This window comes from Echinicola soli (assembly GCF_006575665.1).
GTDB classification, from domain to species: domain Bacteria; phylum Bacteroidota; class Bacteroidia; order Cytophagales; family Cyclobacteriaceae; genus Echinicola; species Echinicola soli.
In genome coordinates, this window is record NZ_CP041253.1 from 1,797,646 (window position 1) to 1,855,316 (window position 57,671).

A 57,671-nucleotide genomic window follows, 5' to 3' on the forward strand; every position below is an offset into this window, starting at 1 on the left:
CATGTCGGCACCAGTGAGCACTTCCACACCATTTCGCTGATGATCAGCGATTCGGTCATTGCCCATGGTGACGGATATGGCCTCTTCTGCAATGGCAAAAGTTCCTCCAAAGCCGCAGCATTCATCCTTACGGTCAAGCTCTACCATTTCGATGTTATCGACTTTGCTCAGCAGGGAAAGGGGCTTGTTGAACTCCGGATCCATTCGTTCTGAGCACTTGGCCAGGCGTAGTCCGCGTAGTCCGTGACAGCTCGAGTGGAATCCCACTTTGTGGGGGAAGCTGGCATTCACTTTATCTACTTTCAAAATATCCGTCAGAAACTCACAAAGTTCATAGATCTTGGGAGAGTCTTCGGTTTTCGGAAGGATATGATCCTTGACATGAAGAGTGCAGCTGCCAGAAGGTGCCACGATGTACTCAAACTGGCCGAAATTCTTCATAAAGAGATCAGCAGATTCTTTTCCATATCTTTCATAACCTGAATTGGCCATGGGCTGGCCGCAGCAGGTCTGGGAAAGGGGATAGGCGACTTCTACGCCATATTTTTCCAGAAGCTCCAAGGTGGCTTGTGCCGCTCCGGGATAAAACTGGTCTACATAACAAGGTATAAAGAGTCCTACTCGCATAGTTTTTTGATTCGAAATCCTAATATAGGTTTGGCAGGCCGAATGTTCATCCTGCACCATACTGTTTTGGATGAAGGAGGCGAAACGGTGTTTAGGCAGGCATAAATCTTTCGGGGAAATCGGGTAAAAGGGCATCAGCTTTTTCGAGCCCGAGTAATGCCGATGTGGCCATTCCGAAATATATACGTGCGAACACTGTCAAGCCCATCCGATTCATGGACAGGTAAGTAAAGTACACCATTGGATAAGAAATGACTTATATTTCCCCTCGGAAGGTGGAGTCCTGCTTTCCAAATATGACATTAAAGTTACCGTAAATAAACCTATAAAATCAATTAACAGCTACATGAATAGTAAACATTTCTTTGCAGCTTTTTTCATTTTCTTGGCTCAAACTGGCCTTTTAATAGCCCAAAATAGTTCAGGAGAACTTTCTAAGGACCAAAACACCTACCGGATCTCTTCCGGAAACAAAAATCTGCAGCTACAATTTCACTCACCCGAGGTCTTTCGAGTGAAGACTTTTTGGGGCGAGCAGCCTGAAGAACAATACTCCTATATGCTCAAGCAGCAAGCGTTTGATCTTCTTCCTGTAAAAACGACCAAAGAGGAAGGTAGCTTTACCTTCGAGACAGGCAGACTGGTAGTGAAAGTGGACCAATTCAGCTTAAACATTGGTGTGTATGACACACAGGGGAATCTGCTTTCCGGCGAGGATGTTTCAGATGCTGACGGTGGAGCTTATCAGGATGCTGAGACGGTGGGAGCAGTAAAAACGCTACAGCCAGATGAGCACTTTTTCGGCTTTGGTGAGCGCATGGACTTTTTGGATCGTAGGGGCAAAGAGGTGGAGCTGAACGTGGGTAGAGGATTAGGTAGACCTCATATTATTGGCGCTTATAATGTAATGGAGGCCAATTATGCTCCTGTTCCCTTTTTTATGAGCACAAAGGGCTACGGCATCTTTTTCCATAATTCCTATGCAACACATTGGGATCTTGGTTCCGAGAGCAATGAGCACTTGAGCTTTGAGGCAGATGGTGGTGAGCTGGATTATTTCTTTATGTATGGACCAGATTTTTCCAAGTTGCTTTATCATTATACCGGTCTGACAGGCCGGTCACCATTATTGCCGCGTTTCGCCCATGGGCTTCACGTGGGGACTTATAGTGGAGGTACATGGGGACATGAAGAAATGACCAGTACGCACTATGTAGTAGAGCTTGCCAGAAAATACAGGGAAAAAGGAATTCCTTTTGATGTGCTGCACTTGGATTCTACTTGGAGGATGTTTGGTGAAAACGGTGGTAGCGGAGCCACGACCTTTGAATGGAGGGAGACCTTTATAGATCCAGAGAGTATGTTTGACAGTCTCTATGCCATGGACGTCAATATGGTAGGGCTTCACCTGAGGCCCCGGTTTGACAATGGCAAAAAGCTGGACCTGCTGAATCAGGCACGGGACCAAGGGTATGTCTATCCAGAAGAAGATAATCCCGGCGAATTTGTCAATTTCTTTGATGAAGAGGCTGTGGACTGGTGGTGGGACAAGGGCGTGATGCGAATCGCAGAGATTGGTGCCATGTTCCTTAAAACCGATGAGGGAAGTGCTTTTGGCCGTAAGGCGAATGAAAGCGACAAGACAGGGCCAAGGACTGAAGAGGCCAGAAGGCTCCACAATGTCTTCCCTGTAGCTTATGCAAAAGCGCCCTATGAGAAATTCAAAGAATACAACAGCATGCGCGGTATGAATCATACCCGTGAAGGCTATGCCGGCATCCAGCGCTATCCCTTTATCTGGGCAGGGGACTGGCCCAGTGAATGGCAATATTATGGACCTGTGATAAAAGCAGGGATCAATATCGGCCTGTCCGGTGTAGGGTACTGGTCGCATAATATGGGAGGTTTTGAGCATGATGCTGATCCGGAATTGTTTGCCAGATGGGTACAGTTTGGGATGTTCAGCCCCGTGGCACATGTGTTTGGGATGGATCACCCAGGATATAAAGAGCCTTGGAACTATGGTGACACGGCAGAGGAGATCTTTACCCAATATGATAAACTACGTTATCGCCTGATTCCTTACATTTATTCTACTGCATTTCAGCAATACCAATCGGGTAAGCCGATCATGCGGGCCTTGGTATTGGAGCACCAAAATGATTATAATACCTACACAGTGGACGACCAATATTATTTTGGCGATCACATGATCGTATGTCCTGTATTGACTAAAGAGGCCCAGACCAGAACTGTCTATTTGCCAGAGGGTACCTGGTACGACTACTGGGATGGTACCAAATATGAGGGTAAGCGATACTATAATATTGTCACTCCCCTCGATGAGCTGCCGATTTTTGTGAAGGAAGGGGCTATCATTCCCATGCAGGATGCGGTGACCTATGACAATAAGCAAGCCTATGGCACGATCACCCTTGATATTTTTCCCGGAGCTTCTTCATCATACCGTCTTTTTGAGGATGATGGTGTTTCAGAGGAATATATGGAAGGCCATTATTCCGAGACGCGCTTTCAAACCAATGAGCATGAGGACGGATTGGAAGTGCTGGTGGGCAAGGCGGAAGGAAGCTATGATCCTGGGGCACGAAGCTATGTCTTGAAAATTCACACAGAAACCCCTCCTACGCAGGTACAACTGGACGGGGAAAGGCTTAGCCCATTAGATGCAGCGGCCATCAAAAATGGCCAGGCAGGCTGGAGCTATGATGTGGCCGAAAAGGTGCTTTGGGCAGCAGGAATAAAGTCAGCCAAAGAAGAAATTAGGTTTGAGATCAAGTAATGTGATTGACGATCAAATCCTTATGCAGGCGGTTTTATCAGTACAGAACAGGACAGTATTTTAGTTTAAAAAGAATAATTTCGCTATTATAAACTTCAAATCTGCAATTAAAAAAATACATAAATAATGAGCACAGCAGAACGTACTTTTAAGCATGTAAATTACCTCTGGGATGAGCAAAAAGCCCAGAAACTAGAAGGAGACGAGGTAGCCCTTCTAATCTACAGGTCCAATATCCTTGGTGCGGACCTTCGCATCACTAACTACGGTGGTGGAAATACCAGTTGTAAGACCACGGAAATCGATCCTTTGACCAAGGAGGAGACAGAAGTGATGTGGGTAAAAGGATCAGGTGGAGACATCGGTACTTTGAAGAGAAGTGGCCTTGCCGGTCTTTATGTGGAGAAGCTGCATTCCCTGAAGAATGTATACCGAGGTTTAGAGTTTGAAGATGAGATGGTCGGCTTGTTTAACCACTGCATCTATGATCTTGACTCTAAGGCGCCATCTATAGATACGCCGTTGCATGCTTTCTTGCCGTTTAAGCACATTGATCACCTGCATCCTGACGCGGCCATTGCGATCGCGGCATCAAAGGACGGTGAGAAGATCACCGAAGAACTTTTCGAAGGACAGATTGCTTGGGTACCGTGGCAGCGCCCCGGTTTTGATCTGGCCCTACAGTTGGAAAAGGCACTGAACGATAATCCTGGTATCCGCGGCATCATGTTGGGCGGTCACGGACTGTTCACTTGGGGAGACACGGCTTATGATTGTTATATCAATAGCCTTGAGGTAATTGACAAAGCTTCTGAATATCTGGAGCAAAATTATGGCAAAGACCGGCCGGTCTTTGGAGGACAAAAGTTGGAGTCGCTGGCTCCAGAGCAGCGTAAAGAGCAGGCTTCCATCATTGCCCCCGTGCTAAGAGGCCTAGCTTCAGGATACAACAGAATGGTCGGTCACTTCACCGATGACGAGCGTGTCCTGCAGTTTGGCAATAGCCATGACCTGGAAAAACTGGCACCGCTTGGAACAAGCTGTCCTGACCACTTCCTCAGAACTAAGATCAGGCCTTTGGTATTGGATTTTCCTGCTGATATTGACTTGGGCAATGCCGAAGAAATCAAGGAAAAGCTACAAAAGGATTTCGAAGAATACCGGGCATACTACAAGAAATATTACGAAGACCATAAGCGAGACAATAGCCCCGCCATGCGTGATCCGAATCCTGTGATCATCATTTGGCCAGGAGTAGGCATGTTCTCTTATGCCAAAAATAAGCAGACAGCACGTGTGGCCAGTGAATTTTACATCAATGCGATCAATGTAATGCGCGGTGCGGAAGCCGTTTCTGAATACGTTGCCCTGCCTTTGCAGGAGGCATTTGATATAGAATACTGGTTGCTTGAAGAGGCCAAGCTTCAGCGTATGCCCAAGGAACAACCGCTTTCCAGAAAAGTAGCGTTGGTGACTGGCGGTGCCGGTGGCATTGGCAAGGCCATTGCCGACAAGCTTGCCAGCGAAGGGGCTTGCGTGTTCATTACGGATATCAACCAGGATCGTCTGGATGAAGCTGTAGCTACCTATTCTAAAGATGTGGGAGCAGGTGCCGTGATGGACGTGACCAAGGGAGACGATATCGTAAAAGCCTATAAGGAAGCCGCACTGAAATTTGGTGGTGTGGATATCATTGTCAACTGTGCTGGTCTGGCCATCTCCAAGCCGATCGAACAGACTTCGGAAAAAGACTGGGATCTGCTACAGGATATACTGGTAAAAGGCCAATTTGCCGTATCCAAAGCCGGTGTGGAAATTTTGAGAGAACAAAACCTTGGCGGTGATATTATCAATATTGCCAGTAAGAATGCCTTGGTTTCCGGCCCTAACAACGTAGGTTATGGCACTGCCAAAGCCGCACAGGTACATATGAGCCGTCTGCTGGCTGCTGAACTGGGCAAGGATAAAATCCGCGTAAACGTGGTGAATCCTGATGCCGTGATCGAAGGAAGTAAAATCTGGGAAGGCGAATGGGCAAAGGGCAGAGCCAAAGCCTATGGCATCACCGTAGAGGAACTGCCGGCTTTCTATGCAAAAAGAACGATCCTGAACGAAATCATCGGTGTAGATGACATAGCCAATGGTGTATTTGCCTTTGTAGGTGGTCACCTGAGCAAGTGTACAGGTAATATTCTGAATGTTGATGGTGGTGTGGCCGCTGCTTTTGTGAGATAATCATTATGCGAATAGACAAGCAAAAAATAAAACAGCTTAACGATCAAGCTCTTCCGGAACACCGGGAGAGTTTTGATCATTTGAGCGATGTACTGGGAAGAAAGGGTTTTGACAGCAAAGCCATCGTAGAAAAGCTGAAGGAGTTTCAGGTAGCCGTACCCAGCTGGGCACTCGGTACCGGTGGCACCCGCTTCGGGAGGTTTTCCGGAGGCGGTGAGCCGGGTACCTTAGAGGACAAGATCGCCGATGTAGGCTTGCTGCATCAGCTAAGCAAATCTGCCGGTGCGATCTCCCTGCATATTCCGTGGGATATTCCTGAGGATGTACAAGCTACCAAGGAATTGGCCGCTTCACATGGATTGATCTTTGATGCGGTAAATTCCAATACTTTTCAGGACCAGCCAGACCAGGAGCATTCCTATAAATTTGGTTCGCTTTGCCATGCAGACAAGGAAGTCAGAAAACAGGCTGTTAACCATAACCTTGAGGTAATCAAGTACGGTGATGCGCTGGGTTCCAAGTCACTGACGGTATGGTTGGCAGATGGATCTTCTTTCCCCGGCCAGCTAAATTTCAAGAAGGCGTTCCAAAGAACCTTGGAGTCACTACAGGAAATTTATGCAGGCATGCCTGCTGACTGGAAGCTGTTTGTGGAATACAAGCCTTATGAGCCAAATTTCTATTCGACTGTTATTCAGGATTGGGGCACCTCCCATATGCTGGCCGATAAGTTGGGTGATCGTGCGTACAGTTTGGTGGATCTTGGCCATCACCTGCCCAATACCAATATCGAGCAGATCGTAGCGACCCTGATGATGGTGGGCAAACTGGGCGGTTTTCATTTCAATGACTCCAAATACGGCGATGATGACGTGACCGTAGGGGCACTGAAGCCGTATCAGCTGTTTTTGATCTTCAATGAACTGGTGGACGGCATGGAAGACCCTTCTTCCGATAATCCTTATCCAGCTTGGATGATCGATGCCAGCCATAACCTGAAGGATCCCTTGGAGGATTTATTGCAATCGTTGGAAGCCATTAAGCTGGCCTATGCACAAGCACTGTTGGTGGATCGTACAGCATTGGAAGAGGCAAGGGAAAACAATGATCCGGCCTTGGCCCAGGAGATTCTTCAAGCTGCCTATCGTACAGATGTACGTCCGCTATTGGCGGAAGCCAGGTTACAAGCTGAAGGAGCCTTGGACCCAATAGGAGCTTATCGAAGACTTAATGTCCGCAAGGAACTGATTACTCAGCGTGGTGAGAAAGTCATTTCTACGGGGCTTTAACAGCCTGTTTAACGTCATTGTGAGCCTGCCTGTCACCAAATGGGCTCGTCTGGTGCCATAGACAGGGAGGATGTAGGACGACGAAGCAATCCCCGGTTTTAAATACGAGATTGCTTTCTCACCAACTCCTCGCAATAACACTTGGAAGAAGGGTTAACCTTCGAACATATGCTAAAATAGATTCATACCATTACTTCAAATTCCGGCGATCCGTTCATCTCTTTTTTCAAGGGTTTAATAGGTTTGAAAATTTTCTTCTGAAAAATTGAACTGGATTGCCGGTTTTGAATTACTTACTTCTAACGTGAAGTTTAATTAACTTACCCCATGACGCCAATACCGGTAATCGCCATATTTGATATAGGAAAAACCAACAAGAAGTTCTTTCTGTTTGATGAACAGACCAATGAAATCAAGCAGGAGTATAACAAGATACCTTTGACAGTGGATGAGGATGGTGTTGAATGTGATGACCTGGCAGCATTGACCGAATGGATTAAATCCACGGTGGAAAAAATCTGCCAATCGCCGGACGTTGAGCTTAAGGGGATCAATTTTTCTACTTATGGTGCTTCTTTTGTCCATATCGGGGAAGACGGTCAGCCATTGACTCCCCTGTACAATTACCTGAAGGAAATTCCTGCAGAAATCATCAATGAATTTTATCGGCAGTATCCGGAGGAAACCAATAATGTGGAGACAGCCTCACCTTCCCTGGGGATGTTAAATTCCGGTTTGCAGCTGTATTGGCTGAAGAAGACCAGACCTGAGCTGTTTGCCAGAATTCAGTATTCCCTGCATTTTCCCCAATACCTCAGTTACCTGTTTACGGGGAAGGCCGTGAGTGAACCTACTTCCATCGGCTGTCACACGCGGCTATGGAACTTCCAAAAAGGTCATTATCATGATTGGGTAAAGCAAGAAGGTATCGATCGAGTGCTTCCGGAGATCGCATCGACTGGTCAATTGTACTCAGCAGAGCTGTGTGGCCGAAAAGTGGATATTGGCGTCGGTATTCATGATAGTTCGTCTGCGCTGGCTTCATATTTGGTCAGGGAGAAGGAGCCTTTTCTGTTGATCAGCACGGGCACTTGGAGCATTTCTCTCAATCCATTTACCCAAGATCCGTTGACACAAGATGAATTACATAATGATTGCCTCAATTTTCTCAGTATCGATGGCAATCCAGTGAAGGCATCTCGCTTCTTCATGGGATATGAATTCAATTACCAGATTGACAGGATCAATAAGTTTTTTGGCAAGCCTGATAAATATTACAAGACCGTACCTGCTGATCCGTCCATCATTCAGGAGATCAAAGATGGAAAAGCCAGCAATACTTTTTATCCCAAGTATATCGCTGAGACACCATTGGTGAGATCGCTTTATCGAGGAAATGATTGGAAACCTGAGGCATTTGACAGTTTTGAAGAGGCCTATCACCATCTGATTTGGGGGCTAAGCTTGCTACAGGTGGCCTCGCTGAAGCTCGCACAGGGCAACTCTTCCATTCGAAAGGTATTCATTGATGGAGGTTTTGTGCACAATGAGGTGTTTATGGAGCTGCTCAGACATTACCTGCCGGATTATGAGCTGGTGTTTTCCGACTTTCCTTTGGGGTCCGCTTATGGGGCTGCATTGGTATTGGATGCCAGTGAGAAGAAGATGGTGTAGTCCACGAATTACACGGATTATCACGAATTTTATATCTAAAAAAGAAGAGATAGAAGTCTGCAGATTTAAGGGAATATAGGTCACAAGTCTGGAGACTTGGACCAATGGGGGAGGTTTGAGCTGTGTATTATTTGTAGTTGTGATTTTTTGATCTTGGTCGAAGTCTTCAGACTTAGACTGGAACATGAGAAGATTCTACATTGATCAATAAAACCACTATTTATAGGTCATATTTTGACGAAGATTGATTTATAAACGGTGTATGGTATGGGCTTGGATCAAATTATATTTCTGGGAAATTATGACTTACGTTTAACTGCAGATGGGCTTTTTAAACCACGAAAGCACGAATGACTTATTTATTCATGCTTTCATGGCTATGGTTCATTTTGGTCTTTTCGCCTGCAATTTGATATCCACGAGATCAGCGACTTTGACTGGTTTTTGGCTCTCAATGCTTTTTCGCGCGGCGATTCCGATCAGGATGGACATGGCGCCGTCCCGGGTACCGGCAGACTGGCGGTAGGGGTCGGCCATATCGGGGTCCTTGAAGAGCTTGTCTTTTAGCCGGGTATCCCCGCCACCATGGCCTCCACCGGAATGGGGGATGGTGATGATTTCTGATTCACCGAAGTTTTTGGTCAGGCGGAGTTCATCGGCAGGTTCTACTTCCCAAGGCTGACTTTCCTTGATCCAGGCCTCCAGACGGCCTTTGGTGCCGTTAAAGGCGATGCGGTAGCCCTCATAGGGAGAGTAGGTAGTCAGGGAGTAGCTGACCTGTACCTGGTTCATATACCGGATCTGCACGGCCATTTTATCATAGATATCGATATCTTCCCGATAGACACAGCCATCACGGAGATAGCCATCATACTGTTCATTGTCAGTGTACAGATTGGTTAGCCGTTCGCTTTGGGTGATGTCCCAGTAGAAGTTACATTGGCTTTTATGTGGGCATGGACGGCAGTTGGTATGGCGAAAGGGGCCGTTTTTGCCGTAAAATTCCAGCTTTCCATAGGCAAAAACTTCCTCGGGATCGGAATCTAGCCACCAATTGAGCAGGTCAAAGTGGTGGGTAGCCTTGTGAACCAGCAAAGTACCGCCCTTATCGCGGTATCCGTGCCAGCGTCTGAAATAGGAGGCACCATGATCGGTATCCAGGTACCAATGAAAATCCACCGAAGTGACCGTGCCGATTTCTCCGCCATGGAGAAGTTCATAGATTTTTTGGCGATGTGGACTGTACCGGTAATTAAAAGTAACGATCACCTGTTTTCCGGTTCGTCGTTCGGCATTCAGGATGTTCTGGCATTTGACCTCATCAGTGGTCATGGGCTTTTCGGTGATGACATTGGCCCCGGCTTCCAGGCCTTTGATGATAAACTGATCGTGCGTGCTGTCCATGGTAGTAACGATGAGCACATCAGGCTTCACAGTGGCCATCATTTCGTCAAAGTCCACAAAGGTAGGGCAGTCTGCACCGATGTATTTTTTTCCATAAGCAAGGCGCCCTTCATTAATGTCGGACAGACCTACAAATTCCACTTCATCAGGATAATCTTCCACGACACTTCTGCCAAACATGCTGGTGCCCCTGATTCCGGTGCCTACCAGTGCTACACGTAGTTTTACGGCAGGATTTTCCCGTAAGTGCAAGGCTTTGGCGATGGGATGGATAAAAAAGGAACCGGCTGCGAGGGCTCCGGTCTTGGTCATGAATTTTCTTCTGTTAAGGTCGGTAACGTGATCTGACATGATGTTTTGGGTTATTGTTATTACGTGATATAATATAATGAAAAGGTTGGTTTTAACTGTCCTGTATTTGGAGGAAATACATGAATGGTGGATGGTGTATGGATGCCGGATGGCAGATCAAGTAAAATGCTGAAACCCGAAGGCCGAAAATATCGGCATGGAACCAATTTTTCAATTTTATATTTCTCAAATCTTCTAATTTATGGCACGTTATTTTCGGTGTTTTCATGGTAACCGTCACTGTGAAAATAAATGAGGAAATTATTGCTGATTTTGGGATTGGTCTTTATTGGTCAGGTAGCTTTTTGTCAGGAGCTTGACACTGCTTTATTGACCGGGCAATGGCAGCTCAAACATTATGATGCCATCGAAGAAATACGGCAATCAGACCGCTATGTGAATGCTACTCCCCAAGTCCGGGAGGGTATGGACCGGAAGATTGACCGTTTGATGGAAAATACCTTTTATCATTTTACTGGCCGGGACAGTTTATTTTTCACTGACCTCAGAAATGGCTCTGTGGTAGAGCGAAAAGCCTCGTACGCGCTGAGGGACTCCCTTCTTACGATTACCGAAATAGGAGCTAAGAGAGACAAACGGGCTAAAATTCTCGAATTGGATGTACGCCAACTGGTACTTGTCCCTTTGGTCAATGGGAGTGAGAAGAAAGGGAGAATGGTCTTCGAGCGGGTGGAGCCCTAGAGAATTGAAAGATTAAAAATTGGAAAATTAAGGGATGGGGATTTCTTCTTTAGTTTTTAATGACTATCGGTAATTTTACACGTAGTGGTACCATTATAAAATGTGATTTGGAAAGTTAAGGAAGGCCCTTGGTGAGACCGGTTTAAGAAAAATGAGCAGGCCGTTAAGAAAATGAATTAGCTCGTGTCGTGGAACAGCGAGATCCATTCATTTTCAGGCCGGAGCAGTTTTCTTAGATTAAATTGGGTAACGTATTGTCCTCACTGGAAAACTTATTTTTCCCAATTTAAAGGGCTCACCACCGGACTGGATTTTCCGTCCTTTTCATCAATGGAAATGCATAGATTCATGAAGACCTATTGAAAGCAATTTTACACCTGAATAAAAGGACGGAAACACAATTTATTCATTTATGCTTGGCTACGTGTATGATTGCGGAGACTCATATAGTTTTTTGAGTTCCAGTTCAAATTTGGGAATAGCTTTGATTTTATGATTCATCCATCAATTCCCTTGCAGCCTGAGCCTTTATTTTTCCCTATCTGACCAACTTCATCTCTTTAACCCCTTCCCGTATATCGTCTGAGAACTTAGTAACCTGAGTTCGTCCATAAAATCGATACCAATCCATCATAGCGAGGAAGTATAGCCTGTCCCGAGCTATCGGGAACGTGGCAATCCCGTATTAAGAAAACGAGGTTGCTTCACTCCGCTACCGTGACGGATTTATACTGATTTTATAATCGAATTTAGGTTAATAGGGCACACATTCCTATTGCTAAATTAAAGAGGACTATGCTTACCATAGCCACCTGGAAATCACTCATCCCCCAGAAATATTGCTTGGTCCCGTATAATCTCCCTGAGGGAAGTTAGATTTGCGGGATCTGTGTCATCAGCGTTCTATATTTTGAGTATTAGATGAATAAAAAAAGCCATCTGCCGAAACAGATGGCCTTTCCACATCCAAAACAAACAATTAACCAATTAAATTACCTTCATCATCCCATTGGGCCAGGGTGTGCCTGGTGTCAGGATTCATATATATTGGGATATATTTTTCTTCCAGTTTGAAGCCGTGTTTGGCCATCACATCATCCGGGACACCGGTCCATACGTTTGGTGTGTTTCCTTTGTAATCCAGGTCTTTAAAGCCTTCTGGTGAAGTGAAGAAGCCTGTGGCTGCGAGATTTCTCAAGGTATTGAAGAATGTTACACCTCTTTCCATTTCTGGCTTTGCCTTATCCGGATAGGCAATATCATCAATAATCTTGATACGCTCGTCCTCGCTGGCCTCCATGAAAGGCTTGCCATATCGGTCCTCAGCCTGTGTGTCCAGCCACATCAAACCACCGCGCATCGGAGTTTTATATGTTGGCATATCCTTGACGATAAACTCAATAAAATCCGGAACCCCAGCCTCTGAAGCGCTTCCTGACACATCATCTTTAGGAATAATGACATCCACGAGATAATGCAGTTTTTTCATCTCATCCTCTGTGAAAAACTCTTCTTTCTTCAGTGCGGCATTAAGTGCCATTTCTTCAGGGGTACGGCCCCATTTGGTGCCATCACCGATTTTGGGGGCGTGAACTACTTCCTTTGGTGCTTCAGGACCGCAGCCGGTCATAAAAAAGCCCGTTGCTAAAGAACCTGTGAATAACAGTTTTAAATTTTCTCTTCTATTCATCGTCCTGTTCTTTAAATGTTTTTCTTTTTCAATTCACTTACAATGTAATCAGAAGTTCTCCAGGCAAGGGCCAGAATGGTCCATGTAGGGTTTTTGTCTGCTTGTGACACAAATGGACCGCCATCGACCACAAAAAGGTTTTTACATTCGTGTGCCTGACAGTTACTGTTCAACACAGAGGTTTTAGGATCGTTGCCCATTCGGGTGGTACCCACTTCGTGAATGATCCTACCCGGAGTCAGCAGGCCATATTTGGTCTCTGGGCCTGGTTTTTTTCCATAAATCACTGCACCAGCATTGGAAAGCACTTCTTCGAAGGTTTCATGCATGTGCTTGGCCTGGTTGATCTCCTGGTCTGTCCAGTTATAATTGAATTTCAATACCGGAATACCGTATTTATCTACCGTGCTGTTATCGATCTCGCAGTAGTTTTCATACCTGGGGATACTTTCTCCACGACCGGACATGCCTACCATGGTGCCGAAATAGGACCTGATATCCTTTTTCAGCCCCGCTCCATAGCCACCATTGGTGCCGGGGTTGCCAAATTCATCTTTGATATGCTGCCGGATGGTGTCCATGCCAAAGCCGAAGCCGTAACCTGGCATGCTCATGCCACCCCAGTACTCGATATGGTATCCACGGGCAAAGTCCAGTTTGCTATTGTCAAGCCACCAAGGGGTGTAAACATGCATGCCACCGACACCGTCTTCATTGTATTTTTTCCTGTCGAGCATGCCTGGGATAAAGCCCATGCGATCAGATCCTGTCGAATCGTGCAGGTAGTGTCCGATCATGCCACTGCCATTGCCCAGTCCGTCAGGATGGCTTTTGGATTTGGAGTTGAGCATGATACGGGCAGATTCACAGGCAGAAGCACCCAAAACCACAACACGTGAACGGAGTTTGTATTCTTTCATATCCACTTTGCTGATGTAAGAAACACCCGTGGCATTTCCTTTCTCATCAGTGGTCACCTTACGCACCATGGCATAAGTGAAGAGATCCACTTTCCCCTTTTTCATGGCCGGTTTTACCAGACAGGTACCAGAAGAAAAATCTGCATAGGCCTGGCAGGCGCGGTTACACTGGTTACAAAAGAAGCAAGCCCCACGCTCATTATTGATCGGCTTGGTAAGGATCGAAAGTCTGGAGGGAATCACAGGGACGTTGATCTTATCGGCTCCTTTTTTGATGTACAGCTCGTGCAGACGAGGCTTTGGAGGAGGGAGGAAGAAGCCGTCCGGCTCGTTATAAATGCCTTCTTTGGAACCAAAAACTCCAATAAGTTGGTCTACCTTATCGTAATAGGGTTTGAGGTCATTATAGCCGATGGGCCAGTTGTCTCCCAGTCCGTCAATGTCTTTTCGTTTAAAATCGTTTGGCCCGAACCGAAGGGAAATCCTTCCCCAGTGATTGGTACGTCCACCAACCATTCTGGAACGGAACCAATCAAATTTGGTATCCCCTTCAAAGGTATAAGGTTCACCATCAATGTCCCAGCCGCCGATCGCTGCATCAAAATCCCCGAACGGTCTGTTTTGGGTACTGGCCCCTCTCCTGGGAGATTCCCAAGGTGGCCGTAACTGGGTACGATCTTCTTCTTTCGCTGGATCAAAATCTGCTCCGGCCTCTACTACGGCCACGGAAAATCCAGCCTCCGAAAGAATCTTGGAGGCCATTCCTCCCCCGGCTCCGGAACCGACGATGATGACATCGTACGCTTCACCGGACGATTTTATCTGAAAACTCATGTGTAATTATTTTGTGATTGTCTCTCAAATTATGTGAATTTTTCCCAAAAGCAAAGAGGCTCGCCCTTTTTAGAATGCTTTTAACTAAAGAATATACTTCAGCTGATGGTTGGGCGGGTTAGATCGCCATGCCTCTATTGTTTCAGGCAAGAAATATACTAAAAATATAATTGGCTAAAAGGGTTTAGTTGTTAAAAAGATATCATTTAAAACCTTTATAAATTACGTAATTTATAAAGGTGGTGCAGTGATTTTGCGAGATATGGATGTAAAGTAATTTCTTTTTGAAGAATGTGTAAATCTGTTCCCTATTGATTAGATGATCTTATGGGTAAATTATTTTTTGTATTCCTGCACAGGTTGTTTTTTTGATTTTCACATTGAATGGGTTTATTAGGATGGAATTTCATTTTCGAAAATATGGCTTGTGATGGAAAGGCCATGAAATGCTCCTCTTGTCGAATAAAAGAGATGCTGGGGAAGATGGTCAATGAGTAGCGAATTTTGACTGTTGCAAATGAATGATTCGATGATTACATCCAAGCTCACTTTATTATTTCTCTTACTGTTGATCAGTACTGCTCTCCCAGAGCAGCCATGATTTATCATTGGATACCCTCCTTTCTAGAGCCCTATTTGTTGAAAATTTGATGTTTTCAGCGGGGACCGTTTTGACATTCAAGTATTAAATTTCGCCAATTGAAAACTGCTCTGTAATTGAAGGGGCAGTTACAAACTACCACAAGCTCCGGTCCTGTCCAACCTCTATCCGCTGTCAGGGACAGGCCGCAGACAGCGGGACAACTTTTGTCTCATGTCTGATATCTATTATCTTTATTCTATCTTAGCACCGGCTGTAAATACTTCCAGACTGTTTCTGCTACTACTTTATGTCCTTCTGCTGTGGGATGAATGCCGTCAGGCTGGTTAAGGGCCGGATTGCCTCCTACATTTTCCAGTAAAAAGGGAATCAAGACCACGTCATTTTCCTCTGCGAGATTTGGAAAGATTTCCTTGAAATCGGTTGTGTATTTTTCGCCCATATTAGGAGGGATCTGCATTCCTGCCAAGATGATCTTGGTAGCAGGATATTCTTCTCGGACCTTGTCGATGATACTTTGCAGGTTTTCTTTGGTGGCGGAAAGTTTGATGCCACGGAGTCCGTCATTTCCGCCGAGCTCCAGGATGAAAATATCAGGCTTTTCTTCCAAAAACCAATCAATTCTGCTCAATCCGCTGGCGGAAGTTTCTCCGCTGAGCCCCCCGTTAATGACTTTATAATCCATTCCCAGACTATCGATTTTTTCTTGGACCAGTGCAGGGAAAGCCTCGTCTTGATCGACACCATATCCAGCCGTCATGCTGTCCCCAAAAAAGAGCACGGTTTTCTGTGTCCCTTCACTTTTTTCATCCACCTTGGCGTCGTAAGATGCTTCCTTCCCGGATGTCTTCTGGCTTTCATTGCATGAGATAGCACCAAAAGCCCCTAAAAAGAACACGGACAAAAGAGAAATTACGCGTATTTTATTCATGATATGAAACTTATTGAGACGGAATTACGATTTATATAGTTATTGAATAAGCGATACCCAATCCCTAAAATTGATTAATTTTCGCTTTAAGCCCATACAATTTCAAGAAATAATCAGGCTATATTGGATACAACCAAAAAACAGGCCCTATTTGTTTCAATACCAACAATTTTAATCACACCCATTTATATGGCCATACTTTCTGTAGAAAATGTAAGCAAAGTTTACCAAAGCGGTTTGAGGAAGCTTACCGTTTTAGATGATGTAAACCTGAGTGTGGAGGCAGGCGACAGCATTGCCATTGTCGGCCCTTCCGGCAGTGGAAAGACCACGTTGCTCGGGCTTTGTGCGGGGCTGGACAGTGCCACTTCCGGTAGTGTCCAGCTGAGTGGGCACCGACTGGAAGGACTTTCTGAAGACCAGCGGGCTGCCATAAGGAGTAAAGAAATTGGATTTATTTTTCAGAATTTCCAGCTATTGCCCACCCTCACAGCACTGGAAAACGTCATGGTGCCCATGGAACTTAAGCAGCGAAAAGACGCTAAGGAAAAGGCGATGGAGCTGCTTCATCAAGTGGGCTTGGGGGATCGGACGACGCATTATCCTACGCAGCTTTCAGGGGGAGAGCAGCAGCGGGTGTCCATTGCCAGGGCTTTTGCCAATGAACCGAAAATCCTCTTTGCCGATGAGCCCACCGGTAACCTGGATACTGAAACAGGGGAATTGGTCGAAAGCCTGATTTTCGACCTGAACAAAGCATTGGGAACCACGCTGATCCTAGTGACCCATGACACGGACCTGGCCGCACAAACCAACAGGATCATTCATATCAAAGGTGGCAAGATACAAGAAGAGCAGCATGCATAGATTTTTGTGGATCCTAAAAATGGCCTTGCGGGATTTTAGACAGAACAAGGCCAAGCTACTATTGTTTGTCTCCTCCATTGTGATTGGTATAGCCGCTTTGGTGGCCATCAGTTCGTTTGGCGACAACCTTGAAAACGATATCGATAACCAGGCCAAGGAGCTCTTAGGAGCGGATTTAGTGCTGGAAAACAACCAGCCCCTGGGCGAGCAGGCATTGGATACCATGGCCAATGAAATGGCATCGGAGATCAATTTTGCCAGTATGGTGGCTTTCCCCAAAAGCGGAGAAAGCCGATTGGTGCAGGTGAGGGCATTAGATGGGGCTTTTCCGTTTTATGGCAAGCTGGAAACCATGCCAACGGCCGCTGAACAGGAATTCCGAGATGGAACCAAAAAGGCTTTGGTAGAGAAAATCCTTATGGATCAGTTTGGTGCTGAAGTTGGTGACAGTATAAAAGTAGGAAAGGTCACTTTCGTCATTTCCGGAGAACTGCATGCGGCCCCCGGCCAAAACGGCATTACAGCCACCGTAGCTCCCGTGGTCTATATTCCCAAAACATTTGCTGAAGAAACGGGGCTTATCCAGTATGGAAGCCGGATTAATTATTCACGCTATTACAGCTTCAGTGAGCAGGTGGATGTGGAAAAGCTCATTGAGCCGTTTGAGGATGAGTGGGAGGAGGCTCATATCGATGATGATACAGTCAAGGAAAGAAAAGAAAGGACAGGGAGGTCATTTGCAAATTTATCGGATTTTCTCAGCCTGGTGGCTTTTATTGCGCTGCTGCTTGGGTGCGTGGGCGTGGCAAGTGCCGTGAATGTTTTTGCCAAAGAAAAGCTTCCTTCCGTGGCGGTATTACGTTGTCTTGGGGTTTCTTCTACCGACACCTTTTTGATTTACCTGCTGCAGATTATGATTATGGGGTTGGTAGGGTCTGTTTTAGGAGCCTTTTTGGGGACCTTGATCCAATTTATCCTGCCAGAAGTGTTCAGTGACTTTCTTCCCGTGGACGTGACCGTTCAGGTATCTTGGTCAGCCTTGGTTTTTGGTGTCGTTACTGGATTGTGCATATCTATTTTGTTTGCGTTGCTTCCGTTGCTGAAGATCCGGAATGTTTCGCCCATGATGACCTTGCGGACGGATGCAGAGCTGGTCAATTTCGTTAAGGATCCTTGGAGATGGGCCGTAATGCTGGCAATTACCCTGTTTGTGTTTGGTTTTAGCATGACCTTACTGGACGGTTGGGAAGAAGCACTTGGCTTCACGGGTTTTGTACTATTGGCTTTCGGTGTGCTCTGGATCGTAGGTACAGGCGTGATGTGGCTGATCAGACGATTTTTGCCCTTGTCGCTGGCATATCCGGTCCGGCAGTCGCTGGCCAATCTGTACCGTCCAAACAACCAGACCATTTCCCTGATTGCTACTATTGGCCTTGGAACAGCGATGATTTCTACCTTGTTTTTTGTGCAGAACCAGTTGCTGGACCAAGTGAAATTTGCCGATAAGGAGGACCAGCCAAACATGTTGTTTTTCGATATCCAAACTTCTCAAGTAGAGGGTGTCAAGGAAGCAGTGCGGGCTGAAGATTTGCCCATCATGCAGGAGGTCCCTATCGTCACGATGCGGATGGATGAAATCAACGGGCTGGACAAGTCCGAAAACAGTGATTTGCCGGAAGAGGAGCAAAAATCCAATAGACTATATAATCGTGAATTTAGGGTGACATATCGGGATTCATTGATAAGTTCAGAAACACTGGCAGCCGGAAAGCTGCATAAAGTGACCCAGACTGGAGACAGCATCTTTGTTTCCTTTGACCAGGGTTATGCTGAGCGGGCCGGTGTGGAACTGGGCGATGAAATTGTGTTTAATGTGCAGGGAAGGCCTCTCAAAACCTATGTTGGGAGCTTCAGGGAAGTGAATTTCCGAAAAGTATCCACCAATTTTCTGGTGCTTTTCCCTGAAAACGTTTTGGAAAAAGCACCCAAATTCCATGTGGTCATTACCAAATCCAACACCGACGAACAAGCCGCCAGGGTGCAAAACGAAATCGTCAGGGCCTTTCCTAATATTTCGGTGATCAACCTCGGCATGATCGTGGATACGCTGGAAGAAATATTGGGCAAGATCAGTTTCGTGATCCAGTTTATGGCGCTATTCAGTATTGTGACCGGGATTTTGGTATTGATCAGCTCCCTGATCATCAGCAAGTACCAACGGATGCGGGAAAGTATCCTGCTCAGGACCTTGGGGGCAAGTAGCCATGTGGTACGTAAAATCAATACTCTGGAATATTTCTTTTTAGGAAGCTTGGCGTCTTTAAGCGGCATCCTGCTGTCTTTTGTAGCGACGGCTTTACTGAGTGTTTTTGTGTTTGAATTTCCAGTGAGATTAGCTTGGGGAAGTGCTTTGGCCATTTATGTGGTCATTACCTTACTGACGGTTTTACTAGGTTGGCTGAATGGACGAAATATTATCAATAAACCTCCAATGGAGATTCTAAGGGGGAATTAAGACAGCTGGAGGAAAGCGTTAATACGGTTTAGTGGTTGGTCTGCTTGACTAATGATAATAAGCTTGCTTATATTCCCCTGATCAAAAATCTTGAATAGAATAAAATTATTTTGTTCTAAATGAAACTTTTTAGGTGTATTAAATGTATATACATTAGATACAAAGACAAAGTAAAATCATGAGACTGGAGGAAGAGATAAAACAAAAAAACTTTAAGAGTGAGTACAACAAGGTTGTCGTTAATATTCTATACACACAGAGTTATATCGTGACCCGGCAAGGAAAACTCTTTAAGCCACATGGCCTTTCACCAGAGCAATATAATGTGTTACGTATTTTGCGAGGTCACCATCCTGAGCCCATCACGGTATCATCTATCCAGGACAGGATGCTAAACAAAATGTCCAATGCCTCCAGATTGGTAGAGAAACTCAAACAAAAGGGCCTTGCTGAAAGAAAGGAATGCCCTTCGGACAGAAGGCAAGTGGATATAACGATTACGCCAAAAGGTAGACAGTTGCTGGATCAGCTGGATGGGGATATCCAAAAATTTAATCATGAGGTGATCGGTCTTGATAATGAGGAGGTTGTCGTATTAAATTCCCTGCTTGATAAACTAAGGGGATAAAAAATTTCGTTATATATATGTATAGACATTAAGTGTAAAAACTAATATTATAAAACTATAAAATTCAATATGTTATGAGTACTGTAAAATGGACTATCGACCCTACCCACTCAGAAATCAACTTTAAGGTAAAGCACTTGGTGATTTCTACGGTAACCGGAAAATTCAAGGAATTTGAAGGAGCTGCCGAGGTGCCCGCTGATGATTTTAATGGTGCCAAAGTGGAATTTTCAACCAATATCAATAGCGTCGACACGAATCAAAGTGATCGGGATGCGCACTTGAAATCTGCTGATTTCTTCGATGCGGAAAAATTCCCAAAACTTTCTTTCTCCAATGGAGTTTTATCCAATGAAGGAGGTGAATATAAGTTGAAAGGAGACTTGACGATCAAGGATACCACAAAACCCATTGAACTGGCGGTGGATTTTGGTGGTGTGGCCGAGGATCCTTATGGCAATACCAAGGCTGGTTTTGAGCTGGAAGGTAAAATCAGCAGAAAGGAATTTGGTCTTACCTGGAATGCAGTGACCGAGGCGGGAAGCGTGGTCGTAGGTGATTCCATAAAAATATTGGCCAGTGTACAACTGGTAAAAGGATAATCCAACTTAATTTAATACACACACTAGAATGGCCATGCCTGGTTTCCGGGTGTGGCTTTTTTACTTCCAAGTGGTTTGGGAGGATCAGCCTACAGGCCACGCATCAAGCGAAAAGTTATGGGCTGTGGGACTGTTTTATGGCACGCTGATGATGCTGATAGAGCAGATACCCGCTGATTTTTTAATAACGGAGGCTGGGCGAAGCCATTTTGTTGGATGGCGCTCAGATAGATTGGATCAAGCGGAAAGTTGGGGGCAAATACTATTCAAGTGGCCATCGCCCGCCGCGGCGGGGTGCACAGCTAAGTCGATTAGGGGAAGTATGGTTCTTTGCTTATTATGTGTTTAGCCTTAAGACATTCCCTCTGAAATATAACTTGACGCCAGATCTCCGTTCACGGCCGATTCTGTCTGCTGATCACTTAATACTCTGTACAGCTTTCGGTGTTCAGGTTTAGCCAGCTTTGCTATTATCTCCAGCCTACCAGCTTCTACTCACTATGCTTACTTCTTTTATACATGCCCCAGTAGTATGCCGGAAAGACCAGTGCTTTGAGTTTCCAGTCGTTTTTTTCCCTGATATGGAGTGATTCGTCCTTATGGACCTTGGAATACATCATGGAAGCCATGATGGCATGACCAAAAAGGAGTAGGAAAATGATCGCGTAAATGATTAATGTTGTCATGAGAGAAGGGGAATTACAGGTGCTTATGAAAAGGCTGTTCAGGGGAAAATGATAATTTCTTTCTATATTGACTACCCGTATAATTTTAAATGATATACCTATAAAATGGTGCTGCAAATATCCATAAATATATGCTATTATGAAAATTGGTTTGATCAAAGAAGGTAAAGTACCTACCGACAGACGAGTGGCATTCAGCCCAAGGCAGTTGAAGGCAATGAATGAAGCTTATGCAGGTCGGGCATTTTTTGTAGTGGAAAAAAGCGATATCCGGGCCTTTAAGGATGAAGAGTATGAGGAAGCAGGAATAGATGTGGTAGATGATGTGTCGGACTGCGAGGTGCTGATGGGGATCAAGGAAGTGCCGATTCCCTCGCTCATAAGCAATAAGACATATTTTTTCTTTTCCCATACTATCAAAGCGCAGCCCTATAACCGGGAACTTCTGCAAGTCATATTGGAGAAGGGAATCCGTCTGATCGACTACGAGGTATTGAGGGATGACAATGAGCGTATAGTGGCTTTTGGAAAATGGGCAGGAATAGTTGGAGGTTACAATGGCTTGTGGACCTATGGGAAAAAGACGGGGCTTTTTGACCTGAAGCGTGCCAAAGACTGTTTTGACCTGAAGGAGCTTCATGAAGAGGTGAAGAGTATCCAGCTCCCACCGATCAAAATGATCATAACGGGTAATGGCCGTGTGGGGAATGGGGTAAAAGAAATCTTAGAAGTAGCCGGTATTAGGGAAGTCAGTCCGAAAGAACTCTTGCAGAATTATTACGATGAGCCTGTTTTTGCGCAATTGGCCATGGAGGATTATAACCGGCGCAAGACCGATGGGGGGTATGATAAAGCAGAGTTTTACAGCCAGCCAGAAAAGTATGAAAGCCACTTTCTTAAATATGCAGAAGTAAGTGATATACTTTTTGCCTCGGCATTCTGGGATCCCAAAGCCCCTAAGCTTTTTGAAAAGAGAGATGTGGCGAGTGAAGACTTTAATCTGTCCGTCATTGCAGATATTACCTGTGATATTGATGGTTCCGTGCCGACTACCGTGAAGCCCTGCACGATTGATGATCCGGTGTATGATGTGGACAGACTATCATTTGAGGTGTTGCCGGCTTTTGGCGAACAGCTGAGTATTTCGGTCATGGCCATTGATAATTTGCCCTGTGAGCTGCCCCGGGATGCTTCGGAGGACTTTGGAAGACAGCTGATGGAAACGGTTATTCCCGCTTTATTGGAAGAAGGAAATCCGATCATAGAGAAAGCGACCATTGCCAAAGCTGGCCAGCTGACCACTTACTTTGAATATTTGGAGAATTTTGTCCGTGAAAGTACCGAAGACTCATGATTCCCATCAATACCTTTTTAGAGCATACACAGTTAAGCCCTGTCCTCACCGATCATCAGGTAAATCAGCTGATAGAAGATGCCCAGAAGTACCGATTTGTAGGTGTTTGCATACCACCTTTTTGGGTGAAAAAGGTAAAAAGGGAGCTACAGGATACAGCGGTTCGGACAATAACGGTGGTGGGATTCCCACTGGGCCATCAGATGACCGAAACCAAGGTCTTCGAAACCAATAAAGCCATTGAGAACGGGGCAGATGAGATAGATGTGGTCTGGTCGCTGAGTGCATTTAAATCTGGGATGAACTGGCCCAAAATAGAGTTGGCCAAACTTTCATCCGTCTGCCATGATGCAGGAAAGATACTAAAGGTCATTGTGGAAACGGCTTATCTCGATCGTGATGAATTGGTTCAAGCCTGTAAGATCTGTACCGATGCCGGTGTGGACATTGTCAAGACCTCGACGGGATTTGCTCCGTCCGGTGCACGGCTAGAAGATGTGAAGGTGATGCGGGAGGTATTGCCTGATCAAGTGGGCATCAAGGCCAGTGGGGGCATTAAGACACTTGATCAGGCAAAGGCTTTTGTACAGGCAGGAGCCGATAGGATCGGTACCAGCACGGGTGTACAGATCATGGAGGAATGGCTTTCCCTAAAGGGCGGGAGTGTTAGCTAAACTCTGTCCTTTCCTTAAAGAAGTTGATCACCATCTCGGAAAATCGCTGCGGAATCTCTGCTGGGGCATTATGACCAGCACCATCAACGATATTCAATGTGGCATCAGGGATGTTTTCGGCAATCAATCTGGTATGTGCTTCCTTGACATAATCATGTTCGCCTGCCATGATCAATGTGGGACAGCTGACTTTCGATAAGGAGGAGGGAGAAATATTCGGTTCTGATCGTAAGCTTTTTTTGACACGTAAGGAGAATTCTTCCCTTTCGTTTTGTGTGCGGCTTTCTAACTCCTTGATTTGTTTTTTTAGTGTTTTATTGATTTTGGTATCTACAGCGGTATTATCATTGTACAGTACTGCGGACATGGCTGCCAGGCAGTTGACTTTGTCAGGATAGTCCATGGCGAGTATCAAGGCGGTGTTTCCACCATCACTCCATCCAAGCACATTGACTGCTTTCAGTCCAAGGTCATCCAAAAAGGCATTGACATCCTCAGCGTATAGCTCATAAGTCAACTTCTTACCGTCTTCAGTGGACTGCCCATGTCCCCTTGTATCCAGTGCGATGATCTTATAGTGCTTCGCCAATATGGGAATAATGCTGGAAAAACTCGCTATCGACATGTCAGCACCATGCAATAGCAACAATGGCTCTCCTTCTCCATAGGTTTCATAATAGAGGTTTACACCATTTGCCTCTACCTGTTTCCCGACTTTGTTATTGCTTCCTATGGCGGTACTTCCACCATTTACGATGAGTCTTAAAATGTGGTTATTTTCTTGGTTTTGTTCTTTAGCTAGGGCAACACTGTCCTCTTTATTTAGGCTCATAAAGGCGGAAAGACCACTGTCGAGATCCTCGAAAGTTCCATTAACCAAGGTGGGGGCATTTTCTTTGCCTTTGATGGTGAGTTGTAAGTTGTCTAAATAGTATTCCCCCTTACCTTGGCACATTACCCCAACTAAAAGCCTGGTGCCTTTTTTATGGATTTTCCCAGAAAGTGTTAATTCTTTTCATTCATTTTCTTCCATTGGAGCGGGCTCATCACCCAGGTGATTTTCCAGGAAATTTCCTTGATCGTCATAACAAGCTGCAAAACCTATCACGAGGTTGTTTGAAGTGTACTTGGTAAGAGCACTGAATGTAAACTTTTTACCTTGATATTCTTGGATATTGACGGATTGGACATACCCAGAGTACGTTTCTTGGCGGGAGTTACATTAATAATTCCAAGAAACAGCAGGATGAGTCCTGTAAAAGCAGTTCTTTTCCTAGAATGGTTATTTGAAGGGTTTATATAAATGCCTCATGGCATTCAAAAATGATTAATTGAGCTTTTCATACGTAGATTTCGGGGGAGTGGTTGCCTGGATCTCTACTTTTCCCTTTTCCATATCTAGGTTTCGAGTATCATCATCTTTATTGAGATAGATCAGGATAAATGGAATGATGAAGAAAGTCAAAAGAATATAAGCTACGCCAATGACTTTTTTCTTGGCAGCATTTTTTCCGAAATGGATGGCGAGTTTTACCGGAATGTTCCTTAAGACAGGGAAAGGCAGAAATACCAAAGCTCCAATAAAATTGAACAGAAAGTGGACGATGGCAATAGCGATGGCGGCTTCGGTTTTATAAATGGCCGCGATGGCCGCGGTGATGGTGGTGCCGATATTGGCACCGATGATAAATGGAAAGACCTTGTTTAAGGATACTTTTTTGGTAGCCACCGCAGGCACCAGTAGGGAGGTGGTCACAGTACTGGATTGGACAGCAGCAGTAAAAAACACCCCATAGGCAAATGACCGATAAGGGTATTTAAAGATGTGTTTGCTGACCTCCTTAAAGCTCGGGGAGATAAAGGTTTTGTAAACCGAAGAGGACAGGATTTTGATGGACAGAAAGAGTATGATAACACTGGTAACAAGTGCGAGGATCGGGATTTTTATCCAATCGATGATCAGGTTGCTCAATGACCGGGTAAAGATGATATTGTAGGTGTAGTCTTCATCTATCCCATCGGTGACCGAAAGCAGGGAGCTGGAAACAAAAGCGGCTACTTTGCTGAGGAAGCCAAAATAATATTCCAGAGGTAAAAGTATGATGACAGTGATGATATTGAACAGGTCATGGAGTACCCCGGTGGAAATAGCCTTGCGGAATTCACTTTTCTTCATGATATAAGTGAAGGAAACCAGGGTGGAGGTGAGAGTGGTGCCTATATTTGCTCCCATAACGATGGGGACTGCCTGCATGATGGAGAGGCTTCCCGAGGCCACTACAGCCACTACCATGGCCGTGACAGTGCTACTGGACTGGATCAGTGCGGTCATTAATAAACCAATGAACAGGCCAACAAACGGGTTATTGGTGGCCAGGAAGATCTCATTGGCGACTTCATTGTTCATGTTCAGGAGAGAGACCGTCAAAAGATCGATGGAGGTCATGAATAGAATCAGTGCAAATAACATTTGCACTGCCATGATCCACCAATGATTGTATTCCTTCTTTTGGGTCAATTCTGCCATTTAGCAATGAGTCCTCTTCTTAGTAAAATAAAGGCCTAATTTAGGGTAATTCACAAAATAAGGCGAATAACCTTAGATAATTTTGTATTTAATATGAAGCTTATGTTAACAATACCCTAAAAAATCAAAATCTTGAAATCCTAGGGCAATATTTTATTCTTGTTATAGGTGAATTTTTACGGAAATATTTTGCTCCCAAATTTTTTTGAAACATATTGTAGTATGTTAAGTTTTTTTGCAGATCAGTGATGTTATGTTAACAATTTCATAATATATAACTCCTATAAAGTTATTTAACTTTGTGACCGAGTAAAAAAAATCCTCTCAGTTAATCGCCAAAAAAAAATCTATGGCTAAATTAAAAGATCAGAACATTAATCAGGATGCTTTATCTAAAGCGGCCTATTCACTTTTTGATTTTACAAAGAAGGAGAAGTCCTTTTTGATTGTTTTGTGTATCCTGGTTTCCATCGCCGGCTTTATCACCCAGTACACGTACGCCGCCATGTGGTTTGGGTTTTCACTTGCAGCATATTCGGCAATCGGAAACGACAGTATCCAGACCATCGGAACATTTATCGCTTCCAACCAACGCCGTAAATGGTATTGGCTGTGGTTGTTTATGGGAGGGATTTTCGTAGCCACGGCTGTTTACAGTTGGGTGACCTATGGTGGTGATGTGAGTTATCAGCGGCTCTATGTAAAGGGACTGGACAAGGCTCCAGAGGAATTTGTGTTTTTACAGTTGGCAGCACCGATCGTCTTGATGGTCATGACTAGGCTAAGAATGCCCGTTTCTACCACATTTTTGCTATTGAACGTATTTACCTATAAGGCAGGCACGATAGCAGGTGTGGTTCAGAAAAGTTTGATTGGTTATGTATTGGCATTTGTTATTGCCATAGTGGTATGGTTTGTATTGGAGAAATTTGTGACCAGTTACCTGAAAGGGAAAACCAAAAATTATTGGTATGTTCTCCAATGGATTACTTCCGGTGCGCTGTGGTCACTATGGCTGATGCAGGATGCCGCTAACATTGCAGTGTTTTTGCCAAGGGTGCTGAATATATATGAGTTCATTGCCTATGCTGGATTTATCTTTTTTGGAATGGGCTTTTTGTTCTATTTTAAAGGAGATCGTATTCAGGGGATTGTGAATGAAAAAACGCAAGTTACCGACGTAAGGGCGGCGACTATTGTGGATTTTGTGTACTGTATCTTGTTGTTTTATTTTAAGATGTACAGCAAAATGCCCATGAGTACTACTTGGGTTTTCATTGGCCTTTTGGGAGGCCGAGAGATTGCCATTGCCTTGGCCAAGTCCAAAAAGCTTAAGAAGCGAAAAGCCCGTTTGGTACGTGCCTATATGCTGGCAAGGAATGATATGTTTAAGGCAGCTATCGGTTTGATTGTTTCCCTGATACTGGCCCTGATTATTAATGAAGGGGTGCGAAATGAAATATTCGATTTGTTGTTTTAAAGGAGAGCTCAGTTTAGGCTGTCCCATAGATAGAGAATCTGTCATCAAAAGTGGAACGAAGTAAGCGCAATACGCTTTCGTTGCATTTATAAAAGATTGCGATTCCGGTATACACCACGGAAAGGCTTGCAGCACTGCAGGCCTTTTTTATACCTATGCGCTATCTCTATAATTTTATATTCCAGAATAACGGTCAAGCTATTTCAGGACGAGACAACCTATAATTAATGCTGATCTATAAATTATGGAGGCAGTTGGAAAATAAAAATCGGATTATGCCTCTTTTAAATTTCGAATTTCATCAGCTAAAACAGGAATGTTGTTTTGAATTATTCCCCACAACATTTCAGGTTCAACTGAGCCCAAAGCATGTGAAATATATTTCTTATTCCTGCTTTGTCATGTTACGGTTATTTTAGGAGATTCCTCCTTCGTCGGAATAGCCTGCCCCGGTGGATATCGGGGACAAAAGACGCTGTCATCCCGAGGAACGAGGGATCTCTTTGAGGTACTTTCTTAATTTGACAAAGCAGGATTAATCCAATAATGTTTTTAGAAACTGTGATTTTGATGTTAGGATCGATCTCAATCATTTTCTGTATCGCTTCTCCGATAATTTCTAAATCCCGCTCAACTGCCCGCTGCAAAATGATCTCTTCAGAAAAATTGTTGAAGTTGTTTTGAGTTTTCTGCTTAATAAATTCGATTTCCTCAATAACACTTTCAATATCTAAAAACCTGAGTTCGACTCATAATTAGCATCAAAAACGTCATTGCGAGGAGCTTGCGACGCGGCAATCTCGTTTTCAGATACGGGATCGCTTCACTTCGTTCGCGATGACGGTTTTTTCCTACGTTGCGAGCTGCCGCGGCTTCCTCCCCTCAAATCTTCCTCTAAGCTCTGTTTGGCACCAGACAAGCCTGTTTGGCACCAGGCAAGCCTGCCTGGAGCAGACAGGCTCGCAGTGACGGTTTTATAATCGAACTGAGGTTAAAATGTACTTGAGTAGTTTATGCAGCATACAAATCTACTTTTGACTGATAAACTTCTTTTTTTAGAACTGGGTTCTTAAGCGATTTGCTAGACAAAAGATCTACTTTTCTATTTAAAATTTCTTGAAGCTGATCTAACAACGAAAAGTAGTTGTCGGCATATTCCAAAACATCAATATCATCAGAAAACTCAACAAGCAGATCGATATCGCTGTCTTCATGCATGGCATTTTTTGCAGCTGATCCAAATAGAGAAATGGCCTCAACGTGATGTTGCTTACACGCTGTTATTATTTCATCAAGTTTATTTTGAATCAATTCAATCATAATTTCAAAGATTACATGAAATTTCGAATAGTACCCATGCCCTGCTTAATGGTGTAAAACTCGTTATAACCAAAAAAGAATGCACATTATCAATTAAAATTAAAGAATAACTCAACAACCTAAGATCCTCCACCAAATGGTTCGACTTTGCTCTCATTAGCTCCAGAATGACGAACATCTATGAGACAGCCATTTTTTTTAACCTCATTTTTAAATTCTTGCATTTGGATGTGTAAAAGGGCTTTGTCTCCCGCTAAATTTACCTTAACTTCATTTTCCAAAATCAGCGAATATGGATTTGTACACACCGGAGTATTTTATGAATGAAGCCTTAAAGGAGGCCAAGATGGCTTTTGAAGAAGGTGAAATTCCAGTTGGGGCGGTGATGGTATGCAGAAACAGGGTAATAGCAAGGGCTTATAACCAGACAGAGAAGCTCACTGATGTGACGGCTCATGCTGAAATCCTGGCTATCACAGCAGCATCGGATTCACTAGGGGCAAAATACCTCACAGAGTGTGAACTATATGTCACATTGGAGCCCTGCGTGATGTGTGCTGGTGCCAGCTTTTGGGCTCAGCTCGGTGGCATCCATTTTGCAGCTTTTGATCCTAGAAGAGGATATTCTAACATCAAAGAAGGGCTTTTACATCCAAAAACCAAGATCAGTCAAGGGATTATGGAAGCAGAAGCCAAACAGTTGTTAGATTCCTTCTTCAAACAACTGAGAAAATAGCATATTTATAGGCTTTAGAGAACTCTTTTTGAGTTATCTTGGTTTGTGTAGTACATGATTTTAGAAGAGAAGAATTATTTTAATGTTTAACCATAAAATTTTATAAACAATGGCTTTTGAATTACCAAAACTACCGTATGACTACAATGCATTGGAACCAAATATCGATGCTAAGACAATGGAAATCCACTATGGAAAACACCACAATGGTTATGTGACTAAGTTGAACGATGCTGTTGCGGGGACTGACTTGGAAGGTAAAAGCCTTGAGGAATTGATGAAAGTAGCCGGTTCTAATGGAGCGGTAAGAAATAATGGTGGAGGACACTATAACCACTCACTTTTCTGGACGATCCTTTCACCAAACGGTGGAGGTCAGCCTTCAGGAGATTTGGCCTCTGCTATCGATGCGAAGTTTGGATCTTTTGATGCGTTCAAAGAAGAATTCAATAAAGCTGCTGCTACCAGGTTTGGTTCAGGTTGGGCTTGGCTGTGTGTTGATAAAAGCAAAGAGCTGTGTGTATGCTCCTCGCCAAATCAGGACAATCCACTGATGGATATTGCCGAATGCCCAGGCACTCCGATTCTTGGATTAGATGTGTGGGAGCACGCATACTACCTAAACTACCAAAACAGAAGACCTGACTATATTTCTGCTTTTTGGAATGTAGTAAACTGGGAAGAGGTGAGCAAAAGATATGCTGCCGCCAAATAGGCAGTGCAGCCAACATAAAATTAACTGAGAAAGATCCCCGATTCGCTGATGCGAGTCGGGGATTTTTTTTGAGGTAGGAAATCTGATAACCTCAGTTCGATTTATATAAGTTGATAAAAAAAACGGGGTTTTAACATAGAAGCTCAGGTTGACACAATGGACAGACTGTTTGTAAATGAACGATCATACTGTACGTAAATGTACACTTTTTTTGTCTGCTAATTTTTTAAAACACTGATAATCAATTATTTAAAAAATACATTTTCATCTGGCACTGTTTTTCTAAAGATAGGTCATAGCATTGAAATTTAGAAAACTATGAAAATATCTTACCAAATATGTACCGTACTGTTTTTCTTCTTGTTGGCGACTGGCCATACAGTGGCCAGGCAGAGCAGTGAGCTAAAAGGAAGAGTGGAGGATGCCGAAGGGGCAGTCTTGCCCTTTGCCAACGTTTCCGTGTTGGAAGAGGGAGCTGAGCGGATGGTCGTGGGTGCTGTATCTGATGAAAAAGGTGCTTTTTCGATCAGTACTTCCAAGACAGGCCGCGTGGTCCTCAGCATTTCATCCATTGGGTATAAAACCTACCGATCTGAGCCTTTTGTCTTAGAGGAAGGTATGGAAAAGGATTTTGGGACCGTAAAAGTGGAGGAAGAAGCTACCTCACTGGATGCTGTGGAAGTCCGAAGCAGCCGACCTGAGGTGACGATAGAAGCGGATCGGACCATTGTAAATGTCGAGGGTACCGTCATGGCAGAAGGCAGTACGGCACTCGATGTGGTAGGCAGGTCTCCCGGGGTCTATGTCGACGCAGATGGTAATATTAACCTGAATGGCCGGACTGGCGTGATCGTCCTGATCGATGATCGTCAAACCTATATGAGTGCAAAGGATTTGGCTAATTTTCTAAGGGCCATGCCAGCCGATAATATAAAAAGCATTGAGGTGATCAATAACCCGCCCGCCAAGTACGACGCAGAAGGAGCTGCTGGCGTACTCAATATCAAGCTTAAAAAGAACGATTATAATGGGATGAATGGCAGTCTCCAAGCGGGCAATTACTATAATGGTCGCCATGCGCCATTTGCGGGGGGGAGCTTAAACCTCAAGCGTGGTAAATGGACTACCAATGTAAGCTTAAACTATAATACTTGGGTGCGGGATATTGACCTGCAAATCCTTAGGAGATTTAAAGAGGAGAACGGTACGGCAGTGTTTGATCAAGACGCGCTGTTGAAACTAGGAGGGGAAAACTTGTTTCTTACCGGAGGAGCAGATTACCAGATGAGTAAGAAGCATTCAGTAGGATTTAACTTTCAGGCTTCAGACTATAATGGAAAGGATGACGGAAACTCTCTTACTGATATTTCCAGCCCAGATAATGGAGACATCAATCATCTTCAGGCACTCAATGACAGCGAATCAGACAATAGGAGGTTTTTCACCAATTTTCACTACGTAGGTAACCTTGATACCTTGGGTACAAAACTTTCAGCAGACGTGGATTACACGGTCGTGGATGGGGGAAGCCTTAGCCTGCTTACCAATAATTATTGGGTCAATGAAGCAACCGAAGCGGGTACTATGGACAGGATCAGAACGGACAATGACATGGCTTATACTATTTTTACGGCCAAAGCGGATTTTACCAAACCGATAGGCGAAAAGGTGAAGCTGGAGACGGGCGTAAAGGGCAGTTGGGTAGAATCCGATAATATGCTGGATATCTCAAAAAGCGTAGAAGAGGGGCCTTTTGAGCCGGATCAGAACAGTAACCACTTTATCTATAACGAGAATGTCCTGGCAGCTTATGCCTCTGTGAAATCACCACTGGGCAAAAAACTAGACTTCCAAGCGGGGCTTAGGTTGGAATATTCTGACATCACGGGAAACTCTGTGACGCTAAATCAAATAAATAAGCAAAATTACCTGAATCTGTTTCCAAGCATGTTTTTGCAGCAAAAGGTTTCTGATAATTATTCCATCACCTATAATGTCAACCGAAGGATTACCCGTCCCAATTACCGCTCGCTAAATCCGTTTGTATTTTACATCGATCCACTGACGACCGAGCAAGGGAATCCAAACCTGAAGCCTCAATATGCCAACAACATTGAGATGAGCCATGTGTTTAAGCAGGCATACCAGTTTACCTTGGCTTATTCAAGAACTGCCAATTCCATCGATCAAGTAATGATTCAAAACGATGAGACGAAGGAAACGACCCTTCAAGTGCAAAATTTCGATAAGTCGGAAGATTTTAGCCTAAGGATGCTGGTGCCTGTAGAGATTGCGGAGTGGTACAGTACTAGTAATATGCTCCATCTTTATTATAAATCTTTCCAGTCACAGTTGGGAGATGACTTCTTAGATGTCAGCCAGTTTTCTTATATGGCAAGAACCCAGCACAATATAACCCTTCCAAAAGGATTTAAGGTAGAGCTAGTGGCTATGTACCTCAGTCCGTTTCTCGAAGGACAGTTAGAATTGAATGGGTTTGGTTGGGTAGATGCAGGGATCACCAAAACCTTCAAGGACGATAAGTTCAGTCTGACGGTAAATGGTCAGGACATTTTCAGGACCAGGGGCATTAAAGGTGTGGTCAATTTCGGAGATATCAATACAGATATCCGTCAATACAATAGCCAACAAGCTGTAAGAGTGACTTTCCGGTGGAATTTCTCCAAAGGTGAAAAATTCAAAGTGTCCAACAGAAGCGGTAGCGCTGAAGAGCGAAATCGGTTGGACTAAACTAAGCGGTTGATTTGATTTAGTATAAAAGGTAGCCTCCAGGTGGAGGCTATTTTTTGTTTCCGGCCTTAAACCTAAAATTAATGCTGTTTAGATAAGGGCAGACAGGGTCGTGCTCTGAAATAGGTTGACACAATTTAATTGAAAATTGTAAGCGTGGTACTCTCCGGTAAGACTTATTTGAAGTGATAAAGGAAGATCAATTTTCCTGTAAAAGCAGGTTTCTTTTGGTCTTTGATCTCAAGTTTGATGCTCATTTCTGTTTTTACGGTGCCTCTTAGGTTGGTAATATTAGCCATGGAAGCGTGGAGCCTTACTTCACTGTCCACCAATACAGGTTGTGCAAAGCGCAAGGATTCGATACCATAATTGACCAGCATTTTGAGGTTGTTAACCTTTACTATTTGCTCCCACAGGAAGGGGACAAGGGAGAGTGTGAGGTAGCCATGTGCGATGGTATTGCCAAAAGCCCCTTCTGCTTTGGCTTTTGCCGGATCGGTATGAATCCACTGATGGTCGAGCGTAGCATCTGCAAATTTATTGATTTGATCCTGTGTGATTCTGTGGTATTCAGAGGATCCCAGGCTCTGACCGATGTGTTTTTCGAACTCCTCGAAACTGTTAATGACTAATTGGCTCATGAAATAAGTTAATGAATTGAAAAGCGAATATACATAAAAGCCAGTAGATAAGAAACTGGGATCTTTTTAGGGTTTATTGATCGGTTCTTTGAGTTTTTTGAAACGTTTTTTTAAAAAAATTATTGTTTTTAATAAAAAAATAGTTGTTTTAAGGAAACTACTTTGTTTTTAAGGAAATACTACTTACTTGATTTTAAGATGATTATGATTTTTGAAAGGGCATTGATTATTGTCTTCTCGCTACTTTTATTTATAGAAAATATTGCGGCGGCCCAAGATAAAGGAGAGATTCGGTTGATTAATTCAAAGATCAACAGTGCTAATACCATTCGGCTCAATGAAGATTATGAGGTTTTTATCAGTACAAAAAACAAAATAATCGTTTTCAACGAGGATGGGTTGAAGGATGGAAACATTTGGCTATCATACAGTGATTTGAAGTCCATTGAGGATTTTGAGGGTAAGATCACAGATCCGGGCACCGGTAAAACCATCGAAAAGCTTAAGCTGAAAAACTTCAAGGACGTGTCTTATATCAGTGAAGGTTCAGTATTCGAGGACAGTCGACTGAAATACTATAAGCCTTCTGTTCACCAATTTCCCGTTGAGATCTCCTATGAGCATACCCAAAAGATCAGCGGGAACATGTATTTTCCATCATGGACTCCAGAGGGCAAACCGAAGCAGTTGGTAGAAAGAACAACACTGGATGTGATTTATCCAGAGAAGCTAGGGCTGCGGTATAAAATGGAAAATATAGGGGAGCCTCCATCGATTACCAAGAATAATGGTGAAATCACGGTACAATGGGCGTTTGAAAACCTGTTTAGCCTTGAAGAGTCTGAAGATGATAGCTTGGCATTGGTGAAAATAGCACCAAGGAAATTTTCTATGGAAGGCTATGTCGCCGATATGAGCACGTGGGATGGTTTTGGTGAATGGGTGAATAAGCTCATGGCCGGAAGAGGGGAACTTTCTCCTCAAGCCAAAGCAACTGTGGCAGAAATAGTGGACAGCCTCGAAACAGATCGGGAAAAAGTAAAGGCCTTGTACCGCTATTTGCAGCAGAATTATCGCTATGTGAGTATCCAGATGGGAATCGGAGGGTTCCAGCCTGCCCTGGCCAATGAGGTATATGAGAAGAAGTATGGAGATTGTAAGGGCTTGGCCTTTTTGATGAAAGCGATGCTCCGGGAAGTTGGGATTCCTGCCAATTATACTTTGGTGCGGGCGGGGAGCGATGCTGCGGATATAGATGAGGAGTTTTCTTCCAACCAGTTTAACCATGCCATTTTGCAGGTTCCTGCAAAAAGGGATACAGTGTGGCTGGAGTGTACTTCCAGTACGCTGCCAGCAGGGTTTTTGGGCGATTTTACGATGAATCGTCATGTGCTGGCCGTCACTGACACTGGGGGAGTTTTGCTGAAAACGCCCCGTTATGATGCTGTGGGATTTAATCAGATCAAGAACATATCCAAGGTGAACCTCCTTGGCAATGGAATGGCTCGCATCCATCAAGCCAAGGAATTGACAGGTTTTGCTGCCCAGAATTACCTTTCTGCCCAGAACCTACTGAACGAAAAGGACATCCAAAAGTACCTCTATCATGACCTGGGATTCAGTGGGGCCCATATAGAGGATTTTGACCTTAGCGTGGATGAAAGCGGAGATATTCCCATGGCGGTATTGAACCACGAGACGTTCTTGCAGCAGTTTTACCAGTCCACAAGTAAACGAATGATCATTACTCCACAGTTCCAGTCGGTGAGCAGTGACCTTCTTGGCAATCGGTTTATGAAGTGGGAAGAGGAGTTGGAGATCGTGAGTGAAGAAACAGTGGAGCTGGAAAGCGGTGAGGAAGATGTGAGTTTGTCGGAAGATTTTTTCGATTATACCAAAGATATTCAGTTTATGGACAATGTCCTTACGGTGGATCGGACAGTGAATTTTCATTTTCCTGAGTCCATCGACCAGGATACCATAGACGAGACACTCAAGAAAATAGAGAAACTAGATAATCAACCAATATTTTTAAGAAAATGAACTACTCTGCCAAGCGTAATGGATGGGCGGTTTTGACCCTGGCCATCCTTACCTTATTTACCTCTACGAGTTTTTCCCAAGAGATCAAACTGGGGAAATACAGTCAGGAAGAGCTAGAAATGACTTCCTGTAGTTTTGAGCCCGAAGCCCCGGCTATTGTGCTGGGAGAGCAAGGTGTCAGCTTTTTTTCGCGATCCCTTTTGGTCACGGAGATCAAAAGAAGGATCAAGGTGTTTGATAGTGAAAAAGCGAAGGACCAGGCAGATATTACCATTCGCTACTATGTCGGCGATGATGGTGACATCGAAAGTATCAGTGGTCTGAAGGCACAGGTAATGAATTATGAGAATGGCAAGGAGGAGACGACCAAGCTATCGAAAAGTGATTTTTTCGATTCCGATGTCGGTAACGGTTATAAGGAAATCCGCTTTACTTTCCCAGAAGTAAAGGCAGGTTCCATTTTGGAATATGAGTATAAAGTGTATTCAAAATCCATCACATTTATTGATGGATGGGGTTTCCAAAATGATATCCCTACTGTTTTTTCCCGCTACAAAATCGACATTCCCGAACACTTGGATTATCGGTTTTTGGGCCAAGGCGAAAATTTTGTTTTGGCCAATCAAAACCAAGAAAGCAAGTTTGGGAAAAATGAGTGGGTGCTCACCAATCTCAGGTCTATTAAGCCTGAACCGTACATGAACAATTTTGTGGATTACTTGGACAGGATTGAATTCCAGTTGGCAGGATATAAGGATTTTAGTAATAATGGTCACTACGAATCCTATTTGGGCTCATGGCAAAAGCTGGCAGATGAGCTTTTCAGTATTGATAATTTCAAGTCCTATTTTAGAAATAATGTAGCCAAAGACCTTCAAGAGGTCCAGGTGGAAGGCGATAGTGATCTGGCCAAGGCTACCAATATTTACAAGTACATTAAAGAGAACTATAGACTAAATGATGAAAGAGGATTTATTCCGAGCCAGTCTGGCAAGCGACTGATAGATGGAAAGATGGGTAGTGAGACGGATTTAAACTTACTTTTTATGGCCATGTTGCGGGCGCATGGAATCCAGGCAGACCCGTTGCTGATCAGTACCAAGGGGAATGGGCGTTCATTCCTGGTTCAATTTCCCTTTGTCACCCAGTTTAACCGACTGATCATTCAGGTGATCATTGATGGGGAACCAGTTTATGCCGATACTTCCGACGAGCATATGCCTTTTGGTTATTTACCGTTAAACAGTCATGTGAAGGGGGGCTTTTTGGTGATGGAAAAAGATAGTGGCCTGATCAATGTGTCCCTTGATCACAAATCAGGCATCAAGCAGATGGTCGACATCACCTTTAATGAAGATTCGGTACATTATGACCATGCTGTGCGGTATTTGGACTATGATGCGGTCGATTTTTTGCAAGAACATGAAGGTTTGGCCTTAGAGGATCCTGAGCAGTGGTTTGAGTTAAAAGAAAATGCCAAAGTGATTGATTTTAATGCGGAAAAAAGCGTGGATAAGTACCTGAAAGTTGAAAGTAAATTTGCTGTGTGCAGTCCTTTCGACACTTCTACTGAAATGTTATTGATAAATCCCATTATGGTCGCACGACATAAGGAAAACCCATTCAAAGTGGATGAGCGGAATTTTCCCGTGGATTTTAAGTACCTGTTATCCGATAATTATATCGCCACCATTCATGTGCCGGAGGGTTATGTTTTGGACGATTTTCCGGAGCAATTGGCCATTTCGATGCCAGGTGGCTTGGCCAAATTCATGTATTTTCCGCGAGAGAGTAAGGTCGATAACTTGCTTAGGATCAATGTGAAGTTTGAGATCAATAGTGAAATTGTGCGTGCTTCAGACTATCAAGGGCTAAAGGCATTCATGGAGTTTTTGGTCAACAAGCTCCAAGAGCCCGTTATTTTAAAGAAGGAAACAGCAATGGTTTCAGAGGCCGAATAATCACAGACCGTCTCGCTATTTGGGCGAGACGGTTGTTTATTTGGCGAGGTTTACTTTGATGGCTTTTCTTTTGATGCGTAACTTTTGAGAGGCCTCTATGACCTGCTTGTATTTTTCCCTTTTCACAGCGACATAAGAGAAAAAATCCTTTACTTCAATGAGCCCGAGGTCTTCTTTTTCCATAAAGTCAAATTGTAGGAAAAATCCTACCAGGTCGATTTTGTTGACTTTGTCTTTCTTGCCCTTGTTGATATGCAGAGTGGCAAATGACGGGACTAACGCATGATTTTTTGGTGAGGGGATAAATTCTTCCGGTTCTTCTTGGAGGTAGTTCGGAAGGTAATCCTTTTCGGTCATAAGCAAGATACAAGTGCCGGAGGCTTTCATTCTGGCAGTTCGACCGTTTCTGTGTAGATAGGTGGTTTCCTGGGGAGGGAGTTGGAAATGCACCACATAGTCCAATTCAGGGATGTCTATTCCCCGTGCTGCGATATCGGTAGCGATCAGCACTTGTGTACTTCCGTTCCTGAATTTGGTCAGCTGGGATTCGCGCTCATCTTGTTCCAGTCCACCATGAAAGAGGGAAAAGACCACTTCGTGCTGATCAAGGAATTCACCGATTCGGTCACAGGCATCCCGATGGTTGGCAAAGGCGATGACGTTTTGGTCTTTACCCAGGCTTTTGATAAGGGTGAGCAATCCCTCCGGTTTACCTTCTTTGGGAGTGACAATTTTGTTGACCCTGAGGGCTGTGGAAGCCGTTTGCTGGGTTTCCAGTGTAAAATGGTCGTCAAAATCCAGGTAATAGGGAAGTTCGATGGAGCTGGTGGCAGATACCAAAACTTTGTCCGTAACCTGAAAAAGTTGTCCAGTGATGTACTTCATTTGTCCGGAAAATCCCATTTCGAGTGACTTGTCAAACTCATCAAAAACAAGATGACGGATGGAATCAGGAGAAAAGGTGCCACGCTCCAGATGATCCTTAATTCTGCCGGGCGTACCCACTAAAATACTCGGAGGCACAGAGAAGTTCTTCCGCTCGATACTGAACAAATGCCCACCATAGCATGCATTTACCTTGATGGGTAGTTTCATCTGTTTTAGGACACTTTCTATCTGAATGACCAGCTCTCTGGTGGGGGCTAGGATCAAGGCTTGGACGCCAGCTTTTTCTTCCAGTTTTTCCAGTAAGCTGAGCAGGTAGGCGAGTGTTTTTCCGCTCCCCGTAGGAGCGATGAGCATGAGGTTCGCATGCCTTTTAGAAGCTTCAAGGGTTTCTTGCTGCATTTCGTTGAGGGATGAAATGCCCAGGTTTTGAAGGATGGTTTGTTTATTTAAGCTGGAAAGTGTCATGCCTCAAAGGTAATTCAAGTATCTTTATAAATTAGAAATTATTTCGATTCTATGGAAGAACAACCCAATAACCCCATGCATGGGGTGAAGCTAGAACAGATCGTAACCGTGTTGGTCAAATATTATGGCTGGGAAAACCTGGCCGATAGAGTGCCGATCAACTGCTTTATATCCAATCCCAGTATTAAGAGTAGCCTGAAATTCCTTCGCCGTACCCCTTGGGCGCGGGCCAAAGTGGAGGCTTTGTATATGGATCTATTGAAGAAAAAGTAACTTTTTCAGCGTCCAGTGGCTAATAAACTGATTTTCAGCAAATCAGGTAGGGGCTAAAAAAGGGCGGGTTTTCTTCAACCTCGCCCCATTTTTATTTAATGTCTTCTCTTCATGACAAGGCTATCTGCAGGATACTTTTCTTTTAGCATGGTCATTTGTGATTTTGCCCAGTCGATCAAGGTGGTTTTTTCCACTTCAGTAAGATTGGCTTCAGGGTGCATGCCCAGTGAGGTGTATGAGTTAAGTGGCATTTCTCCTTCCTCAATCATCTCGATGATTTCCTCCAGTTTGTGATTTTGACGGGCGATAGGTGCTTTGGTGAAGTCATCAAAGTTCAGATGGCGCTTTCCATCTTTGATGTGGCCATTCAGCCACCAGGCTACCGGTTGGAAGTTGGCATACCAGGGATAATCTGTGCTGTTGCTGTGACAGTCATTACAGGCTTTTTCGAGGATGGATGCCACCTCATCAGTGATTACATAATCACCAGTCAATGGTGCTGGCTGGGCATTGGTAGTGTTCTTTTCGGGCCGGAAAAACTGTATAATGATAAACACGGCCAGTAGTGCCAAAAGGATTTTTTTTAACATAGATTGCGTGGTTTGTGATTGTCTAATTATTAAAGATAATCAAACTGCACAAAAATTGAAGTGTATTAAAAACCAAATTCTTACTGCCCTGGCTTTTAAAGCTAATTATGGTGGAGGTAGGTTAGGAGATTTTCCCGGCAATTAATTTGTCCATTGCCTGATAGGCTTCTGTGTCGACATGGTTTTTCTTGCCTTGTGCGATCACAAAATCTATAAAGGTGGCTTTTTCGGTTTGAGGAGCTTGATGCTCCACGTCAAGCTGTAGGGAAGATTTGGCACCGTATGGGAAATTGGACAGCATGTTAAGTGCTTCTTCTACGTCGTCGTCTTCCAAAGTGAAGATTTGGGCATTGGCGACCGCTTGAACTTCCTGCATGAGCTTTTTCAATTGCTTCACCATTTCTTCCCTTGCTGCCACCTCTCCAAAAGTCACATCATAGGCGGTGGTGATGGCAGCCAAAGGAGAAACAAAAAGGAATTTTTTCCAGAGATCTTTTTTGATTTCCGGAGTATAAGTGGCGTTTATCCCTGCTTTTTGGAGGATAACAGCTATCCATTGATAATCTTGCCCTCCGCTTTTTCCAAAAAGCACCTTTCCGGGGCCGCCGACATGGTGAATGATACCAAGTTTTTCGATATTGGAAGCAATGTAAATACAGCCCTCCAAAACAGTGGGAGGTGGGGTTGAAAATTGATCAAGCACGGATTCAGCTGCATTGATTCCGTTTTGTAAAGGTATGATGACCGTTTTGGGGGTAATGCAGTCTTTAAATCCCCGAACCACGGAGGGGAGGGAATATGCCTTGGTGGCAATGATCAACAGGTCCAGCTCCCCAATTACACTGGGGTTATCACTTATAAGGTCTGGATTAGTATGGATGTGTTGGTTTTCGGTGTGTAGCGTGATGCCATTTACTGAAATTTCTTCTTGGGTAGCTCCTCTGCAAATGAAGATAATCTCGACGGCAGGATCCTCCTTGTAGGCATGGGCCAGTTTTGCACCAATGAATCCTCCTACTCCCCCAAGTCCTAAGATGCCGATTTTCATTTTTTGGGTGGGTTAAATGTTGGAAATTATTAACAATGAATATAATGGAGACTGCCTCCTGAACCGGTGCTGCACAATGGATCGAAATGCAGCTATTATAGGCCCCGAATGCTACTGATCGCTCGATCGGAATCATCGTGACGGGGGTTGGGAGGCAGTCCTTGATATATCAGTTTAAGCTACCTTCATCAAAATCGTCTTCATCAGGAGCTTCCATGTCAAACATGCTACTGAAGAGATCTTTGAATTGTATGCCTGTGTCCAGCAGTTTTTTACTGAGCTGGCTGTATTCGGCAAGGCCATGTAGGGCAAATTCCATGTAAAATTCCTTTTCTTTTTCAGGCAGTTGCTTAACGAAGTCCGTGGTGACTGTTTCGAGTCCAGGGACTTCGTGCAGGGCTTTTTTATACTCCTTATCACTTTGGGAAGCTAGTATGTCGATGTGGTTGCCCTCTCCAAACCAAGAAAGTGGCAAGACATAGGGATTGCCTTCTTTGTCTTTTTTCTTCTGCTCAGGAGTGGGGAAATGCTGTGCAAATAACGTCCTGATGGCTTTTCCTATAAGGTTATAGGCTACTAGTCCAGCACCTTCCTGTTCTCCTTCATACACCAATTCCACTTTCCCTGTAATGGCAGGGATGATCCCGATTAAGTCTGCTATACGCGTGACTGTTTCGTTTTCATCGTTTAGGTAAATCCTGCGTTCTGCAGCAGATAGTAAGTTTTCGTAAGCAGAGATGGTGAGTCTGGCTGATACGCCACTTTTTTCGTCCACATACTCGCTCGTGCGAGCTTCTACAGCCACTTGCTCTATCAGGTTTTTCATTAGTTCCGGCACATGGATTTTATCCATTGGCTTTCCACTGGTCTTGGCCTCTTGTGCAGTGATCTTTTTGCCGGTTTCGATGTTTTTGGGGTAGTGGGTGATGATCTGGGATTCGATACGGTCTTTTAGTGGCGTGACAATGCTGCCCCGGTTGGTATAATCTTCAGGATTGGCAGTGAAGACAAATTGGATATCCAAGGGCAGCCTGAGTTTAAAGCCACGGATCTGGATATCGCCCTCCTGCAGGATGTTAAACAAGGCCACTTGGATCCTAGCCTGCAAGTCAGGCAGTTCGTTGATCACAAAGATGGAGCGGTGTGAGCGAGGCACCAGGCCATAATGGATGACTCGCTCATCGTTATAGGAGAGTTTCATAGTGGCGGCTTTGATAGGGTCCACGTCACCGATGAGATCGGCTACCGAGACATCGGGCGTGGCCAGCTTCTCTGTGTACCGTTCGCTTCTGTGCCACCAGCTGACAGGGGTCTCGTCTCCTTTATCGTCAATCAGCTCCCTTGCATAACTGGTCAGCGGCTGCAAAGGATCGTCATTGAGCTCAGCGCCATCAATGACGGGAACATATTCATCCAGGAGCGCTGTCATTTGTCGTGCGATTCTCGTTTTTGCCTGCCCTCTTAGTCCAAGGAAGTTGATATTATGCCGCGAGAGAATGGCCCGTTCAATGTCCGGTATCACGGTATCCTCATAGCCCCAGATGCCCGCAAAAACATTTTCCTTGGCTTTGATTTTTAGGATCAGGTTTTGGCGAAGTTCTTCTTTAATGGATTTAGGCTGATAGCCACTGGCCTTTAACTTGCCGAGTGTTTTTATCTTTAATAAATCTTTGCTCTTCAATTGCTGGTATGTCATGCTTAAAAGCGTTTTGTTCTGTTTTTTCTGTAGTCTTCAAAAATAAGATGTCCCAAACCTTTAAGGCCGCTATAATAAGCATTTCCATTGTTGACTTTGGTGAATTCCTGCACAAACTCTTTCAAATAAGGATCGGAAGCAATCATAAAGGTAGTGACTGGGATGTTTATCTTTCGGCATTGGGCGGCAAGTTTCAGCGTTTCGTTCAGGATTTTGCTGTCGATGCCAAAGCTGTTTTTGTAATATTTGATCCCCACTTTCAGGCAGGTAGGCTTACCATCGGTAATCATAAAGATCTGCTTATTGGGATTTTTTCGCCTTCTCAACAGGTCCATGGCCAACTGAAGGCCCGCCACTGTGTTGGTGTGGTAAGGACCCACCTGGAGGTAGGGAAGATCCTTGATTTCAATTTGCCAAGCATCATTACCAAAAACGAGGACGTCAAGGGTGTCTTTGGGGTAGCGGGTTTTGATGAGTTCGGCGAGTGCCATGGCCACCTTTTTAGCTGGTGTGATACGGTCTTCGCCATAAAGGATCATGGAGTGGGAAATATCGATCATCAGTACCGTGCTGGTCTGGGTGCGATATTCGTTTTCAGTAACTTCCAGGTCATCTTCGGTGAGCAGGAAATCACCGCCAAAGCCATGATTAATCTGGGCATTGCGGAGGGAATCGGTCAAGGCGATTTGTTCCAGGTTGTCCCCAAACTCAAACGGTCTGCGGTCACTGCCCTTTTCGTCTCCTTGACCAGTGTGTGTCGTTCGGTGTTGGCCTCCTTTGCCCCTTTTCAGCTTGCCAAAAATCTCTTCTAAGGCACTTTTACGGATCTTCTGTTCTGATTTGCTGGTGATGTTGATTTCTCCTTTTTGATTTTCTTCCGTCAGATAGCCTTTGTCCTTAAGATCATCGATAAAATCACCTATCCCATATTGGGGATTAGTAATCCCATAACGGTTGTCGAGGTTGGTTAGCCAGCTCAACGCTTCTCCCACATCTCCACCAGTCATGGTGACCAACTGAAGAAATGCTTCCAACAGGTTCTCGAAAGTACTTTTGTTTGGTGCTTTTTGAGGGGTGTATTTAGTAAATCTAAATCCTTTCATATAGAAGTGATAACATGATAGCTTGGTGAGTAGTTTGGAGAAAGTTTGATTTTTATATAAAACCTGGAAAAACAGTTACTGTAGAGGGTGATATGTTCCTCATTGAAATCAATTGTTAACACTCTTAATTTACAAATAATTGTCCGAGAATGTAAAAGAGGTTTTAAAGAATTTGATCTTTGCTTAATTTGTCGCTGCATTAATTTTTACCAAAAATGAACAAAAAGTACAAAATACTAGGTGAAGTGCAGGGGGTGTTTTTTAGAAAAAGTACTCAAGAAAAAGCACAGGGATTAGGGGTAAAAGGCTGGGTGAAAAATGAATCCGACGGATCAGTACTGACAGTTATCCAGGGAAGTGAGGAACAGATTAGGCTTATGGAAGAGTGGCTGGCAAAGGGTCCTCCAAAAGCTAAAGTGACTGATCTATTGCTTTTGAATGAAGGATATGACCTAAAACTCGATGGTTTCGAAATAAAACAGTGATTGGTGAAATAGGGGGAGGGAATTAAGCGACTTTTAGCTTCAATTCACCTTTCCTTTTGACGATCTTTAGCTTAAAAAACTCGTTAACAAAGCCTTTACAGCGGTTTTCTGCGAATTCAGCCCTGCTTTCGGTATCGAAAAGCACCGTCATCCTAAGCATGGTTTTTACATACGATTCATGTGTACCCAACTCCCTAAGCCAGTTGGTAAACTGGGCTTGCCAGTCTTCTTTGTACTTTTCAAGGTGGCTACGGCCATCAAATAGAAACTCAAGTTGGTTAGAGCCATACTTAAAGCGATAAATTCCACTTAGTTGTTCGTAGATTACCTTGATACGATCTTTTGGAAAAGTATCGGTTTCGATAATTTGCTGGTAGGTATTATCTACCAGTCCCAGTGGATTGTAAAGTAGGGTATATGAATTTTTCAGTTCTACTACCATGGTTTCCATCAGCTCTTCTTTCAGTACAGATTGGGCCTGTCTGAGGATATAATTTTTATCTAATGGAAATAGCTTTTGAATCATGATGAGGCTAGCGCAATAATCCTGCAATTTACGCTTTTATCACCAAAATGGAAAAGGATTACCGTTGCTTTTTTGCGATTTTGGGCTTTAAATAGGACAATCTGTCAGCTCCATGTGAATTTTAATAATTGAATTAAAGGTGGTGTTTTTAGTAAGATTTAGGCATATTACTACTAATATATGGTGAAACTATGGGAGATAGGAATTTACTGATAAAAATTGTGATGGGAACATGCCTTATTTTTAGTGTGCACACACCAAGAGCGGCATGCCAGGGAGCCATGGATACTACTCGACTAAAGCTGGTTTTAGAGGCGTCTGATAGGTACATAGATCGAGGTATACGTGACTCTATGGATTTTAAATATATTCTTGAATTGGAACGGTTTTATGATCAGATTCAAGCACCAAAGGATAGGGTAAAGGCTTCTAGGTATTTGGGCATTTACTATCGGTCCATTTTTGATTATCAAGAAAGTGAGAAATATTTTTTGTCTGGGATGAAGCAGGCCAAGCAAATAGAAGATTGGGGGCTATACTTGGAATTGGCAAAGGAACTGGTCACCGTTTATAGAAACCTGGGGCAATACGATAAGCTCAAAAGTGAAATCGATTTTTGTATGACCATCGTCCATCAGCAGGGTTTAAAATCCAAGGAGCTCATTCCGCTTATGGAGCTGGCTCTATATTATAGTTATGATACGAAGAATTATGAGCAAGGAATTGTTTATGGTGAACTTTTTTTGGAGAAGGTGGAGTATTTTAAGAAAGTGGCCCCAAGTGATGAAATGTTAGCATACCGTGTGAAGACAGAGGCATTTGTCATTAAAATTGAGCTAGCGAAATGTTATATTAAAACCGGGAGGAATTTTGACTTGGCACTGAAGTACCTTGATGAAGCCAAGGCATTTTTTGAGCCATTTGAGGACTACGAAAAGCTGGCAAGAATTGATCAGGAGTACTTGAATTATTACTTGAATACAGGGAATCTGGAAGCGGTGGAAAAATATTTGAGGGAATATAACTTTCATCTCGGGATGAAATGGAAGGGTATTATGAATAGGACCAATGAAATTCCAGTGTACCTAAAAGCGCTTTCCGAGTTGGAACAAGGATTGGAATTGGCGCAGCTGAAAAATCGGGAATTGACTTTTGAAAGGCGCGTTTTTATAGCTTTTGTGCTACTTATATTGTCTTTGGCTGCGATTTACTTTTATCTCACGACTAGAAATAGAAGGATACAAACGGCCTTGAACGCAAGCCTGTTAGCTCAAAACAAGCTTTTGGAAGATGTCAACCGGGACAAATCTAAGTTCTTTTCGGTCGTGTCACATGAGCTTCGAACGCCCATATATGCGATCACTGGGCTTACCTCTGTAATGGATATAGGTAATGTGGCACCACAGCAAATAAAGGCCATCAAACACTCTGGGGATTACCTGCTGCTTCTCGTAAATAATATCCTTCATATGATGAGTTTTGAGCAGGGGAAGAAAAGTCCTCCCCAAATCAATAGGTCACATTTTGACCTCACCGAAATATTATCGGGCATCGTAGATTCTTCGGTTTATTTCGCTGATCAGCACCACGTGGAGTTAAAACTCAAGTTGAATTGGGAAGGAGAATTATGGGTGAAAGGAGAACGTCAAAAGTTAACGCAAATATTACTCAACTTGATCGTCAATGGTATCAAATATTCAGGAGATCATGAGGTGGTGATTGGCGCTAAGCGATTCATTACTGATGCTAAAACCTGCAAGTTGATGTTTGAAGTGTCTGATCAGGGGGTGGGGATATCCAAGGAGAAGCAGCAGCGGATGTTTAACTTCATGGACCGAATAGACAATGAGGAGTCATCCCAAAATCCCTTTGATCTTCACGGGGTGGGGATTGGACTATTTGTAGTAGAAAAATTACTGCTTGAAATGAGCTCCAAGATAGTGTTGGAGAGTGAAGAAGGAAAAGGCTCTGTGTTTTCCTTTGAGCTTGAGATGGAGATGGGTGAGGACATGGCGGATGAAACGCCTGGCCTTTCTCCGGCAAGCTTCGACCGTAATATTTTGGTGGTGGACGATAATGAGATTAACCTCATGGTGGCAGACCGGTTGGTCGCGAGCCTTGGATATAAGTGCTTCAAAGCAACCGATACGGATGATGTGGTTTCTATAGTTCTTAGGGAAAAAATTGACCTTGTCTTGATGGACCTGAATATGCCCGCCTTTAGTGGGTATGAATTGGCCAGGAAGATCAAAGAGAAAATGGATATTCCCATCATTGCCCATACTGCCGTGGCGGAAGAGGAACTTGATATGGAGTTTTTGAGAGCGTCGGGGATTCAAGCTTATATCATCAAGCCATATCCGCTTGATGCCTTAAGGAAGATGCTAAATGACATATTCCACCGGCCATAAAAAAGCCAGCTGATCTTTGAGCAAGAAAAGCTGGCTTTTGGGCATTGGGATAGCTACTGTCGGGCAGAGCTGTTGCTGATCGTTTGGCCAAAGAAGATACTATTGTAAAATAGTTTATTGGTGCCAAACCAGAAGGCCCTGAAATTTGGATTGTCGACAAAACCTATGATTTTCCCCCTGCCTTTGGAGGATATCCGGATCATGGCCGTGTTTTTTATTTGTTCTAAGTTAAAGGGATAAACATAGCCACTTGCCAATGGTTCGTCTGTGTAAATCAGCGGGTTGGCATATGGGTTTTTGGATGGCAATAGAAATTGGTTACTGTTTCGGAAGGTATAGAGCTCTTCGTTTTCATATCCGTATCCTAAAGGGTGCGTAAGGTCTAGTTTAACGTTAAAGATCGCTCCTCCAGTGACTTTAGAGCCATAGTCGTTGGATAGCTTGGCATAGCTTTTTTGGATGGTACTGTCTTTTTCCGTTTCGTCTTTGAATGAAAACTCACCCAGTTTATGATCATCCAGCCAATTGAGGGCGCGTCCTCTGGCGATAATCGTTCCTCCATCACTTACCCATCGCTGAAGGGATTCTGTAGCGGAGTTGTCCAGCGAATGGTAACTGCCGTTAGGCATTACGATGACATTGTATCGGTTTAGGTCAGCACGGGAAACCATGTCCAATGGTAGTAGGGTGATAGGCATTTCTAACCGCTGATCCAGCAGATGCCAAATTTCTCCAGCTTCATAACTGGAAACTCCTCCCTCCACTAGAAGGGCTACCTCGGGTTTTTTCAGTACATCGATGCTTGGAGAGCCCATGTTGATCCCTCCTGTATAGCCGGTATTGATGGCATGGATGGTGATTCCGGTTTCCTTGGCCATCGCCTGAAGGTCTTCGAAAAATGCCTGGTCAGAGGCGCCTGATCGGCCTTTGTCTACCAAAATGGTTCCTCTGTCAAATTGAAGTTCGCCGCTTACTTCAAATGGCTCATGGGATACACGGAGGTTATAACCCTTATCCATTAAGTGGTAAGCTGCTTTTGGAGCATAATATTCTCCCCATTCAAAGGCATAGCCATAAGCACCTGCAGCTCCTGCCACATTGCCTTCAGGCAGCATAAGGCCTTTTTTTACTTCCTCTACATTGGCCAAGTTTAAGATACGACTATTCACGGCCATAAATTGCATGTCAAAAGCCATGGGTAATGTCCATGCGGATACGTCATAAAATAAGCTGTCCTGAAAATCTGTCCGGGTTTCAAACATCCCCTTTACCAAGCGATACTGAGGCTGGTCCAGTGGCACGATATACGCTTTGTTTGCTTTGAAGTCAGTTCCATTTACGGTGATATCTTCTTTTAGACTGTACAGTTTGATTTGGTGTTGGAGGATCATGTCAGCCAGGTGGAAGGTTCTTCCATTGTCCTTGGCCACACCAAAGATGTAGGCTTTGTTCGCGTCAGCATCTGCATCAGACTTGGCGTCAATGTAAAAATCCCTCATGTAATTGTTCAGCTCAGTTCGCATCGCAATAGCTGCTTCGAAAGAGGAAAGTGAAGCCGTAAACTGATTGCGAATGGTGAAAGCAAAGCTCAGTGGACCATTTACACTTTCTTGGAGGTGTCCACGGGAAGAAGCCTGTTCAAAGAGGATTCCTATTTGTCCCTGGACATCTGGGTACGTGGAACCTTTTCCGTAGTAAAAGTCATCATAGCTTTCCTGGGTAAAATAAAGCGAGCCGATTTCATCCAGGTATTTGGCGTGGTATTGAGCGATTTTTTCTGTCAGCTCAAAATTCTTTGTCGGGGTAAGCGGGTGGTTTCTACTGGGAATGCCTGGTTGGAAGAAAAAAGTGCTATTCGTGCCCATTTCGTGAAAGTCCAATACCATGTTTGGTTTCCATTCTTGGATTTGGGTGATCCTGCTTCTGGATTCAGGGTGCTGCACAGGTAGCCAGTCACGGTTCAGGTCAAACCAGTAGTGATTGGTACGCCCTCGCGGCCAGGCTTCGTTTAGCTCGCGGTTGTTGGGATCGCCGTTCATATGGATGCTGCGGTTGCTGTTTACCCAACTGGCGAAGCGGTTGATGCCATCAGGGTTAATGCCGGGCTCCATGATGATGACGATATTTTTGAGGTCTTCCTCGACTTCATTGGCCGCTGCAAAATGATAAGCAGCCAAAAGGGAAGCATTGACACCACTGGCCTCATTGCCATGGACAGAATAGCCCATATAGACTACTGCGGGTATGTTTTCGGTATCCACATCCCTGGACTCAACGGGATTCCTGAGTTGGGATCGTTGAAATTTTAATGCATTAAGTTTGTTCAGGTTATCAGGATGACTGATGGTTAGCATCATTAGCGGCCTTTGCTCATATGAACGGCCTGTGATTTCTAGTTTTACGCGGTCGGAAGCTTCAGCAAGTGCTTTCATGTACATATGCACTTGGTCATAGCTTACGTGCCATTCCCCGATATTATAGCCCAGTACTGATGCGGGAGTCGGGATGTCTGGATTGTAGGAATAGCCGGGTTTTAGATAGTACTCTAGCGGGACTTTCTCTTGGGAAAAACCCTGAAAAGCCGCCAGAAAGAGAATAAGTGATAATATTCTTTTCAACATCTTATTTCGTTTAACGGATTTTATTATATCATTATCCAAAGCTGCACAATATTTCTTGAAAAAATTAAGTAAATTAATGCTGAAGGTAAAATAAACTGATCGGGTAGTATTTTTTATCCATCGGAAATCAGTACGTATTATGGGAAAGTTAGGTATCATTGGGACTATTGTTTACATATTGACCATTGTAGACGTGGTTAGGAGCAAATTTCACACCGATACAGATAAGGTGATTTGGGTACTTATCGTGGTATTGCTTCCGTTGGTAGGGAGTATTTTGTGGTTCCTTATTGGAAGGGGGAAGGCAGTACTTTAATTTTTGAAGAGATCATTTAATGCATGTTCAATGGTCGCATACCGGAACTGATACCCACCACTAATAATTTTGTCAGGAGAAATTTTATTGCCCCCAAGGATCATACCGGCCATTTCGCCCAGGGCAAAATTAAGTAAAAAACCTGGTACGGGAATATTGATAAACGGTTTTCCTTTGGCAGCGGCAGCCTTTTTGGTGAGTTCACGATTGGTGACCGGTTGTGGAGCTACGGCATTATAGCTTCCAGTGATGTTTGTGGCTTCTAGGGCATAAATGTACATCTGGACCAAGTCTTGGAGATGAATCCAGCTCATGTATTGGTCTCCGCTTCCTAAGGGTGCTGCGACTGGAGGCTGGAGCATTTGGGCCAAAGCACCGCCGTTTTTTGACAGTACCACGCCAGTACGCAAGGCTACAGTCCTGATGCCTAGGCTTTCGAATTGGAAGATTGATTTTTCCCATTTATCGACCACCATCGAAAGGAAATCATCACCCATGCTGCTTTTCTCATTGAGCCATTCTTCGCCATTGTCCAGTCCATAATAATTGGCTCCACTGGCTGATATGAACGTATGGGGCTTGTTTTCTAGCAGTCTAACCTGATCAAAAAGTAATTTGGAAGATTGGGTTCGGCTTTCCAGAATCAGCTTTTTGCGTGAGGGAGTCCATCTTTTTTCAGCCACACCTGCCCCGGCCAGGTGAATGATGGCGTCGGCCCATTCGAGGGACTTGGTGTCCAGTGATTGATTCTTGATGTCCCAGGCAAAACTCTTTTGCGATTGTTTTTCCGGTGTACGGCTCAGCCAGGCCACTGTATAGCCTTTTGCTTCAAGCGTTTCGGTAAGTGCCTGTCCTATCAGACCAGACCCTCCGGTGATCAGTATGTTTTTCATCATAGCTTTTTATACAATAACTCGAACTTTCGGAATAAGTTAAGAAAAAGCATATATTTGTCCTAGGTGATGGGGTACCACCTTTAACCGCCCTGATTTTTTCAGCGCTGATGACTCCTGCTTCAACTTGTTTACTACTGGATAAATAATTGCTATACCTATGTTGGAGAAGGCGCGTAACTTAATTCATTTTAGAAGATTCGTACATTCTGAATTTGTTCCCAGCGTATTGTACACCTTTAAATGGCTCGTATTGGCTGTTGTTATCGGGCTTTTGGTGGGGACAGCTTCTGCTTTCTTTTTATTTGGTCTTGAATGGGCCACCAATTTCAGGGAAGATCATCTGTATATGATAGCCCTGCTTCCCGTGGGAGGTTTTTTGATTGGCTGGATTTATTATAGATATGGACAATCTGTCGTAAAGGGTAATAACCAGCTTTTGGAGGAATTTTATAACCCACTGGCACCAATACCGCTGCGGATGGCTCCATTGGTGGTTTTTGGAACAATCGCCACGCACCTCTTTGGCGGTTCTGCGGGGCGAGAGGGTACTGCGGTGCAGATGGGGGGCGCCATTGCTGACCGGTTTACCAAATGGTTTAAGCTTGGGCCAATTGATAGGAAGGCGATCATTACACTAGGAGTGGCCGCTGGTTTTGCATCGGTTTTCGGAACACCCTTGGCAGGAGCAATTTTTGCCTTGGAGTGGTTGATCGTGGGTAGGGTGCGCTATGAAGCGATCTTGCCAGCATTTCTTGGGGCATATATCGCGGATTATGCCTGTGCTGATTATTGGCATGCCCATCATACTCCTTACGAAATTCCCTTTATTCCTGAATTGACCTTGGTAAAGGTACTTTGGATCATTCCTGCAGGGCTTTGTTTTGGACTGGCCGCGAGGTTGTTTTCCAAGGCAACCCAGTTTTTCGGAGAACTATTTAAAACAACGGTGAAGTATCCACCACTTAGGCCAGTTATTGGTGGGGCAATTGTAGCCATTGTGGTGTTTTTGATCGGGACTACGAAGTATATTGGTTTGGGGGTGCCTACCATCGAAGAGGCGTTTAACGCACCTTTGCCTTGGTATGATTTTCTTGCCAAAATAGGTTTTACCTCATTGACCTTGGGGGCGGGATTTAAAGGTGGCGAGGTGACTCCGCTTTTTTACATTGGCGCCACGCTGGGGAATATGCTTTCAGGAGCAATACCACTTCCCATGGCCCTTATGGCCGGAATGGGCTTCGTGGCGGTTTTCTCCGGCGCTACCAATACACCGCTATCTTGTACCTTGATGGGGATTGAGCTTTTTGGTGCTGAATCTGGTGTATACGTGGGGTTGGCCTGTGTCGTTGCATATCTGTTCAGTGGACATTCAGGTATCTACGGTTCGCAAGTAATAGGCTCTCCCAAGCACGTCTCTTTAGACCACAACAAAGGAAAAAGCCTAAGGAAATTGGACTGAATTTGAGGGATTAAAAGTCGGTTGGAAAGCTGGAAGGCTTTCAAGTTTCAGGTGGACAGCCGGAGGGGCTCTATACAGCAAACTGTAGGCTGATTATGGGGGCTGCGGAATCATTTTGATGGCACGCTGATGACGCCGAAGGAGAAGGTATTCGCTGATTCTTTTTGCCACCAAGGCTCTAAGGCCCAAAGCTGTTTGTTTTCCATGAATCTTGGAATCCGCCTACAAAACACTTCGTGTCGTGACGACCTACCAAATGAATGGAAACCTTACCCTGTCCCTGTTGTTCCGACAGCTGGGCTGCGGAACCGCTAGCATTGAGTTTTAAACTCAACACCACCAACTGAAGGTATTTTTTCGGACATGATTTGACGTTAAGCACAGAGGAGCATATAATACGATTGGTGTGAATACATTTAACCTTCACTATTTTAATAGTGGATTAATAATAAGCCACCAAGGCTCTAAGGCCCAAAGCTGTTTGTTTTCCATGGACCTTGGAATCCTCCTATAAAGCACTTCGCGTCAATATATTAAATGAATGGAAACCTTACCCTGTCCCTGTTGTTCCGACAGCTGGGCTGCGGAACCGCTAGCATTGAGTTTTAAAATCAACACCACCAACTGAAGTTATTTTTTCGGACATGATTTGACGTTAAGCACAGAGGAGCATATAATACGATTGGTGTGAATACATTTAACCTTCACTATTTTAATAGTGGATTAATAATAAGCCACCAAGGCTCTAAGACCCAAAGCTGTTTGTTTTCCATGGACCTTGGAATCCGCCTACAAAACACTTTGTGTCGTGACGACCTACCAAATGAATGGAAACCTTACCCTGTCCCCGGAAATCATTAATCTGTGTTTAATTCTTCCTTTAGCTTAAAGCATTTGACCAGAGTTAGGTAGTATGCTGGGCGGGTACTAGCGACTGGTAAACGGCGACTGCTGGCAGACTTTAATATCCAATTGATTTCTACATGCATATAGCGAATACCTGTCACTGAATACTTTTCCACTGACCGCTGGGCATCCTCCTACAGCGATCCTCTGTCAATAAAACTAAAGATATTAGGTACGACCTCCTGTTTGTGTTTCTTGATCATATAAGCAGCTGATTCGCCCATAAGCTCAAAGTCAGTGCTAATAACGGTAATATCAAAGAGCTCTTTAAGCGGTGTATCATTATAGGAAACCACCCCAATGTCTTTTCCGATCTGATACTGCATATCCCGCGTTTGCTTCACGAGACTTACCAGGTCATTTTCATCGATGACAATATAGGCGTCCTTTTTCTGGAGTTCCATATCAGGATAAATTTTATCCAGTACCTCTGCATCAAAATGGTGTGTATTGCAAAAGTTCAGAAACCCCTGTTTGATTTCCTTGGGATAAGGATAAATGGGGTTGTTCGGAAAGGCGAGGATAAGCTTCTCATATTTTTTCAGCTGGTCTTTGGCCTCTTCCAATGCCCTGTAGATATCCATTTTGAAATCCTGGTAAATACAGGCGATATTATCACCCATTTCAGGCAAATAGTTGTCCATGATCACCAACCTGCCCTTAGGGATTTTCTTCAGGCACGAGATCACTTCTTTATCATAATTGGTGTGGGCTGCTTTTTGATCCTTAAAATGAGGCATGATGACAAAGTTGTCATAGGCCCCCATATTTTCTTCCAAAATATTGATCAGCAACTGCGGGTCACAGTGGTAAACCCTAAGATCAACTTGATTGTCTGAGCCCATGCTGTTTACAAAAGTGTTGTAAATCTCCAGCTTGTAGTTGCTCAATTTATTGAGGATAAAAAGTATTCTGCTATTGGAACTGTTTACCGCTTTGTTTACATAGAATCCTTTGGAGACTACCGAGGTGATGATTTTCTTTTCCCTTAAAAGATTATAAGCCCTCACAACCGTATCTCTGCTGAGGTAATATTCTTCTGAAATATCATTGATGGAAGGTAGCTTTTCTCCTACTTTGAGATAGCCGTTTTCAATGTTCTTGATAATGGAATCTACGATTTGTTGGTATTTGGGGATTCTGGACTTACTGTCGATTTGTAAAAGAAGTCCTTCAGCTACTAATGTCATAACGCTATCGAGTTGGTTAATACTAAGGGTTTAATTGTTGTAAACAACAGGCCATTTTTGGGAAAAAGCCTGGGGTACAAACGGGCAATTAATCTTATGCTTAGGGTTAACAACTCTTTTCGCGAAACTATCGGAAAAGCTGGCCGATGGGCCAATCAGTAGAAGCTAATGATGTAGGAGTGGTACATCGTAAATCTTCTGTTGCAATATAAGGATTGCTGCCTAAAGTGCCCAATATTTAGAAATTATTTTATAGAAAAAATATACGGTTTTTTTTATAAAAACCTTCTTTATGCAAAAATAGGCTAGGTAAAGAGGGCAGGCTCCATCTAAAAGCGGTTTAGTTTACCAGCAGGGAAATATTCGGTTATATTTCTTACTACTGGCGATAGAGATAGGCAATAGTTACTGTCTTTTCTGAAATAGATCACTGATCCACCGGTCGCTAAGTTCCAGCCAAGTAGCTGCGTTGCCGTGCTGTTCAAAATTTCCGCTGCCGTATCCATGGCCGCCTTTTTGGAAGAGATGGAGTTCTACCGGAATGCCAAGCTGATGGAGTGCTTTGGCGTATCGAATTGAGTTTTCCGCAGGCACAGCTCCATCATCCCATGAATGAACCAAGAAAGCAGGCGGCGTCTCTGCATTTACTTGTGTTTCGTTTGAAAAATATTCTTCCCAGTCGGTATCCAGTTTTTCTCCTAGGAGATTATGCCTGGATCCTTGGTGCGTGATGGTGGTGTCCATGCTGATGACAGGGTAAACCAATATACTGAAATCGGGTTTGGAGCTAGGTGTTTTTCCCTCGGTCTGATGATTATGGACGGAGACTGACGATGCTAAATGGCCACCGGCAGAAAATCCCAGTACACCAATTTTATCTTCGTCGTAGCCCCATTTGGAAGCATTTTTTCTCAAAAATCGCAATCCTTCCTCAGCGTCCATCAGTGGCACTTCCCAAGAATCAGTAAGCAAGTCCTCTTCTGGTAAACGGTATTTCAAGACCGCAGCTGTATAGCCCCTTTCGCTGTACCAGCGGGCAATCTGGTGGCCTTCGTGCTGAATGGCGATGATCTTGTACCCACCTCCAGGACAAATGAGGATGGCCTTTCCATTGGAAGGTTGTTCTTGGGGATGATAGACCGTGATCTGAGGAATGGCTACTTCGGTAATCCGTCCTCCTTTCCCGATTCCATCCTTGGCTACAAGCTTCTTGGTGTTTGGGGCTTCTTTTGGGTAGAGGGAATAGGTTTTTTGCTGGGAGAAGGCCAAAATAGGCGCAGCCAATAGAACTAAGGCGATGCACGCCTTTTTGCTAAAAGACATAGTAACGGGCTTTATTGGTAAGATTAGATTTATGTGAATCTATAAAAAAGAGGCCTATGATGAGGCCTCTTCAGGTTTTTTGTTCATCCACATGGGGGCAGTAATAAACCAAACCACCGTGCCAATAAACATCAGTGTTTTACATTGGTCAGAAGAAATAACCCCTTGAAATACCAAGAAGGCAGGGATAAGGTTTAAGCCCAGTGCAATAAATGATATAAGTTTAATGAGAGTTTTCATGGTTGATTTGGGTTATGATACAGGAACTTCACGTTTGGTAGAAGTACTGTTAAGGTCTGGTATTGGGGTGTTTTTTTGGATGATTTTGCTGCTTGCGATGTAGACGATTACGGCTACAAACCATCCTGGTAGTCCCAAGAAAAAGATTTCAACTCCTCCAAATAGATTGAGACCAAGGCAGAAAATCAGAGTGATCAGCCAAGTGATGCCTACAGCAGGATTGAAATTTCGATTGGTCAGCTCTGCGAAGTTGGATCTCATGCCCATCTTAGGCAATAGGAAAATGTCAATAAATATGACAGCACCTATCGGCATCAGTACCAATCCATAGAGTGCGACAAAGTCCAACAGCTGCATCATCAAAGCTGGAAAACATGCAGCTATGGTTGTGATCAATCCTACAAAGAGCGTGACTTTCCAGGTTTTCCATTTGGGGTTGATAGACTGGATGGCGAGTCCTGCGCGGTAAAGTGTAGGATTGGCGGTGGTCCATCCCGCGATGATCACACAGACTGCTCCTGCGATACCAACAGCTTCGTAGGCAATCGGCCCTGGGGCAAATACCAGGCTTCCGTCTGATTCCAGAAGGAAAAGGGAATACAGGATGCCAGAAGCAAGCCAGGCCACATAGTGTCCAAGGAAGACTCCAGTGGAAGTTGCGAAACCTGCAGTCCACTTTTTGGCATATCTAAGGATGGACATGTCTGCCATCCCGATGTGCATGGCCATATTACAGAACCACGCAAAGAACATAATGTGCCAGAAGGTAAATTTGGTTTTTCCTTCCAAAGGTACGCCAGACCAGATGGTTTCCTTGGCCACTGGCCAGAAATCACTGATGGAGTTGATCCCTAACCGAGGCAATACCGCTACGGCAGCTGCGACGAAAATCATGATCATCCATGGAGCGGCAATATTCGCGAATTTCACTACCTGGTTAAAGCCAAACATGGCAATGACTGTTGTGATGGCGCCGACCACAAATACGGTAAGCACAAATCCAAAGCTGGTAGGCAGGGTGTCGTCCAGCGCGGGCATGGCCAGGTCAAAGGGGATCCCAACGGCCGTGGCGGCTACAGTGATCATGGCGCCAGCCAAAAAACAAAAAGCTACTGCATTGACCAGATTATAGATAATGGTAAAGCGACTGCCCGCTATTTTTTCCAATTGGAAGTACAGGGTGTGGCGTGTTTTGGTAGCAGCTTTGCCTGTGAAAAAAGCCCAACTGAGCACGGCAAGGATATTTCCTACCAGCAATCCACCTACCAAGTCGATCGCACTCGCACCATGGGCAACAAATAGTGGGCCGAGGACAAATTCCGTTCCTGCGGTGTGTTCACCGGCATAAGTCCCTACAAAGGACTTCCAGCTTTTAAGCTTACTCTTAGGGATAGCTTCCCTTTCATATTCATTGACAGATTCTAGTTTCTGTACAAGGTTCTTTTTATCGGACATGTTGTTAAATCGTATTTTGGGTAGCTGTGAAATTAAAAAAATACAGGATAAAAGCTATCCTGTACTGTTACGAAGTGACCTGCTTAAATATGTAAATTACTATGGTTGTTATTGGTTTTAGAGAGATCGTCTTCATATCTGTCCTCAGAGAAGATCAGGTCTGGTTTACCACAGGTGCGATGACGGTTTACTTTATATTGATCCCCTGTCAATGAAGTTAAA

General features: G+C 44.1%; 47 protein-coding genes and 1 riboswitch (2 of these 48 only partly in view). Of the genes, 22 read left to right on the top strand and 25 right to left on the bottom strand.

Going from position 1 to position 57,671, the window contains the following annotated elements:
* Positions 1–627 carry the 5' portion of a (Fe-S)-binding protein gene (locus tag FKX85_RS07495; protein ID WP_141614140.1) on the bottom strand. It extends 108 nt beyond the left edge of the window, so the window shows 627 of its 735 coding nt (coding positions 1–627); its start codon is at positions 625–627; its stop codon lies beyond the left edge, outside the window.
* A 346-nt stretch (positions 628–973) separates the two neighbouring features.
* Between FKX85_RS07495 and FKX85_RS07500 the strand changes: the two genes are divergently transcribed.
* The 4 genes from FKX85_RS07500 (at position 974) to FKX85_RS07515 (ending at position 8,625) form a co-directional block, all read left to right on the top strand.
* Positions 974–3,427 carry a TIM-barrel domain-containing protein gene (locus tag FKX85_RS07500; protein WP_141614141.1) on the top strand — a complete coding sequence of 818 codons (2,454 nt, stop codon included), beginning with the start codon at positions 974–976 and terminating at the stop codon, positions 3,425–3,427.
* 126 nt (positions 3,428–3,553) lie between these two features.
* A complete protein-coding gene (locus FKX85_RS07505; protein ID WP_141614142.1) occupies positions 3,554–5,662 on the top strand; it encodes a bifunctional aldolase/short-chain dehydrogenase in 2,109 nt (702 codons plus the stop codon).
* Positions 5,663–5,667: 5 nt separating this feature from the next.
* A complete protein-coding gene (locus FKX85_RS07510) occupies positions 5,668–6,951 on the top strand; it encodes a TIM barrel protein (RefSeq protein ID WP_141614143.1) in 1,284 nt (427 codons plus the stop codon).
* Positions 6,952–7,278: 327 nt separating this feature from the next.
* The gene (locus FKX85_RS07515; protein ID WP_141614144.1) at positions 7,279–8,625 is read left to right on the top strand and encodes an FGGY-family carbohydrate kinase; all 1,347 of its coding nucleotides are present in this window, start codon (positions 7,279–7,281) and stop codon (positions 8,623–8,625) included.
* 384 nt (positions 8,626–9,009) lie between these two features.
* Here the strand turns inward: FKX85_RS07515 and FKX85_RS07520 are convergent, their stop codons facing one another.
* Positions 9,010–10,380 carry a Gfo/Idh/MocA family protein gene (locus FKX85_RS07520; RefSeq protein WP_141614145.1) on the bottom strand — a complete coding sequence of 457 codons (1,371 nt, stop codon included), beginning with the start codon at positions 10,378–10,380 and terminating at the stop codon, positions 9,010–9,012.
* A 252-nt stretch (positions 10,381–10,632) separates the two neighbouring features.
* Between FKX85_RS07520 and FKX85_RS07525 the strand changes: the two genes are divergently transcribed.
* Positions 10,633–11,082 (top strand): hypothetical protein, encoded by a 450-nt coding sequence (locus tag FKX85_RS07525; protein ID WP_141614146.1) that lies wholly within the window; start codon positions 10,633–10,635, stop codon positions 11,080–11,082.
* Positions 11,083–12,061: 979 nt separating this feature from the next.
* Here FKX85_RS07525 and FKX85_RS07530 read toward each other — a convergent pair.
* The 3 genes from FKX85_RS07530 to FKX85_RS07540 form a co-directional block, all read right to left on the bottom strand.
* Positions 12,062–12,772 (bottom strand): gluconate 2-dehydrogenase subunit 3 family protein, encoded by a 711-nt coding sequence (locus FKX85_RS07530; RefSeq protein ID WP_141614147.1) that lies wholly within the window; start codon positions 12,770–12,772, stop codon positions 12,062–12,064.
* Positions 12,773–12,783: 11 nt separating this feature from the next.
* Complete coding sequence (locus FKX85_RS07535) at positions 12,784–14,526, bottom strand: GMC oxidoreductase (RefSeq protein ID WP_141614148.1); 1,743 nt, start codon at positions 14,524–14,526, stop codon at positions 12,784–12,786.
* Positions 14,527–15,365: 839 nt separating this feature from the next.
* Positions 15,366–16,058 (bottom strand): arylesterase, encoded by a 693-nt coding sequence (locus FKX85_RS07540; RefSeq protein WP_141614149.1) that lies wholly within the window; start codon positions 16,056–16,058, stop codon positions 15,366–15,368.
* A 189-nt stretch (positions 16,059–16,247) separates the two neighbouring features.
* On the opposite strand from FKX85_RS07540, the gene FKX85_RS07545 reads away from it, so the two are divergent.
* From FKX85_RS07545 to FKX85_RS07560, 4 genes are all read left to right on the top strand, one after another.
* A complete protein-coding gene (locus FKX85_RS07545) occupies positions 16,248–16,925 on the top strand; it encodes an ABC transporter ATP-binding protein (RefSeq protein WP_141614150.1) in 678 nt (225 codons plus the stop codon).
* Complete coding sequence (locus FKX85_RS07550; RefSeq protein ID WP_141614151.1) at positions 16,918–19,440, top strand: ABC transporter permease; 2,523 nt, start codon at positions 16,918–16,920, stop codon at positions 19,438–19,440. Before FKX85_RS07545 ends, FKX85_RS07550 begins: the two co-directional genes overlap by 8 nt.
* Before the next feature lie 178 nt (positions 19,441–19,618).
* The gene (locus FKX85_RS07555) at positions 19,619–20,068 is read left to right on the top strand and encodes a MarR family winged helix-turn-helix transcriptional regulator (RefSeq protein ID WP_210416915.1); all 450 of its coding nucleotides are present in this window, start codon (positions 19,619–19,621) and stop codon (positions 20,066–20,068) included.
* Between the two features lie 74 nt (positions 20,069–20,142).
* Complete coding sequence (locus FKX85_RS07560) at positions 20,143–20,670, top strand: YceI family protein (protein ID WP_141614153.1); 528 nt, start codon at positions 20,143–20,145, stop codon at positions 20,668–20,670.
* Positions 20,671–21,161: 491 nt separating this feature from the next.
* On the opposite strand, the gene FKX85_RS07565 is transcribed toward FKX85_RS07560, so the two are convergent.
* On the bottom strand, positions 21,162–21,356 hold the full coding sequence (locus tag FKX85_RS07565; protein ID WP_141614154.1) for a hypothetical protein: 195 nt from the start codon (positions 21,354–21,356) through the stop codon (positions 21,162–21,164).
* Positions 21,357–21,495: 139 nt separating this feature from the next.
* Here FKX85_RS07565 and FKX85_RS07570 point away from each other — a divergent pair, with 139 nt between their 5' ends.
* Together FKX85_RS07570 and deoC are read left to right on the top strand one after the other, a co-directional pair.
* Complete coding sequence (locus FKX85_RS07570) at positions 21,496–22,710, top strand: NAD(P)-dependent oxidoreductase (RefSeq protein ID WP_141614155.1); 1,215 nt, start codon at positions 21,496–21,498, stop codon at positions 22,708–22,710.
* Positions 22,707–23,384: a deoxyribose-phosphate aldolase gene (gene deoC / locus FKX85_RS07575; RefSeq protein ID WP_141614156.1), complete on the top strand. Its 678-nt coding sequence runs from the start codon at positions 22,707–22,709 to the stop codon at positions 23,382–23,384. Before FKX85_RS07570 ends, deoC begins: the two co-directional genes overlap by 4 nt.
* On the opposite strand, the gene FKX85_RS07580 is transcribed toward deoC, so the two are convergent.
* Entirely contained in the window at positions 23,377–24,339 is a 963-nt protein-coding gene (locus FKX85_RS07580) for an alpha/beta fold hydrolase (RefSeq protein WP_141614157.1), read from the bottom strand. The genes deoC and FKX85_RS07580 overlap by 8 nt on opposite strands.
* Before the next feature lie 372 nt (positions 24,340–24,711).
* Positions 24,712–25,911, bottom strand: a complete 1,200-nt coding sequence (locus tag FKX85_RS07585; RefSeq protein ID WP_141614158.1) for a Na/Pi symporter — start codon at positions 25,909–25,911, stop codon at positions 24,712–24,714.
* Positions 25,912–26,260: 349 nt separating this feature from the next.
* Here FKX85_RS07585 and FKX85_RS07590 point away from each other — a divergent pair, with 349 nt between their 5' ends.
* Positions 26,261–27,391 (top strand): hypothetical protein, encoded by a 1,131-nt coding sequence (locus tag FKX85_RS07590; RefSeq protein WP_141614159.1) that lies wholly within the window; start codon positions 26,261–26,263, stop codon positions 27,389–27,391.
* A gap of 410 nt (positions 27,392–27,801) precedes the next feature.
* Here the strand turns inward: FKX85_RS07590 and FKX85_RS21880 are convergent, their stop codons facing one another.
* The 3 genes from FKX85_RS21880 to FKX85_RS21435 all read right to left on the bottom strand — a co-directional run bounded on the left by FKX85_RS21880 (position 27,802) and on the right by FKX85_RS21435 (position 28,992).
* Positions 27,802–28,119, bottom strand: coding sequence for a HepT-like ribonuclease domain-containing protein (locus FKX85_RS21880; protein ID WP_394345010.1), 318 nt, complete (start codon positions 28,117–28,119; stop codon positions 27,802–27,804).
* Positions 28,120–28,402: 283 nt separating this feature from the next.
* Positions 28,403–28,711 (bottom strand): nucleotidyltransferase family protein, encoded by a 309-nt coding sequence (locus FKX85_RS07600; protein WP_141614160.1) that lies wholly within the window; start codon positions 28,709–28,711, stop codon positions 28,403–28,405.
* A 119-nt stretch (positions 28,712–28,830) separates the two neighbouring features.
* A complete protein-coding gene (locus FKX85_RS21435) occupies positions 28,831–28,992 on the bottom strand; it encodes a hypothetical protein (protein WP_168196234.1) in 162 nt (53 codons plus the stop codon).
* Between the two features lie 11 nt (positions 28,993–29,003).
* Between FKX85_RS21435 and FKX85_RS07605 the strand changes: the two genes are divergently transcribed.
* The 3 genes from FKX85_RS07605 to FKX85_RS07615 all read left to right on the top strand — a co-directional run bounded on the left by FKX85_RS07605 (position 29,004) and on the right by FKX85_RS07615 (position 32,913).
* Entirely contained in the window at positions 29,004–29,447 is a 444-nt protein-coding gene (locus tag FKX85_RS07605) for a nucleoside deaminase (protein ID WP_141614161.1), read from the top strand.
* Positions 29,448–29,556: 109 nt separating this feature from the next.
* Entirely contained in the window at positions 29,557–30,162 is a 606-nt protein-coding gene (locus FKX85_RS07610) for a superoxide dismutase (protein WP_141614162.1), read from the top strand.
* Positions 30,163–30,480: 318 nt separating this feature from the next.
* The gene (locus FKX85_RS07615; protein ID WP_141614163.1) at positions 30,481–32,913 is read left to right on the top strand and encodes an outer membrane beta-barrel protein; all 2,433 of its coding nucleotides are present in this window, start codon (positions 30,481–30,483) and stop codon (positions 32,911–32,913) included.
* A gap of 176 nt (positions 32,914–33,089) precedes the next feature.
* Here the strand turns inward: FKX85_RS07615 and FKX85_RS07620 are convergent, their stop codons facing one another.
* Positions 33,090–33,554 (bottom strand): MaoC family dehydratase, encoded by a 465-nt coding sequence (locus FKX85_RS07620; RefSeq protein WP_141614164.1) that lies wholly within the window; start codon positions 33,552–33,554, stop codon positions 33,090–33,092.
* Positions 33,555–33,752: 198 nt separating this feature from the next.
* Between FKX85_RS07620 and FKX85_RS07625 the strand changes: the two genes are divergently transcribed.
* Positions 33,753–35,597 carry a transglutaminase domain-containing protein gene (locus tag FKX85_RS07625; RefSeq protein WP_141614165.1) on the top strand — a complete coding sequence of 615 codons (1,845 nt, stop codon included), beginning with the start codon at positions 33,753–33,755 and terminating at the stop codon, positions 35,595–35,597.
* Positions 35,594–37,558 carry a DUF3857 domain-containing protein gene (locus FKX85_RS07630; RefSeq protein WP_141614166.1) on the top strand — a complete coding sequence of 655 codons (1,965 nt, stop codon included), beginning with the start codon at positions 35,594–35,596 and terminating at the stop codon, positions 37,556–37,558. Before FKX85_RS07625 ends, FKX85_RS07630 begins: the two co-directional genes overlap by 4 nt.
* Before the next feature lie 36 nt (positions 37,559–37,594).
* Here FKX85_RS07630 and FKX85_RS07635 read toward each other — a convergent pair whose 3' ends face one another.
* Positions 37,595–38,911: a DEAD/DEAH box helicase gene (locus tag FKX85_RS07635; RefSeq protein WP_141614167.1), complete on the bottom strand. Its 1,317-nt coding sequence runs from the start codon at positions 38,909–38,911 to the stop codon at positions 37,595–37,597.
* A gap of 51 nt (positions 38,912–38,962) precedes the next feature.
* Between FKX85_RS07635 and FKX85_RS07640 the strand changes: the two genes are divergently transcribed.
* Positions 38,963–39,184, top strand: a complete 222-nt coding sequence (locus FKX85_RS07640; RefSeq protein WP_141614168.1) for a VF530 family protein — start codon at positions 38,963–38,965, stop codon at positions 39,182–39,184.
* A 95-nt stretch (positions 39,185–39,279) separates the two neighbouring features.
* On the opposite strand, the gene FKX85_RS07645 is transcribed toward FKX85_RS07640, so the two are convergent.
* The 4 genes from FKX85_RS07645 to FKX85_RS07660 form a co-directional block, all read right to left on the bottom strand.
* A complete protein-coding gene (locus FKX85_RS07645) occupies positions 39,280–39,774 on the bottom strand; it encodes a heme-binding domain-containing protein (RefSeq protein WP_141614169.1) in 495 nt (164 codons plus the stop codon).
* 121 nt (positions 39,775–39,895) lie between these two features.
* A complete protein-coding gene (locus FKX85_RS07650) occupies positions 39,896–40,822 on the bottom strand; it encodes a ketopantoate reductase family protein (protein WP_141614170.1) in 927 nt (308 codons plus the stop codon).
* Positions 40,823–40,991: 169 nt separating this feature from the next.
* Positions 40,992–42,518: a P-loop NTPase family protein gene (locus FKX85_RS07655; protein ID WP_141614171.1), complete on the bottom strand. Its 1,527-nt coding sequence runs from the start codon at positions 42,516–42,518 to the stop codon at positions 40,992–40,994.
* Positions 42,519–42,520: 2 nt separating this feature from the next.
* On the bottom strand, positions 42,521–43,621 hold the full coding sequence (locus tag FKX85_RS07660; protein ID WP_141614172.1) for a vWA domain-containing protein: 1,101 nt from the start codon (positions 43,619–43,621) through the stop codon (positions 42,521–42,523).
* A 215-nt stretch (positions 43,622–43,836) separates the two neighbouring features.
* On the opposite strand from FKX85_RS07660, the gene FKX85_RS07665 reads away from it, so the two are divergent.
* Entirely contained in the window at positions 43,837–44,106 is a 270-nt protein-coding gene (locus FKX85_RS07665; protein ID WP_141614173.1) for an acylphosphatase, read from the top strand.
* 22 nt (positions 44,107–44,128) lie between these two features.
* On the opposite strand, the gene FKX85_RS07670 is transcribed toward FKX85_RS07665, so the two are convergent.
* Complete coding sequence (locus FKX85_RS07670; protein ID WP_141614174.1) at positions 44,129–44,632, bottom strand: hypothetical protein; 504 nt, start codon at positions 44,630–44,632, stop codon at positions 44,129–44,131.
* Between the two features lie 353 nt (positions 44,633–44,985).
* Here FKX85_RS07670 and FKX85_RS07675 point away from each other — a divergent pair, with 353 nt between their 5' ends.
* Entirely contained in the window at positions 44,986–47,043 is a 2,058-nt protein-coding gene (locus FKX85_RS07675; protein ID WP_168196235.1) for a response regulator, read from the top strand.
* 53 nt (positions 47,044–47,096) lie between these two features.
* On the opposite strand, the gene FKX85_RS07680 is transcribed toward FKX85_RS07675, so the two are convergent.
* Positions 47,097–49,664: a M14 family metallopeptidase gene (locus FKX85_RS07680; RefSeq protein ID WP_141614176.1), complete on the bottom strand. Its 2,568-nt coding sequence runs from the start codon at positions 49,662–49,664 to the stop codon at positions 47,097–47,099.
* 139 nt (positions 49,665–49,803) lie between these two features.
* Here FKX85_RS07680 and FKX85_RS07685 point away from each other — a divergent pair, with 139 nt between their 5' ends.
* On the top strand, positions 49,804–49,980 hold the full coding sequence (locus tag FKX85_RS07685) for a PLDc N-terminal domain-containing protein (protein ID WP_141614177.1): 177 nt from the start codon (positions 49,804–49,806) through the stop codon (positions 49,978–49,980).
* Here FKX85_RS07685 and FKX85_RS07690 read toward each other — a convergent pair.
* Positions 49,977–50,873, bottom strand: coding sequence for a TIGR01777 family oxidoreductase (locus tag FKX85_RS07690; protein WP_141616736.1), 897 nt, complete (start codon positions 50,871–50,873; stop codon positions 49,977–49,979). The two genes, FKX85_RS07685 and FKX85_RS07690, sit on opposite strands and share 4 nt — an antisense overlap.
* A 56-nt stretch (positions 50,874–50,929) precedes the next feature.
* A riboswitch (Fluoride riboswitch) is annotated at positions 50,930–51,000 on the top strand.
* A 33-nt stretch (positions 51,001–51,033) separates the two neighbouring features.
* Here FKX85_RS07690 and FKX85_RS07695 point away from each other — a divergent pair.
* Entirely contained in the window at positions 51,034–52,335 is a 1,302-nt protein-coding gene (locus tag FKX85_RS07695; RefSeq protein ID WP_141614178.1) for a voltage-gated chloride channel family protein, read from the top strand.
* Positions 52,336–53,375: 1,040 nt separating this feature from the next.
* Here FKX85_RS07695 and FKX85_RS07700 read toward each other — a convergent pair.
* The 5 genes from FKX85_RS07700 to FKX85_RS07720 all read right to left on the bottom strand — a co-directional run.
* Positions 53,376–54,431, bottom strand: a complete 1,056-nt coding sequence (locus FKX85_RS07700; protein ID WP_141614179.1) for a GntR family transcriptional regulator — start codon at positions 54,429–54,431, stop codon at positions 53,376–53,378.
* A 405-nt stretch (positions 54,432–54,836) separates the two neighbouring features.
* Positions 54,837–55,754, bottom strand: a complete 918-nt coding sequence (locus FKX85_RS07705; RefSeq protein WP_141614180.1) for an alpha/beta hydrolase — start codon at positions 55,752–55,754, stop codon at positions 54,837–54,839.
* 54 nt (positions 55,755–55,808) lie between these two features.
* On the bottom strand, positions 55,809–55,994 hold the full coding sequence (locus tag FKX85_RS07710; protein ID WP_141614181.1) for a hypothetical protein: 186 nt from the start codon (positions 55,992–55,994) through the stop codon (positions 55,809–55,811).
* A 12-nt stretch (positions 55,995–56,006) separates the two neighbouring features.
* Positions 56,007–57,449 (bottom strand): purine-cytosine permease family protein, encoded by a 1,443-nt coding sequence (locus FKX85_RS07715; protein ID WP_141614182.1) that lies wholly within the window; start codon positions 57,447–57,449, stop codon positions 56,007–56,009.
* Positions 57,450–57,641: 192 nt separating this feature from the next.
* A protein-coding gene (locus tag FKX85_RS07720; protein ID WP_141614183.1) for a GntR family transcriptional regulator crosses the window boundary here: on the bottom strand, positions 57,642–57,671 show its end. It continues 1,020 nt past the right edge of the window; 30 of the gene's 1,050 nt are visible here — the last part of the coding sequence; its start codon lies beyond the right edge, outside the window; its stop codon occupies positions 57,642–57,644.

Bases quoted from the DNA above. Each gene is read 5' to 3' on its own strand.
- FKX85_RS07500 (WP_141614141.1), top strand. From the start codon at position 974: ATGAATAGTAAACATTTCTTTGCAGCTTTTTTCATTTTCTTGGCTCAA.
- FKX85_RS07505 (WP_141614142.1), top strand. From the start codon at position 3,554: ATGAGCACAGCAGAACGTACTTTTAAGCATGTAAATTACCTCTGGGAT.
- FKX85_RS07510 (WP_141614143.1), top strand. From the start codon at position 5,668: ATGCGAATAGACAAGCAAAAAATAAAACAGCTTAACGATCAAGCTCTT.
- FKX85_RS07515 (WP_141614144.1), top strand. From the start codon at position 7,279: ATGACGCCAATACCGGTAATCGCCATATTTGATATAGGAAAAACCAAC.
- FKX85_RS07520 (WP_141614145.1), bottom strand. From the start codon at position 10,380: ATGTCAGATCACGTTACCGACCTTAACAGAAGAAAATTCATGACCAAG.
- FKX85_RS07525 (WP_141614146.1), top strand. From the start codon at position 10,633: ATGAGGAAATTATTGCTGATTTTGGGATTGGTCTTTATTGGTCAGGTA.
- FKX85_RS07530 (WP_141614147.1), bottom strand. From the start codon at position 12,772: ATGAATAGAAGAGAAAATTTAAAACTGTTATTCACAGGTTCTTTAGCA.
- FKX85_RS07535 (WP_141614148.1), bottom strand. From the start codon at position 14,526: ATGAGTTTTCAGATAAAATCGTCCGGTGAAGCGTACGATGTCATCATC.
- FKX85_RS07540 (WP_141614149.1), bottom strand. From the start codon at position 16,058: ATGAATAAAATACGCGTAATTTCTCTTTTGTCCGTGTTCTTTTTAGGG.
- FKX85_RS07545 (WP_141614150.1), top strand. From the start codon at position 16,248: ATGGCCATACTTTCTGTAGAAAATGTAAGCAAAGTTTACCAAAGCGGT.
- FKX85_RS07550 (WP_141614151.1), top strand. From the start codon at position 16,918: ATGCATAGATTTTTGTGGATCCTAAAAATGGCCTTGCGGGATTTTAGA.
- FKX85_RS07555 (WP_210416915.1), top strand. From the start codon at position 19,619: ATGAGACTGGAGGAAGAGATAAAACAAAAAAACTTTAAGAGTGAGTAC.
- FKX85_RS07560 (WP_141614153.1), top strand. From the start codon at position 20,143: ATGAGTACTGTAAAATGGACTATCGACCCTACCCACTCAGAAATCAAC.
- FKX85_RS07565 (WP_141614154.1), bottom strand. From the start codon at position 21,356: ATGACAACATTAATCATTTACGCGATCATTTTCCTACTCCTTTTTGGT.
- FKX85_RS07570 (WP_141614155.1), top strand. From the start codon at position 21,496: ATGAAAATTGGTTTGATCAAAGAAGGTAAAGTACCTACCGACAGACGA.
- deoC (WP_141614156.1), top strand. From the start codon at position 22,707: ATGATTCCCATCAATACCTTTTTAGAGCATACACAGTTAAGCCCTGTC.
- FKX85_RS07580 (WP_141614157.1), bottom strand. From the start codon at position 24,339: ATGTGCCAAGGTAAGGGGGAATACTATTTAGACAACTTACAACTCACC.
- FKX85_RS07585 (WP_141614158.1), bottom strand. From the start codon at position 25,911: ATGGCAGAATTGACCCAAAAGAAGGAATACAATCATTGGTGGATCATG.
- FKX85_RS07590 (WP_141614159.1), top strand. From the start codon at position 26,261: ATGGCTAAATTAAAAGATCAGAACATTAATCAGGATGCTTTATCTAAA.
- FKX85_RS07600 (WP_141614160.1), bottom strand. From the start codon at position 28,711: ATGATTGAATTGATTCAAAATAAACTTGATGAAATAATAACAGCGTGT.
- FKX85_RS07605 (WP_141614161.1), top strand. From the start codon at position 29,004: ATGGATTTGTACACACCGGAGTATTTTATGAATGAAGCCTTAAAGGAG.
- FKX85_RS07610 (WP_141614162.1), top strand. From the start codon at position 29,557: ATGGCTTTTGAATTACCAAAACTACCGTATGACTACAATGCATTGGAA.
- FKX85_RS07615 (WP_141614163.1), top strand. From the start codon at position 30,481: ATGAAAATATCTTACCAAATATGTACCGTACTGTTTTTCTTCTTGTTG.
- FKX85_RS07620 (WP_141614164.1), bottom strand. From the start codon at position 33,554: ATGAGCCAATTAGTCATTAACAGTTTCGAGGAGTTCGAAAAACACATC.
- FKX85_RS07625 (WP_141614165.1), top strand. From the start codon at position 33,753: ATGATTATGATTTTTGAAAGGGCATTGATTATTGTCTTCTCGCTACTT.
- FKX85_RS07630 (WP_141614166.1), top strand. From the start codon at position 35,594: ATGAACTACTCTGCCAAGCGTAATGGATGGGCGGTTTTGACCCTGGCC.
- FKX85_RS07635 (WP_141614167.1), bottom strand. From the start codon at position 38,911: ATGACACTTTCCAGCTTAAATAAACAAACCATCCTTCAAAACCTGGGC.
- FKX85_RS07640 (WP_141614168.1), top strand. From the start codon at position 38,963: ATGGAAGAACAACCCAATAACCCCATGCATGGGGTGAAGCTAGAACAG.
- FKX85_RS07645 (WP_141614169.1), bottom strand. From the start codon at position 39,774: ATGTTAAAAAAAATCCTTTTGGCACTACTGGCCGTGTTTATCATTATA.
- FKX85_RS07650 (WP_141614170.1), bottom strand. From the start codon at position 40,822: ATGAAAATCGGCATCTTAGGACTTGGGGGAGTAGGAGGATTCATTGGT.
- FKX85_RS07655 (WP_141614171.1), bottom strand. From the start codon at position 42,518: ATGACATACCAGCAATTGAAGAGCAAAGATTTATTAAAGATAAAAACA.
- FKX85_RS07660 (WP_141614172.1), bottom strand. From the start codon at position 43,621: ATGAAAGGATTTAGATTTACTAAATACACCCCTCAAAAAGCACCAAAC.
- FKX85_RS07665 (WP_141614173.1), top strand. From the start codon at position 43,837: ATGAACAAAAAGTACAAAATACTAGGTGAAGTGCAGGGGGTGTTTTTT.
- FKX85_RS07670 (WP_141614174.1), bottom strand. From the start codon at position 44,632: ATGATTCAAAAGCTATTTCCATTAGATAAAAATTATATCCTCAGACAG.
- FKX85_RS07675 (WP_168196235.1), top strand. From the start codon at position 44,986: ATGGATTTTAAATATATTCTTGAATTGGAACGGTTTTATGATCAGATT.
- FKX85_RS07680 (WP_141614176.1), bottom strand. From the start codon at position 49,664: ATGTTGAAAAGAATATTATCACTTATTCTCTTTCTGGCGGCTTTTCAG.
- FKX85_RS07685 (WP_141614177.1), top strand. From the start codon at position 49,804: ATGGGAAAGTTAGGTATCATTGGGACTATTGTTTACATATTGACCATT.
- FKX85_RS07690 (WP_141616736.1), bottom strand. From the start codon at position 50,873: ATGAAAAACATACTGATCACCGGAGGGTCTGGTCTGATAGGACAGGCA.
- FKX85_RS07695 (WP_141614178.1), top strand. From the start codon at position 51,034: ATGTTGGAGAAGGCGCGTAACTTAATTCATTTTAGAAGATTCGTACAT.
- FKX85_RS07700 (WP_141614179.1), bottom strand. From the start codon at position 54,431: ATGACATTAGTAGCTGAAGGACTTCTTTTACAAATCGACAGTAAGTCC.
- FKX85_RS07705 (WP_141614180.1), bottom strand. From the start codon at position 55,754: ATGTCTTTTAGCAAAAAGGCGTGCATCGCCTTAGTTCTATTGGCTGCG.
- FKX85_RS07710 (WP_141614181.1), bottom strand. From the start codon at position 55,994: ATGAAAACTCTCATTAAACTTATATCATTTATTGCACTGGGCTTAAAC.
- FKX85_RS07715 (WP_141614182.1), bottom strand. From the start codon at position 57,449: ATGTCCGATAAAAAGAACCTTGTACAGAAACTAGAATCTGTCAATGAA.